The sequence below is a fragment of the Rhodococcus spelaei genome, assembly GCF_006704125.1.
Taxonomy (GTDB): Bacteria; Actinomycetota; Actinomycetes; order Mycobacteriales; family Mycobacteriaceae; genus Rhodococcus_G; species Rhodococcus_G spelaei.
Genome location: NZ_VIGH01000010.1, coordinates 56476 through 113644, shown reverse-complemented (window position 1 = coordinate 113644; position 57169 = coordinate 56476). Strand labels below are relative to the sequence as shown.

The following is a 57169-nucleotide window of genomic DNA, read 5'->3' as shown; positions in this document are numbered from 1 at the left end:
GCCGATCTCGTCGGCGGTATCGTCCATCCGAATCTTGCCGCCGACAGTGCCGTTCGGGCCGGCGGCCTCGGGATAGCCTGGATAGGTGTAGTCGCGGCCGATGCCCATTTCGATCTGGTCGCTCTCGGCGGCCGCTCGAATGGACCGCACCGCCGGTGATTCGAGGTCGACGGTCGGGTCGGTGTCGTCCCAGCGGAAGGACACCGACCACGGTGCTGTCGGTCCGAGTTCGGGTTGGTCGTCGGAGCCGCACGACACCGCAGACAGCGCAACTGAGGCCGCCAGCGCCAAGGGCCAAGTTCTGCGACGTGAAAGTCTCATCTCTCGCCCCTCAGAATTCGGCTCCGGTAATGGTCGGCATCCGTGGTGTAACCCGACAGGTCGCCGCGCGAGGTGTCGAGCGCGTCGTTGAATCGCTCGAATCTCAATCCGGCGCGGTCGAGCAGCTCCTCTGCGGCGGACTGCAGCTTGCTTCCCTGGCTCGCTCGATTGTCGAGAGTCATGATCTCGTCAAACGCGCGGAGCCGGCCATCCTGCAGCCAACTGTGTGACTCGCCTCCGAAGGCCGACTCGAGTAGCCCCGGCTCCTTCGCCGTGACCGCGGCCAACATCCGGTACGCCCGCTGGGCGGCCAATCCATCGGCGTCGACGGCGAAGGCCTCCTTGTGAAGAGGCGCATACTCGGGCTCGATGCCCTGCTGGACGAACGAGGATGCGACGTCGAGCGGTGTGGCCAGCGGACCACCCACTCCGACACCGATTTTCGTGGCCACCTCGACCGCCAGTTTGGTGCTGCCGGCCGCCTTGGCCTCTGCCGCGGCGTCGTCGAGTCCGCCGTCGTACGCCTCCGCTCGCAGGCCTTGCTCCATGTATCCGAGGAGCCTGCCGCTCGCCTGCCCGAGAGCGTTACGGTCCCAGGACGTCTCGCCGTGCAGTTCCCCGAACCGCCCCGCGTAGTCGTTGGTCCGGTCGACGATCGCGCCGTTGAACGCGGCGGAGGCGGTCGGGTCGGTGTTCATCAGTGTCGCGAGCCGGATCGCACCGATGTCCGCGTTGGGGCCGAGCGCCTCCGCGCGGGAGAACCCGTGGGTGGTGACCTCGGAGTCGGGGGCGATCGCGATCGCGTCGAGGTACGGGGTGACCGCACCCGCGACTTGTTGGGTGAGTGCGGGATTGAGCGAGCCGAGTGACCGGTCGTCGCTGTCGGGCAGGTTCATCAGCGATTCGAATGTGCCGATCTGACCGTCGACGCCGCCTTCGGTGATCAGCCGGATCAGTCCCGTCGCGGCGCTGCCCGCCTGCTCGGACTGGGCGACGCTGACCTCGGGTCCGGGCGTCGCGTGCTCGCCGATCCAGTCGAACAACGCCGGCGCGCCCTGATCCTCGGACCAGTCGTAGCGCAGCAACGGTGCGATGGTCTTGACCGGCGAGTAGCCGCCGTCGAGGGGCTGGTCCGGCGACCCGTGGCCGGTGAGCAACTGCGTCGTCGCCTCGTGGTTGCGGCCCGAGACCTCCAGGTAGTCCCGCATGGACTGCTCCACGGACTCGGTGCCGACAGTGAATCCGGGGTGGCCGGTGAACGCCGACACCCCGCCTGGAATACCGAGACTCGCGGCCTGCCGCGTCATCTCGCGGGACAGCTCGACACCAGGCAGGTAGCCGGGTTCGGCCTCCTTCGCGAGCGCGCCGAACCGCCGCGTGTCCTCGAAGAACCGGGTCTGGTCGGCCAGTTGGCCGGTGCCGGGGTAGGTGGTCGCGTTCTTGTCCGGCCCGTTGGTGCGCGTGGAGACGAGCTCACGCAGGTTTGCGGGAAGGTTGGCGTACGAGCCGGGGGAGCGTAGCGAACCGTCCGGGTTGCGGCCGCTGCTGACCTTCTCGTTGGACACCAGCATCAACCCGTTCGCCACCGAGTTCAGCGCTCGGCCCGCGCCCGGATTGCCGGCGACCTCCTGGGCCTTGAGGTGATCGCCCAGCGCGAGGACGCCGTCCTTGCCCGCCGCGCGGTACAACTCGGTGTAGTAGTCCCGCACCGACTGCGGGACGGTGGACACCTCGTCGCCCGCGGCGAGCGAGGTCAGCTCCGACGGCGTCAACACCTGCGCGGGCAGCTGCTCCGCGATACGCGACAGGGCGGCGTCGTCGCCGTGCGCGGCTGCCGCGGCGAGAGCTTCGCCGTCTTCGCGCCCGAGCCGCGCCGCGCCCTCCTCCGCCGGACGGGACAGGTCGGCGCCGTCCCCGACCTGGTCGCCGCGCGCGCGGACCTGCTGGGCGGCGTCCTCCACCAGGCGGGTGACCTCGCCGTCCTCCCGGACGAGGTCGTCGACGGCGCGCCCGATCGCCCACCGGTGGGCATCGACGGCGTCGCGCTCCGTTGACCCCGACCCCGCCGACACCGACCAGTCGTCGCCGACCCGGCATCCGTCGGACTCCGCGGCGGCAACCTTCGCCAGCGCCACCTCCCGGACGCTGTGCAACCGCCGGGAGCCGTCGGTGAGAGCGCGGGCCAGTTCTGTCACCTCGGTCGATACCCTTGCGGCTGCGGCACATTCGGTCGCGACGCGGTAGCGGGCCGCGTCGAATGCGGCGCCGGTCCAGTCGTGGTGCAGGTCGACCAGCTTGGCCGACACCCGACCCGTCTCGGTCGTGAACGCGGTGTCGGCGGCAGTCAGACGGTCGGCCGCGTCGGAGAGGGAGGCAGGGTTCCAGCTCCGGACCTCGGGCAGGGTCGGCATCAGACCTGCGCGCCCATGGAACCGAGCCGGTCGGTGAACTCGCTCTCGGTGACGTCGAATTCGTTCGCGTTGCCGCGGGCGATGGTGCCCATCCGCCTCATTCGATCGGCAACCCGCAGGTACGCGCCCTCCACGAACGTCGTTGCCTGCGCGCACGCCGGGCCGGTGGTCGAGCCGGGAAGTGCCGTCCCGGTGTCGATCGCCTGGATGGCGTCGATGGCGGTCCCGGCGTCGTCGACGGCCGACGCGAACGCGCGCAGCGCCGCGGTATCCACTTTCATCACTGTCCCCCCGTTCGATCTCGCGCACCCGACAGCGTGGTGAGCGATCCCCCCGATCGACGAACAACCTACCGGATGGATTCGCGGGCGATTGTTCCCGCTTTGTACTGTGCGCGCGGTTTACCCCAGTTGGGGTGAACCGCGCGCACAGGGCGCGAAGCGCCGTCAGCCCAGCAACTCCTTGATGTCCTCGGCCGACAGCCCGGCGTTGAACGCCCCGCCCTCGTCCACCACGGAGGTGAACAGCTCCGACTTGCGGGCCTGCAGCGCCAGCACCTTCTCCTCGATGGTGTCCTTCGCGATCAGCCGGTACACCATGACGTTCCGGGTCTGCCCGATCCGGTGGGTGCGGTCCACGGCCTGCGCCTCGGACGCCGGGTTCCACCACGGGTCGAGCAGGAAGCAGTAGTCGGCCTCGGTGAGGTTGAGGCCGAAGCCGCCGGCCTTGAGGCTGATCAGGAACACCGGCGCGTCCCCGGTCTTGAACTCGCCCAACACCTTCGCGCGGTCGCGGGTGCGGCCGTCGAGGTAGGTGTAGCCGACACCCTCGGCGTCGAGGCGCTGACGCACCCGGTCCAGGAAGCCGGTGAACTGGCTGAACACCAGCGCCCGGTGCCCGCCGTCGATCACGTCCTCGAGCTGCTCGAGCAGCGCGTCGACCTTCGCCGACCCGACCGACGCGTGCTTCTCGTCGACCAGCGCCGCGTCCAGGCACAGCCGGCGCAGCAGCGTCAGCGACTGCAGGATGGTGAACCGGTTGGCGTCCACGTCCTCGACCAACCCGAGGATCTTCTGCCGTTCGCGCTGCAACTGCGTGTCGTAGAGCTTGCGGTGCCGGGGCGTGAGCTCCACCTCGAGCACCTGCTCCTGCTTGGCGGGCAGGTCGGTGGCCACCTGTTCCTTGGTGCGCCGCAGGATCAGCGGCCGGATCCGCCGCTTCAGCTGCGCGAGCAGCTCGCTGTCGCCGCCGGACTCGATCGGCTTGCGGTAGAACTCGCCGAACCTCGTCGGGCTCGGGAACAGACCGGGCGCGCTGATCGACAGCAGCGACCACAGCTCCATCAGGTTGTTCTCCATCGGGGTGCCGGTGATCGCGATCTTCGTCGGCGCGTCGATCCGCCGCATGCACTGGTACGCCTTGGAGCGGTGGTTCTTGACGAACTGCGCCTCGTCGAGCAGCAGCATCGACCACCGGTGCGCCGCGTACTCCTCGTCGTCGAGCCGGGCGAGAGTGTACGAGGTGACCACCACGTCCGCGCCCTCGATCGACTCCGCCAGCGCCGCACCGCGTTTGGTACCGGTCTCGGACACCGCGACCACCCGCAGGTGCGGGGCGAACCGCGCCGCCTCCGCCGCCCAGTTCGCCACCACCGACGTCGGCGCGACGATCAGCACCGGCGGGTCGGCCGGATTGACTTGGCGCGCATGGCAGATCAGCGCCAGCGACTGCACGGTCTTGCCGAGGCCCATGTCGTCGGCGAGGATGCCGCCGAGCCGGTTGGTCCACAGGAACGCCAGCCAGCGGAACCCGTCGAGCTGGTACGGCCGCAGCGTCGCCCGCAGCGACGCCGGCGCCTCCAGCCGCGACGCCGTCGTCACGTCCAGCAGCCCCTGCACCTGCTCGCGCCACCGGGCGGCCTGCTTCTCCACCACCCCGAGCGCGGCCAGCTCCTCCCACATGCCCGCCTGGAACCGGCTCAGCCGCAACCGGTCCGGGTCCTGCTCGTGCAGGTCGCGGGCCTCGGTGATCAGCTCCCGCAGCCGCTGCAGCTCCGGCCGGTCCAGCGACACGTACGCGCCGTCCGGCAGCAGCAGGTGGGATTCGCCGGCGGTCAGCGCCGCGAACAGGTCCCGGAACGGCACCGGCCGGTCCTCGACGCGGACGGCGATCGACAGGTCGAACCAGTCGCCGTCGTCGGTGGACTCGGTGCCGACCCCGATCTGCACGCTCTCGCCGGCGTCCCGGTAGTCGGCGGCGGTGCCCTCGACGCGGACCTCGACGTCGTCGCGTCCGCGCAGCAGCGGCAGCAGTTCGGTGCTCACCCGCGCGGTGTCGAGGCCGTCGAGGCTCACCCGCGCCAGCACCGCCCCGCCGGCGCGCAGCCCGTACGCCTCGAGCGGCGCGTCCAGCCCGGCCAGCACCGCGTGCTCGCGCTCGACGTCGCGGAACGACTCGCCGCCGTCGGGTCGCAGTTCCACCGTGTGCTCGGTGGCGCCGACGGTGTAGCGGAACTGCCAGTGCAGTTGGGCCCGGTGTCCCGTCCGGTACGCGACGGTGAGCAGCAGGTGCGGGCCGTCGATCGTCGGCGCGGTGAACGAGTCGGCCACCGACCGGACGGTCGCCGCGCGCCGCAGCCGCGGGTAGTAGGCGGTGGCGAACCGGTCGGCGTCGGCGGCGGGGACGGTGATCGACGCGTTCGCGGCGACCAGTTCCTGCATCGCGGGCGGGGCGGCGCCGGACAGTCGGGCGAGCCGGAACGGCCACACGCTCGGGGTGGACGCGGTCGTGTCGCCGGGGCGCAGGTAGAGCACGCCGTGCGCGTCCGAGCCGAAGAAGCCGAGCACGACCACCGGCAGCTCGGAGTCGTCGACGCGCACGGTCGGGGTGACCTCGAGCCCGCCCGCGGACTCGTCGATGTCCACGCACAGCTCGGCGGTGCCGGGCCGGGGGACCGTCCCGAGCGCGGGACGGGGGTACAGCAGCTCGATGCCGGCGTCGACCGCCTCGTCGAGCAGTGTCCACAGTCGCGGGTTGGCGACGGTGGTGAGGTCGAGGTCCTTCTCGACGGACCCGTAGACCCGCCGGCCACGCGGCGCACCCTGGTGCATCGAGTGCAGTTCGATGAGCAGGTCGCGGTGCCGGGGATCGACGTCGTGCATCGACGGCAGACCCGACCAGGTCATGTTCGCGTTCACCCAGCCGGCGCGGCCGGGCCGGGCCAGTCGGGCGCTCAGCCGCCAGAACTGCGACCGCGGTCCGGGGGTGAGCGTCAGCTGCAGCGCCAGCGGGACCGCTCCGGCGGGGCGGTCCGCCGTCCCGAGCGCCGCGTCGAGCAGGTCCTCCCAGGACGGGGGCGCCGCGTCGGCCACCGACTCCGAGTGCTCGAGCAGTGCGACCGTCACCGCGACCGCGTGCTTGCAGTTCAGCCGGACCGGGCAGCTGCACTCGCCGCGAGTGAACTCGAGCCGATCGGTGTGCGGCCGGAACAGCACGCTCGTCCGGTACAGGTCGGTGCCGTCCACCAGCCCGACCGCCCGGTGCTCGTCGGCGATCCAGTCCAGTTCGAGCACCGAACCGGCGCGGGCGTAGCGCACGCCGCGGTCGTAGGTGGTCCGGCCGACGGCCCGCACCAGGGTGGTCAGGGTGTGGTCGCGGTCGGCGGGCGAAAGCATGGGTCGACGGTAGTCGGTGGCGGTGACGGTGTTCGACCGCCGCGGTGTCGGCGGCCGCTGCTAGCGTCGCCGGGGGATCGACGAGGGGGACTGGGGTGTCGGTGACGGGGGAACCGGGCGCGGGCGAGCGGACGTGGTGGCCGCAGGACTTGCGGTGGGGCTGCGTTCTGGTCGCCGGGTTCATGGCGGCGATGGCGCTGCTCGGTGTGTGGATGGCGGTCGAGGCCGGCCGGTCCGGCGATCTGGCCGTCTACGCGGTGAGCCTCGCGATGGTGGTGCTGTCCGGCGGTTGCGCCGCTACCTACGTGCGCGTCGCGGGACTGCGCTATCTGCGGTTGTCGAGTCGGATCACGCCGCGCCGCGACGAGAGTCGCGGGCCGGGCCTCGAGATCCCGACCAGCCGCTACCGGTGGCCGATCGTCGTGTTTTTCGGCGCAGTGGCGGTGCTCGGGCTGGTGTTGTGCGCGGCCGCGTTCGCACGGCGCGGCACGTCACCTGATCCGCTGGTCCCGGACAACGGGTTCGACGCACTGTGGCTCGGGGCCGCCGGTGCGATGGGACTGCTGGTGGCGTTGGCGGTGGTCGGGTTCGGCGACGAGACCGTACTGACGGTGCATCGTGGCGGTGTCCGCCGGCGCACCCGAGTCCGAAAGCTGTTCTGGGGCAGGACTGTCGACGCATTCGTGCCGTGGGAGGAGATCGTGGAGTTCGTGCCGGACGAACTGGTGGTCGGGTCGACCCTGGAGGTGCGCAACCCGGTGATTCGGATCCGCACGCGGACCCCGCGCCCGTTGTCGGAGCGGCTGCCCTACGACAGCGACGACGAGACGACGGTGATGGCGTACTTCCTCGTCACCGAACCGAACGCGCTGATGGACCTGCTGCGCACGCTCCGGGACAACCCGGAACGACGCGAGCTCCTCGACAGCCCACAGGTGTGCGAGCTGCTGCGGCCGCCGCCGCTGGGTGAGCGGTTCCGGGTCGCGCGGCGGATGCGACGCGGGGCCAAGGCCGCGCGGCGCAACGCTCCGATCAGGCGGGACGTGGTGGCGCCAGCGCGGCGAACTGATTCTCACTCGTAGATCGGGGCCGGAGTTCGATCCTTACACCGGGACGCAGGCGCACGATTGGTGGATGCGGATCACGAGCAAGGGGCAGGTGACCATCCCGAAGCACCTGCGCGACAAGTACGGCCTGGTGCCCGAGACCGAGGTCGACTTCGAGGAGTGTGACGGCGTCGTCACCTTTGTCCGGGCGGACAGCCCGCGCCTCGATCGACGCGACCGCGCGGTGGCAGCGCTCCGTGGTTCCGGCAACAGGAGGTTGTCGACCGACGAACTGCTCCGGTTGACCAGAGAAGACTGACGCGCACCTCGCCAGTAGGGATTCCTGATCGACAGGGCGCTGCGGCTGCACCTCGGCCTGTGAGGGAGTTCGCCCGACTCAGCCGATCGCGACCGGGTGGTAGTACAGCGCGGTGTCGGTCTCCTCGACCCGGACGTCGACGGTGTCGCCGACCTCGAGGTAGTCGTTGACGTTGATCCGGGCGCTCGACCCGACGACCCGGCGGACCGACCGCGCCGGGATCAGCCCCTGCCTGCCGTCCGCGCCGACGGCGAGGGCGTACCTCGGGCCGGTGCGAGTGATCCGGGCGTAGACCGTCGGCTCGTCCGACCCGTTCGACGGCGTCCCGTCCGGGCCGGCGTCGAGTTCCGCGGTCTGCCGGTCGAGTTCGGCGGCGAGTAGGTCGGCCATGGTGTCGACGCTGTCCAGGAGTTCGGCCATCTTGCGGGCCACGTCCCGGTGGAACTCGTTCGGCTTCAAGGCTTTACCGGGCTTGTACATGTCCTCGTGGGTGAGCTCGCCCCACGCATCCTGCAGCAGGGTCTTCACCTGCACCTCGACCTTGACACTCAGGTCGCCCGCGTGGGTGGCGACCTTGACCAGCAGGATCGCGTGGTATGCCCGGTACCCGCTGTCCTTGGGGTGGGTCACGTAGTCGTTCGGCGGCACCGCGAGTCGCACCGAGCAGGTCGGCGAGGTGCACGCCTCGTTCAGCTTCTCGGTGAACGCGGCGAGGTCGCGCGGCGTCTTGCAGAGGACCTTGATGCCGATCAGGTCGTGCAGCGACTCCGCGATGGCGTCGGGGGTGGTGGGGCGCTTGATCTTTCCCTCGGCGACCTGGCGGCGGATCTTGTCCGCGGTGCGGTCGCGGTCCTTGATGCGCGCGGTCTGGGCGTTGAGACGGTCGCGGTCGAGGTCCTCGAGCACGTCGTCGGCGAGCGTCTCGAGGAACGTCTGGGCGGTGACGAGCGCGGCTGCCCAGGCGCGTTCGCGTTGGTCGTAGAGCTCGTTGACCAGGGTGGCGACGTTGTCCGCCTTCTTCTTGGTCGCCATGATCGCGATCGGGGCTCCTCGTCGGGTCTTCAGGTGTGTGGGTGGGCGCCGGTCAGTTCGGCTCGTCGAACAGCGTCTGCTCCCCGGGATCGCTGAACAGTTCCATCTGCCGCAGCGGCTGCGGCGCGGGCGGCGGGAGGGTCAGTTCGCCGTGGTCGACCTCCATCGGCGCCGGGTCCGGCTCGGAGAGGCCCTCGAGGTGCCCGCCGAACCGGTCCGCGAACGCGTCGTCGACGGTCCGGACGAATGCGAACAGTTGCTCGAGCATGTCGATCAGGTGTTGCGGGACATACGGATTCGCGAGCACCGCCGCCCACACCTCGACCCGGTCCGTCGTCAGGGTGAACTTCAGGTGCGGCCACCGCCGGTTCAGGTCGGCGATCAGTTCGCTCGCCCGGGTGCGGTCGCTGACGTCGCGCACCAGCGGCACCCGGACCTGCACCTCGCCGCCGTCGAGGTGCGGTCCGACGAACCCGACCACGCGGCCGAGCGCGAGCAGGAAGTCGCTGTGCTCGTCGTCGCCGGGCGGCTCGTCGAACAGTCGGGCGAGGGTGAGCGCGACCAGCTGGTAGAGGTGCTCGTCGTCGCGCGGCACCACTGCCGCGCCGGGGTCCAGGGCGAAGGACTCCTCGTCGTCGAGCTCGACCGGGTCGATCGAGAGCGCTTCGATGGTCCCGACCGCCTCGGTCCGCAGGAAGCTCGGGTGCGGCACGCTCCACGTTTCGCGGAAGACCGTGACCGCCATCGCGGCGAGCTGGTCGGCCCAGTTCGCCGGCTTGTCGACGAAGAACGCGGGCGACCCGGCGTCCGGCTCGTCGTCAGGCTGGCGGGTGGGACGGTGCCAGCCCAGCTCGACCAGGCGCTGCTCGTCCGCGGCGGACAGTCGGTGCCGCGGGTCGAGGTACGCGTTCGACGGCACCTCGCAGCGCACCTCACCGGCTCCCCAGGCCAGGAACTGCACACACGGCACGAAGCCCTCGACGGTCGACTCCTCGCCCAGCTCCAGCGCGAGCAGGTCGTCCTCGCGCATCGCGGCGATGATGTCGGCCAACCGCACCTGGAAGTCGGTCCAGGCACGCTCGACGCTGGTGTCGAACCCCTCGAACCCGGCCATGATTCCCCCTCATGTCTCGCGTTGCGTACTGCCGACCTTCCTCGGCATGCCGACAACACCACGCTAGCGCGGACCTCGGACAGATTGCCGGAGGCGGCGCGGACCGTGGAAGACCGGATTTGTGAGACTGCCCGGCGGGGGCTGTTGCTGGTGGTGCCGGTGGGGTTGGAGGGAGCGCGGCTTCGGCGAACGCGCAGGTGACGGGGTGATTCGGGGCGCGACGGGTTGATGGATCGGGTCTCGACGGAACGGGACGCTGTGTGGCTGCGTCTGTTTAGGTGGACCGGTCTGGAATCTGCGAGGGGGTGTCGGGTGCGGAAAGCGGTCGGGGTTGTCGGCGTGGTCGGCGCAGCGTTGTTGGTGGCGGGGTGCGGATCGGGGTCGGTGGACGGCAAGGCAGACGCGGTCGGGGCGGCGGCGGGGGAGCCGGTGTTCAGTCCGTGTGACGACATTCCGGGTGATGCGTTGGCCGCGATTGGCCTGGATCCCACGACGGCGACACGTGACATTGCCGGGGTCAAGCAGCCGGGGTGGAACATCTGCAAGTGGCGAGGAGCGAGCCCGGCGTTGAGCGTCTTGGCAACTTCCCACACCCTTGACGACGTGCGCGACAACAGGAAGAACACAGAGTTCTCTCCGGTCGATATCTCTGGTCGGACCGCGTTCTCATATCGGGAAAATACGGACCAAGCCCGACGAAACTGCGATGTTGCGATCGGCGCAAGTGGTGGTGCGGTACTGATTGCGGTTTCTTACCTCGGTACTGACCCAGTGGTCAAGGACCCATGTGTTGTAGCTGTTGAGCGGACACGCGCGCTTGCCGCGTACATCCCGGAATAGGGACCGGTCATGTTCAGATGTCGGAGGGGTTGCTCATGAGCGAAGCGGATTCAAATTGGGATCGTCTCGGCGAATCAGTTCAGGCAGGACAGCTCTACCTCGACCCCAACGTTGCCCAGCAATGCGCTCAGCGCTGCTCCGAGTTCGTCGCCCGCTTGATGGACCTGCAACTAGATGCGCAAGGGCTCACAAAAGTTGACGGTTTCGGCACCCGTCTCCGTTCCGGCGTTGCCCTTGCTGCGAAGTCCGAGAAGAAGGCGGCCGGAGGCGACTATTCGCTCGACCGCGCGATCGCGGACCACATCGAGGTCGTTGAGAAGATGCAGCGCTTGTTCGAGCAGATCGGTGCAAAGTTCATCTCGGTGGAGGAGTCGGGAACCACGCGGATCACAAGTGCCGGCGCGCCTTTGCCGGGGTGACTCCGATGGTGGTTGGAACCAGGTGCGGCACTGCTGCGTCTGTCTGAGTGGATCGGTCTGGATTCTGTGAGGGGGTGGCGGGTGCGCGTGCAGGTGATGGTCGGCGTGGTCGGTGCCGCCTTGCTGCTGGCGGGGTGCGGGTCGGGAGCGGTCGACGGCAAGGCTGACGCGGTCGGGGCGGCGGCGGGGGAGCCGGTGTTCAGTCCGTGTGACGACATTCCTGATGATGCGTTGCAGGCGGTGGGTGTCGATCCGGCCACTGCGTCGCGCGACATCCAAGGCGTCAAGCAGCCGGGTTGGAATATCTGCGGGTGGAGGGGACAGGGCTACACCTTGTCGGTATTCGCGACGACCAGGACCTTCGAGGAAGTCCGCTTGAACCCACGGAACACGAACTTCGAGGCAGTGCAGGTCGGAAGTCGCGAGGCGGTGTCGTACCAGGAAGTAGGCGACCACAGGGCGGAGCTTTGCGACATCGCGCTTCGCACTGAAACCGGCGCAGTGCTTGTCAGGGCAATCCTCAACACAGCGGATTCGACATCCGAAGATCGCTGCGCGATAGCGCTGCGATCGGCGCGTGGGTTGGAGCCATATGTTCCCCGGTGACCCAACTTTCAATGGATCCGCCATCACGGATGGGGGTTCGAATGACTGACAACGCGCCATCGCAATGGAACTCGCTCGCGGCGAGCGCTGCATCAGGTCAACTTCACTTGAATCGAGGCGTTGCTCGCCAGTGCGCGCAGCGTTGTTCCGCCTTTTTGATCGAGTTGGTGGAGATCAAGAGGAACGCAATGGGATTGGCCAGCATCGATGGCTTCGGAACCCAACTCAAATCCGGAGTCGCCCTCGCCGCCAAGTTCGAGAAGAAGGCTGCCAACGGCGACTACTCGCTCGACCAGGCAATCGCGGACCACATCAAGGTGGTCGAGCAGATGCAGCACGTGTTCGAAGAGATCGAAGCCAGGTACGCGGCCTCGGACGCCGCTGCGGCGCGCGGGATCGACAGCGCCGGCGCCACGATGAGGGGGAACTGACATGGGATTTCCGAGCCTCGACGACCTGAAGGACAACCTCGTCCGGCTCGGCGCCGACGTCACCGAACTGGCCCGCCACCCCGGCAACAAGATGATCGACATCGTGTCGGGCTACGACCTGAGCGAGCGCAGCCGCCTCCGGAACGAGCAGGAAGCGGGCAACTCCGAACGCTCCGACATCTACGGCACCCAGTCGGACCTCGGCGGTCGATTCGGCGGCCGGTACGACCCGCCGGCGATCACCACCGCGGACAGCTTCGACTCGATGTCGCACGCCGAGATCACGGCGGCGGTCGACGAGATGGCTGTGGGGCCGATTCAGGCGAGCGCGCAGGGCTGGACCCAGATCGGCAACTCGCTCGAGCAGGCACTCACCAAGTTCCAGACCGACATCACGACGCAGATCGGCGCCGGCTGGGAGGGCGACGGCGCCGAGGCGGCCAGGGAGGCGACCGCCAAGTACGCCACCGCGTCGAACGAACTGGCGGTCGCGGGTCAGCTGATCGGTAGCAAGGTCGCCGAGGCCGCGACCGGCATCGCCCAGGTCAAGGCGACCGTGCCGCCCGTCGCGCAGGGCTCGATCCTCGAGGCCGCCTTCAATGCGGTCCTCCCGCAGGCCGGCATGATCAAGTCGCTGCTGCACGAACGGGACGAGGCGCATCAGCAGGCGATTCAGGTGATGAAGACCGTGTACACCCCCGTGATGAGGCAGGCCGACACGAACGTGCCCGCACTGCCGACCCCGCTCGACGTCACGAACGGAACCGGCCAGTCGACACCGTTCCCGGAGCCGGGCGCCGACATCGGCGGTGGCACCGGAGACGGTTCCGCGTGGAACCCGTCCGGCCCCACCGGCTTCGGGGCGCACAGCCCCGACTCGACCGGCAGCGCGCCGACGACCACCCACGGCGCGCCCGGCGACCCGACCACCACCGACGCCGCCACCAACCGGGCCGGCGAGAACGGCGCGAACGCGACTTCCGCGTCGAACCCGAACGCGAATTCGACTCTCGCGCAGACCGATCCGACCTCCGCCTGGACCAGACCCGCAGCCGCGTCCGCCGACGGCGCGGGACCCGGCGCGGGATTCGCGGGCGGCTACGCCCCGAGTGCCGGACCGGCCGCGGGCGGCTACACGGGATCACACGGCGGCACAGGAACGGGCACCGGCTCCGGATACGGCGGCGGCGGCGGCGGCGCAGGCTCGTCCGGATTCGGTGGGGGATCGGCCGGCCTCGGCGGCGGGGTCCCCGGCGGAATGGTGGGCGGCGGGATCTCGGGCGCGCCCGCGTCGGCCGGAACCGGCGCGTCGATCGGGGCCGCGGCCGCGGGCAAGCCCGGCGCACCCGGTGCGGGCATGATGCCCGGCGCGGGCGCCCGTGGCCGGGGCGACGAGGACACCGAGCACAAGACACCCGGTTACCTGATCAACGTGGACAACGGCAACGAGATCGTCGGCAGCCTGCCGAAGGTCGCGCCGCCGGTGCTCGGGGCCTGACCTATTTGAGGATCGCGCCCGGGTTCAGGATTCCGTCGGGGTCGAGCGCGGTCTTGATCCGCCGGGTCAACTCCATCACGTCCTCGCCCAACTGATTCGGCAGCCAGTCGCGCTTGAGCCGGCCGACGCCGTGCTCACCGGTGATCGTCCCGCCCAGCGCGACCGCCAGGTCCATCACCCGGCCGAACGCCAGGTGCGCCCGATCGACCTCGCCGGGATCGGTGGGGTCGAACACGATCAGCGGGTGGGTGTTGCCGTCGCCGGCGTGCGCGACCACACAGATCAGCACGTCGCAGTCGCCGGCGATCTCCTCGACGCCGGTGATGAGTCGCGGCAGCGCGTCCATCGGCACCCCGACGTCCTCGAGCAGCAGGGTGCCCAGCGCCTGCACCGCCGGGAACACCGCCCTTCGTGCCGCCGTGAACGCCTCGCCCTCCTCGGGATCGTCGGTGGCGAACACCTCTGTCGCACCGTGACTTTCGCAGGCCGCGACCATCGTCGCGATCTCCGCCGCGGCGGCCGCCCCGGGCGCGTCGGACTGCGCGAGCAGCAGCGCGCGGGCGTTGCGGTTCAGGCCCATCCGCACCGAGTCCTCGACCGCGTTGATGCTGGCCTGGTCCATGAACTCGAGCATCGCCGGCCGCATCGTGCGGGTGATCGCGAGCACCGCGTCGGCGGCGTCCTGCACCGATTCGAAGGACGCGACCAGCGTCGACGCCGGCGACTGCGCGGGGATCAGCCGCAGCGTGATCTCCGTGATGACGCCGAGGGTGCCCTCGCTGCCGACGAACAGCTTGGTCAGGGACAGTCCCGCGACGTCCTTGAGGCGTGGTCCACCCAGCCGCACCGCGGTGCCGTCGGCCAGCACCACCTGCAGGCCGAGCACGTAGTCGGTGGTGACGCCGTACTTCACACAGCACAGCCCGCCCGCGTTGGTCGCCGCGTTGCCACCGATCGAGCAGATCTCGAACGACGACGGGTCCGGCGGATACCAGAGGCCGTGCTCGGCGACCGCCCGCTTGACCGCGGCGTTGAGCAGTCCGGGCTGGACCACCGCGACGCGGGTGACCGGGTCGACGGTGATGGCGCGCATCTTCTCGGTGGTGAGCACGATGCCGCCGTCCACCGCGGACGACCCGCCCGACAGTCCCGATCCGGCGCCGCGCGGGACCACCGGTACGCGATGCGCGGTGGCCCACCGCATCACCGCCTGCACGTCCTCGGTGCAGGTCGCCCGGACCACCGCGAGCGGGGTGCCCGCGTTCGGGTCGGCGGCCCAGTCCTGGCGGTAGCCGGCGGTGACGTCCGGGTCGGTGAGCAGCGCGCCGTCGGGGAGGGTGGCAGCGAGCGCGGTGAGGTCGGCGGTCATGGCACCATCCTTCGCCGGTCCACCGTCGATAGTCACGCGGCGCGCGGGGTAGAAGCGTCCCGCACTCCCGCTCGGGGCGCATCCGAGCGTCCGGCAAACGTGCCGCTGCGCCGAGGCCGCAGTCCGGGACGCGCACGGTGTCGACTTGGTCACAATGTGGTTCTTGAGCTGCAGGTAGTCGGAACTTTACTAAGTCGTGACCTGAGTATTTCCCTGGGCATGGTTTACAGTTACCGCGCCGCTACCCATTGGTGGCGCACATCGCTGCTCCGATGCACGAATTCCGGGGTGGGCCCTACGGGGTGAATTTGTCAAACGAACTCAGGATGGTTTGAGTGAGAAGTCAGTCGAAACGACCCTGGTTGTCGCGCGTCCGCGCGGGGATCGCAGTAGTGGGCGCGATGGCCCTGGTGAGCGCGGGTGGGGCGGGCGTCGCCTTCGCCCAGCCGGCCCAGCCTGCCCAGCCGACCACCACTACGGCACCGGCCACGACCACGGCACCGGCCGCGACCACGAAGCCTGCTGTGAAGGCCGCGGCAGGCAGCTTCACCGCACCGGTGTGTGAGGCGACCGCGTGGACGCCCCTCGCGGGACAGCTGACCCTCATCGGGACGCGGTTGGAGAGCTACAACGCAGGCAACGTTGTGCCGCTGTACGGCAACCTGCCCGAGGACGACATCACCATCCAGTACCCGCCGATCTGCGGTGTCCGCATGGTGGACGGCAAGCCGGTCGCCGAGTGGATGTACTGCACCGACGCGGAGAAGGGCACCTGTGCCGGGGTCGCGACAGAGGGCTGGACGAACCCAATGACCGGTGAGCCCGTCGAGCCGGGCACGCAGCTCAACGACTATGGCGAGCCGGTCGGCCCGACGTTGCCGAAGAAGGGCAACGAGAAGCTTTCGGCCGACCAGGAGAAGATCATCAGCTTCCTCCTGCTGAACGGCGTCGAGTGGCCGCACACCTACCCGGACAACGGCGGCACTTCGACCTGGACCAACAACTCGTCGCAGGCCAACCGCAACGCGCTGCAGGACGCGGTCTGGTGCATCTCGGACTACGGCGTCGGCGACGCCGCGTTGTGCGACAAGCTGATCGGCAAGGAGAAGCAGAAGGAGATCCTCGCCTCGATGCCCGACGAGAAGGTGGTGCTCGAGCTCCAGCGCACCGACCCGACTCCCGGCGACGAACTCCCGGTCGGTGACACGGCGAAGTTCACCCTGACGACCAACCTGTACGACCAGGAACTCGACCTGACCCTGCCGCCGAACGCGACTGTCACACTGTGCGGGGGCGACGCCGTCATCACTGGCGACAAGATCGTCGTGAAGGGCTCGGGTGCGGCGGGTACCAAGGTCACGCTGTGCGTCACCTCGGACACGGACGGCCGGGTGGACCTTTCCGTCGCGGGCACCGGCTCGCCGGTGCAGAACATCCACTGGAACCAGGCCAACTCTGATGTCGAGCACCCGGGCGAGCCCCGTCGTGAGTGCCAGGTCTTCGCGACCTTCGACACCACCTCGTCCAAGCTGAAGGCCACCGCGCACGCCGTCTTCGTCGACGACGAGGGCACCGGCTCGCTCGGCAGCACTGGAAGCCTCGGCGGACTCGGGAGCCTCGGTGGCCTCGGCAGCCTCGGCACCGGCAGCGCACTCGGCAGCCTCGGTGCGGGTCTGGGCAGCGCCGGTCTGGGTAGCGCCGCGCTCGGCAGCAGCGACCTCGGCAGCAACGGCGAGGGCAGCAACGGATCCGGCAGCAACGGCGGCTCGACCGGTTCGACCGGCCCGAGCACCCCGACGAAGCCGACGACTCCGCCGAGCACGACGACTCCGACCACGCCGGCGCAGCCGAGCACGACGACTCCGAGCACTCCGGCGCAGCCGAGTACCACCCCGCAGACCACGGCCCCCGGCAACGGCGGCCAGCAGGGTGAGCGCCCGCATGCCATCGACGGCGGCGAGGCCGGTCTCGGTTTCAACACCCAGACCGGCATCGGCCTGGCGCTGGTGTTGCTGGTGGTCGGCGGTGCCGGGGCGGTCCTGGCCGTGCGCCGGCTGCGCGGATAGGCCGAGCCACGGCTGGGCGGCTAGCCTGACCTGAGATCGACGAAACGCCCGGTCCGGGAGTCCCCCGGGCCGGGCGTTTCACGTGGATGACGACGAGCGCGGAGAACGGACGGGTATGACGGGCACGGGACGGCATCGGCGGCGACCACGCCGCGTCTGGGCGCTCGCGGGTCTGATGCTGGCGCTGGTCGTGCTGGTGGCGGGCGGCGTGATGCTGTCGGGCGCCCCGCAGGCGCCGAAGTCTGTGGATCCGAATCCGCCGAGCGTGTCCGCCTCCGATCCGGCGGCGTCGCCCGCCCCGGACCAACCCGATGTCGCGGCGATGGCACCGCGCATCCTGTCCATGCCGAGGATCGGCATTTCGGCGCCGATCGGTGTGTCGACGGTGCCGGGCGGAGTGCTCACTCCGCCGAACGACGTGAAGACGGTCGGCATCTGGCGCGACGGTGCGGCACTCGCCGCTGACCAGGGCACCACCCTGCTGGCAGGGCACGTGAACATGATCGGCCAGGGCAACGGTGCCCTGTTCAACCTGGCGCTGATGCGGCCCGGCGACATCATTCACACCTCGGACGACGCCGGCCGGACCACCGTGTGGCGGGTGACCCGGGTCGTCGAGCGACCCAAGGCCGACGGCGTCGAGGAGAGCGTGCTCGACGGTCCGACCGGGCCGCGCAGGCTCGCGGTGGTCACCTGCGGCGGCGAACTCACCTACGACAACGGCGTCGGCGACTACGCGGACAACATCTACCTGTACGCCGACGCCGTGGCGTGAGGGCTAACTTGTCGCCCGCTGCTCCACCAGCAACTCCACCATCCGCTCGATCAACTCGTACGGCACCGGCTTGCCGAGCGGGAACTTCGCCGTCCCCGGGCCCGACCGGTACGGAGCCAACTCCCGCTCGAACTCCGGATCGCCTGCGGGCAGCGGGTACACGCTCACGTGGTGCTTCCAGCCCGCGAAGTACACGAGGTGCTTCCCGTCCAGCGTCGCGGTGGGAATGTCGTAACTGATCTTCTCGGTCGCCTCGGGAACCGTCCTGTGGATCGCCGCCCGGATCTGCTCGAGGATCGCGCGCACGTCGTCGGGGAAGGACGCTATGTACTCGTCCACGGTCACGAATTTCTCTGCCACGAGCCACCTCTCGTCGATGCGGGTGGTCAGCCCGCGACCACCGCCGTCACTTCGAGTTGATGCACTCCGGGCTGGGTGCAGCCGGTGCCGCTGTGCGGCAGGAACAGTGCGTCGAACGCGTTCGGCGGGAACACCCGCAGCCCGCCGACGGCGCCGGGGACGCAGTCGCTGGACGGATAGTTCAGCACCTGCACGGCCCGCACGTTCGCGGTCGCCTTCGTGCCCGGTGCCAACCGCACCGGACCGGCGCTCGAACCGGCGCGGGTCGCCGCTGCGCCGACCTCGGTGCCGCCCTCGCCGGTCACGTACGAGACACCCGGGAACCCGTCCAGCACGCAGGTACGCGCGCCCTTGTTGGTGAACACCAGCGGGATGATCACCGAACCTGCCGCGCCCTCGGACTGGCCCGCGGTCAGCGTCAGTTCCGTTGCGGTGCAGGCATTCGGGTCCGCGGCGGGACGGTCGGTCGCGGTGGATGCCGCGTTACCCGTGGACTCGCCCGCGCCGGTGGGTCCGCCGCCGGTGGCCTCGGGGGCGGTCTCGGACACCGCGGGCGGCGCCGCGGTGACGCCGGCCGTGTCGTTCGAGGTGCCCGAGCTGCACCCCGCCGCCGCCAGCGCGAGGGCAGCGGCGAACACCGCCGCGGCTGCGCGAGTACCGATCACGGCCCTGCCTCCTTCTGCTGCCCGACCCGGTCGGGTCCGAACCTACCCCGGTTCAGCGGTGCCCGGCGTGCAGGCAGGCCTCGAACATCGCGTGCACCTCGCGCACGTGCTTGTCCAGCTTCCCCGTCGTCCACCCCACCGTCGACACCGGCGGCAGCACCTCGACGTGCACCGTCCCCGGATGTGCGACAAGGGAATTGCGCCACATCAACTCGCCGGCGTCGTGGATGACGATCGGCACGATCGGCACCCCGGCCTGCATGGCGAGGTGGAAGCCGCCCTTCTTGAACCGGCCCAGGCGCGGGGTGGGGGAGCGCGTGCCCTCCGGTGCGATCGCGATCGAGATGCCGGCGCGCAGCTTGTCCACCGCGGGCTCGAGCGCCGCCTTCGCCTTGGTGGTGTCCGACCGGTCGATGTACGCCACGTCCAGCAGCGCCCCGACCGGGATGAACCGCGGATCACGCGCGGCCTCCTTCTTGGCCACCCCGGTCACGTCCCGGCGGATCACGCTGCCGATCACCAGCATGTCCAGCGACGACTGATGATTGAACATGAACACCGCGGGCCGCTCGCTCCACGCGTTCTCACGACCGGCGATCTGCACGGTGATCCCGCAGATGGTCAGCGCCACGTCCGGCCCGACCGTGCCGACCAGGTTGGCGCCCGTCTGGCGACTGCGGGTGAGCAGGCCCGCGGACGCGCCGACCGCGGCGGTCGTCATCAGCGCGCCGATCGCCGCGACGGTGCGGGCCGTGGACAGCGGCGTCGCCCCGCGTTGCGGCTTGCGCAGCGTCACCGACGCCCAGTTCCGCTGCCGGGCGACCCTGGTCAGCCCGCGGTCGGGGTTCAGTGCCACCGGCCGTCCGACCGACTCGAGCATCGGCACGTCCTCGGCGCCGTTGGAGTAGGCGAACGCGTCACCCAGGTCGGCGCCGCGACCGTCCGCGTACGCGGCCAGTGCCTTCGCCTTCTCCGATCCCCACAGCGGTGGCGCCGCGAGTTTGCCGGTGAGCATCCCGTCCTCGACCTCCGGCCGGCTGCACAGCACGTCCGCGATGTCGAGGTCCTCGGCCACGAACTGTGCCTGGTAGGGGGTGGCGGAGGTCGCCATCACCACGGTGTGCCCGGCCCTCCGGTGCGCGGCGAGCAGCCCGCGCGCCTCCGGGTAGATCATCCCCGCGATCTCCTGCCGGAACAGTCGCAGTCCCCACTCGCGCAGTTCGTCGTCCTGACGACCGGCAAGCGCCTGCACCCCGATCTGCATCAGCCGGCCGACGTCGGCGCCGCGGAACTGGGTGTCGATGGCGGCGCCGGTGGTGCGCAGCAGCTCCTCCAGGCTGATGTCGAAGCGGCGCAACCGGTCCCGGTAGACGACGCTGGCCGAGTAGCCGGCGATCAGGGTGCCGTCGAGGTCGAACGCGGCCAGCGTGCCCGGCCCGGGCGGGGCCGCCGCGATCGCCCGGTGCAGGTCCTCGACGCTGCTCACGGTCCGGTCTCCTCGGTCCGGGCCGGACCCTCCTGTCGGTCGGGCGGTTCCGCGAGGGTGTCGAGGCGGGCGTGCGCGAGCGCGCGGATGCGCCGCAGCCGCTCGACCGTCTTCCGGATCTCGCGCGCGAACACCTCCCGGCGCGCCGGGAGGTCGGCGTCGTCGGACTCGACCAGGCCGCGGTTTCGCGCCAGCTTGAGCGCGGTCGCGAACAGTTCACCGGAGACCGACTCGCTGCTGGCGATCTGCTGGCGCAGCCGGCGCTGCTGGGCGATGTCGAGGCAGTGCGCGACGAACTTCTCCTCGTCGAACGTCGTGGACACCGGCGCGAGCACCAACTGGTCGGCGACCACCTCGTAGGCCTCGAGGAACGGCTGCAGTACCCGGTGCGCGAGGTACGGCCGGACGCCGGCGAGGATGTTCTCCGCGTACCGCGGGTTGGACAGGTCGTCCTCCCAGGTGGGATCGATCAGGTCGAGTTCGGTGCGCAGTTCCCGTTCGAAGGTGTCCCGGTCGCTGAAGAAGAACTCGAACTTGAGCAGGTCCCGCATGCGCTTGGCCTCGGCCCAGCCGTCCGCGATCGGATCGGTGAACCGCTCCTCGACGGCGGCGCGCAACACGAGTTCGGCGATGGCGCGCACCACCAGGAAGTGAATGCTGGTGTTGCGGTAGAAGGCGGCAACGAGATGCTGGTCCTTGCCCAGGTAGTACACCCGATCGTCGCCCTTGTCGTACCGGCGCAGCACCCCCGAATCCACGTGCGTGAACAGCGCGGTGCGGATCACCTGCGGGTTCATCAGGTCGACGTCGCCCGCGGTGGGCAGCTTTCGCGCGACGATGTAGTCGACCAGCGGCCCCAGGATGTAGCCGAGTTCAGCGACGGTCAACGCGCGGTCCTCGATGCCGAGGAACGCGAGCATCACCAGCGACGACGCCGTCACCGGGGTGACCTCGTTGATCCGGTGACACACCTCGAAGGCCGTCTTCTGGATCGCCAGCCGCGGATCCTCCTCCTGGCTCAGCGATTCCGCGAGTGAGAGCGGTCGCCCGATCGTCACGTGCGCGACGCCGGTGCGCTGCCCCTGTGCCCGGACGTAGCCGACGAGCCAGCGCAGGCCCTCCTTCCGCTTCGGGGCCCCGTGCGCCTCCGCCGCCATTGCGCCCACCTCGTAGAGCTGGTCGTAGGTCAGCGACACCGGCACCAGGTACACGTCGGAGACCACCGACGCCTTGAAGGCCTTGGTCAGGTAGGTGAGCATGCCGAACCGCGGCGGGCGGAGCTTGCCGGTGCGGCTGCGGCCGCCCTCGATGTACCACTCCAGGTTGAACCGTTTGGTCAGCAGGTAGCGGATGTACTCGCGCAGCGTCCACTTGTACACCTCGTCGTCGCCGAACTTGCGGCGGATGAACACCGTGCCGCTGCGTTTGCTGATCGGCCCGATCGGCCAGAAGCTGACGTTGAGGCCGCCCATCACGTGGTTGAGCGGGAGGTCATTGGCTACCAGGGCGGGCCGCAGGACCAGCGGGTCGAGGTAGGAGCGGTGACTGGGCAGGAACACCAGCGAGTGCTGGCGGTTCAGCTCGCGCAGTTCCTCGAACCGCGAGGTGTCCACGTCCAGGCGATATGCGCGGGAGAAGTAGCGCCCCAACCGATCCCACAGTGCGACGGCCCGCCGGCTCTGGGTCGCGACCAGCTCGCCCAGCGCCCCGCGGGACCGCGCGTCCACCTCGCTGACGCTGAGGTTGAGCCGGTCGGCCAGGTCCCGCACGCCGGAGTGGAAGCGCGTCGAGTCGGTGATCTCGTCGACGACGAACCTCGACACCTTGTACTGCGTGCCGAGCAGTCCGCGCTCGGCACGCTCCAACGTCAGCGCCGCCTGCCTGCGGATGAACTCCGGCAGGGACCCGCCACCGGAATCGGCGAGCCGCCGCTCGAGGTCGCTCAGGGGCGCGGGCTCGCCGGCGATGACCCGGCAGCGCTCCGGGTCGCTGCGCAGCACCCGACGCTGCGCGCCGCGGCCGGGATGCAGCGGGTCCCGCGGGGACAGCGCCTCGCGCAGCTTGTGCGGGGTCGTCTCGTCCGGCGACGGCGGCAGCCACACGACGCGCACGGGGGTGAGCAGCGGGTCGTCCTCGCGTCGGGTCAGCGCGGTGAGGCTCTGATCGGTGATGGTGACGGTCGCCGGGGTCCCGCCCGACGCGTCCCTCTGCAGCCGGAGCCAGGTGTGCAGCACGCCCGACTCGGTCTCGGTCATCGACTCGGTGAGATACACCCGTGGCCGTTCCACGTGCGCCGTCATCGCCCTGTTCCCCTCATGACCTACGCCCCTTCCCGTCGTCCGAGTTCGACGATCTCGTCGAGACTTTCCTGCAGGCAGTTCATGAACAGCGCCGGCTTGGTGACCGCGGCCGTGTCCAGGTTGACTCCGATGCAGCAGGTGCCCACGTGCGAGACCAGGGTCGCCATGACCGCGCAGCCCGGCGCCGGACCGAACGGGAACATCCGCTCGATCCGCGCACCCGCCAGGTAGACCGGCACCGGGACCCCGGCGACGTTGCTGGCTTGCAGGTCGAGGCCGGTGGACTGGGAGAGGTACCAGGTCGCGAGCAGTGAGGTGGGCAGCCGCGACAGCAACGGGGCGGCCAGGTCGAGCGCGTCGAGCGCGGGCTCCTCGCGCAGGCCGAGCACGATCGAGCGCACCTTCGCGATCCGCTCGACCGGATCGGTCTCGGTGGCCGGTCCAGCGAAGCGCACGGCCGCGAACCGGTTGCCGCCCGACGGATCCGAGGCCCGGCGCATGTTCACCGGCATGCCCATCGGGATGTCGCCGACCTTCACGCCGAGTTCACGGTGGTAGCGGGCGAACCCGCCGAGCAGCGCCGCGACGTACGCGTCGTTGACCGAACCCCGGGCCGCGTGGGCCGCGGCCTTGAGTTCCGGCAGTCCGACCTCGAGCACCCCGAACCAGCGGCCGAGCCCGCGGCTGCGCAGCATCGGAGAGCCGGTCGCGGGCGGCGGGGTGACGATGCGGCGCAGCGAATTCGCATATCCCACAACCTCGGTCGCGGCACCGACCGGATTGATGGCGGTCGCGACGGCCGCCCGCACCGCGCCGCCGACGAGGTCGCCGATCCGCCCGGGCGCCTTGCGTATCTCCGCGATCATGTCCTGGCGCATGGCGGTCAGCGTCGACAGGTGCTCGGGCGGTGCGGGCAGCCGGTCGGGTTTGTCGGGGGTGGGTTCGGCGCGGCGACTGTGCAGCAGGGTCATCAACCCGATGCCGCCCATGCCGTCGGTCATGCTGTGGTGCGTCTTGACGACGTACACCGCGCGGCCGTCGGGCAGGCCCTCGATGAGCATCGCCGCCCACGGCGGGCGGGCCCTGTCGAACGGCTCGGTGGCCAGGTGCCGGCAGATCCGCAGCGCGTGGTCGAAGTCCGCCGGCTCGGGCAGCCGCATCCGGCGCAGGTGGTAGTCGAGGTCGAACTCCGGATCCACCGACCACACCGGATTGCCGAGACCGAACGCCGGCTCCACCGCCCGCATCCGGATTCGCGGCACGATGTGCGAGGCCCACTCGTGCGCCTGGACCAGCCGGTTCCAGTTCGGCGGGCGGTCCAGGACGTCGACCGCGACGATCGGGGTGCGCAGCTGCGGCTGCGCCTCCTCCATCCGCCACATGCCGGTCTCGAAGTCGGACATGGTGCGGTTCCAGCCCGCCGCGACGGCGGAGAGGTCGACGTCGACCGCGCTCGGTGGAATCAGCGGATCGCCATCGGCCATGGTCGCACTCCCTCGGTGGTCAAGTCCTGCCCGCGGTCGTCGAATTCAGTGTGTACCCGACGGGCCGGGCGCGTCACCGGTTTGGCGGCGCCGGGGTGCCGCGGGCTACTCGGTGACGCCGATGTCCTCGTTCCACAGTTCCGGCTGCTCGGCGACGAAGCTCGCCATCATCTCGATGCACCGCGGGTCGTCGAGCACCGTCACCGCGACCCCGTGGTGGGCGAGCCAGGCGTGCCCGCCGCCGAACGTGACGGCGTCGCCGACGACGAGTGCGCCGATGTTGAACTGGCGGACCAGGCCGCTGCAGTACAGGCACGGCGAGAGGGTGGTGACCATGATCGTCGAGCGGTAGTCGCGCTGGCGGCCGGCGGCGCGGAAGGCCGCGGTCTCCGCGTGCATCGACGGGTCGTCGTCCTGCACGCGCCGGTTGCGTCCGCGCCCGAGCAGGGTGCCGTCGGCGGCGAAGAGTGCGGCGCCGACGGGGATGCCACCCTCGGCGAGTCCGGCCCTGGCCTCGGCGAGTGCGGTCTCGAGCAGGAGGTCGGGGGAGGGAGTGTCCATGACCCACCTTCGGCCCGCCGGCTCGGTGATGTCAACGCCGCCCCGAGTGCGACTGTGCGAGGCGAGGATTCGCGTCGAAATGCGTGGACGGGGCTTCTCGGTTACCGTCGGAGGGACTTCGATCCTTGCCCTGGCGAAAGGATGTCGTCATTCCCCTCTACCAGTTCCGGTGTGCCGCCTGCGGCCCCTTCGACCGGACCTTCCCGATGGCCACCGTTCCCGATGCGGCCGGCTGCCCGACCTGCGCGAGCGCCGCGCGACGCCAGATCACCGGACCCCGGCTCGCTCACGGGGCCACCGCCGCGATGTGCCTGCTCGACGCGACGAAACGCTCCGCGAGCGAACCGGCCGTGGTCACCGGCCCCCGGCCGGGCGTGGTCCGCAACCCGACCCCGACCACCGCGAACCCGCTGCACCGCACGCTGCCGCGACCCTGATCCAGTCCTCGCGTCGATCCGAAAGTCCACGTCCGAGAAGGAGACTCGTCCATGCCCGAGCTGCTGTTCCCGTTGGATTCGTCGAAGAAGTTCACCGATCAGGAGAAGGTCGGGCACAACCGCTGGCACCCCGACATCCCGGCCGCGGTCACCGTCAAGCCCGGCGACGAGTTCCGGGTGCACTGTCGTGAGTGGTTCGACGGCGCGATCCACAACGACGACTCGGCCGACGACATTCTCAACGCCCCGCTGACCACCGTGCACACCCTGTCGGGGCCGTTCGCGGTCGAGGGTGCGAAGCCCGGCGACCTGCTGATCGTCGACATCCTCGACATCGGGCCCATCCCGCAAGAGGATTCGGGCCCGCTCGCCGGCCAGGGGTGGGGCTACACCGGGATCTTCTCCAAGTCCACCGCCGGCGGGTTCCTCACCGACCAGTTCCCCGACGCGTACAAGGCGATCTGGGACTTCTCCGGCCAGACCGCGACCTCCCGGCACGTGCCGCACGTGAGCTTCACTGGCATCGTGCACCCGGGCCTGATGGGGACCGCGCCGTCCGCGGAGTTGTTGTCGCGGTGGAACGCTCGCGAGGGCGCGTTGATCGCCACCGACCCGGACCGGGTGCCCGCGCTGGCGCTGCCGCCGGAACCGCGGGACGCCATCCTCGGCACGCTCGCGGGGGCCGAGTTCGACCGGGTCGCCGCCGAGGCCGCCCGTACCGCCCCGCCGCGGGAGAACGGTGGCAACCAGGACATCAAGAACCTGACGAAGGGCAGTCGCGTCTTCTATCCGGTGTTCGTCGACGGCGGGCACCTGTCGGTGGGGGATCTGCACTTCTCGCAGGGCGACGGCGAGATCACCTTCTGCGGGGCGATCGAGATGGGCGGGTTCATCGACCTGCGGGTGGACCTGATCAAGGGCGGCATGGAGACCTACGGCGTCTCGGAGAACGCGATCTTCATGCCCGGCAACACCGACCCGCAGTACTCGCAGTGGCTGGCGTTCTCGGGGACCTCGGTGACCCTGGAGGGGGAGCAGCGCTACCTCGATTCGCACCTGGCGTACCAGCGGGCCTGCCTACACGCGATCGACTACCTGACGAAGTTCGGCTACAGCCCCGAGCAGGCCTACCTGTTGCTGGGCGCGGCGCCGATCGAGGGTCGGCTGTCGGGGGTGGTGGACATCCCGAACTCGTGCGCGACGGTGTACCTGCCGACGGCGATCTTCGACTTCGACGTCACCCCGTCCGCGGCCGGTCCGGTGCGGATCGATCCCGGCATGGGAGCGCCACACACGGTGGGCTAGCGGGTGACGCACCTTACAACGTAAGTCCCGGTGTGTGAGACATCACGCCCGTCCGTTAACGAGGTGTTTATTTTCTAGCTATACAAACTTTCCCGTTCAACGGATAGATTGCCCCTTATCGCTCGGCAGCGTGCAAGCGTTACAGGTCGAGTGCAATGTCCTCCGGTTGGAGGGCAGGAGCAGTTGCAGAAGGAGTGACGAGATGAACGATCTGTCCAACGGGGTCGATGACATGGTTCGAGCGATCCTCGCGTACGAGCTCGAGGATCTCGACACTGTCGATGCCATGGCCGTCGACGACATCCGCGCCGGACTGCTCGACGACTGGGTCCGTGCGATCGCGTCGTCCGGGATGCTGTCCGAACGGATCGTCACCGAGGTCGAGCGGGCGTGGCGATTCGATCCGGAACTGCTCGTCGACGCCCTGCTCGACGGCGCGGACGAGGTCACCCTGCGCCGGTTCAAGGGGTCCCGGGGCCGGCACGCGGACTCGCTGTCCGCCGCGGCCTCGGCGTTCGCCTGATCGCTGATCTTCATGGTGTGGGTCGACGCGATCTCGCGCGCCGCGGTCGCGCCGACCCCGCTGCCGGTCGGGGTCCCGGCGTTCATCGCCGTCCAGTACCGCCGAAGGAAGACGCATTGACACTGCACGCACGCGAGGTGGTCTGGGAGCGCGGCGGCAAGCTCATCGTGAACGGCGTCACCCTGGAACCGCGGCAGGGGCAGATGGTCGGGCTGCTGGGCCCCAACGGGTCCGGCAAGTCGTCGCTGCTGCGGCTGATGAGCGGGGTGCGCAGGCCCACCCGCGGCACCGTGCTGCTCGACGGCACCGAGCTGTCGCGGGCGCGGCGCCGCGAGGTCGCCAAGGCCGTGGCCGTGGTGAGCCAGCACGCCGACACCGACGTGGACATCACCGTGCGGGACGTGGTGCGCCTGGGCCGGATTCCGCACCGCGGCGCGTTCGGTGGTGATCCGGGCGCGGACGAGGCGGCGGTGACCGCTGCGGTCGCGCACACCGGACTCACCGGCAAGCTGGACCAGCTGTGGCACACGCTCTCCGGCGGCGAGCGGCAACGCGTCCAGATCGCGCGGGCGCTGGCGCAGGAGCCGCGGGAACTGCTGCTCGACGAGCCGACCAACCACCTCGACATCCAGCACCAGCTCGAGCTGCTCACCTTGGTCGCGCGCCTGCCGATCACCAGCGTCGTCGCGCTGCACGACCTGAACCTCGCCGCCATGTTCTGCGACCAGCTGGTGGTCCTGCAGTCCGGACGGGTGGTGGCCGCGGGTACACCGTCGGAGGTGCTGACCGAGGAGCTGATCGCCCGGGTCTACAACGTGCACGCTCGGGTGTCCGGCGACGGGCCCGACGGTCGGCCGTCGATCCGGTTCAGTCCCGCGCCGGTGGTGGAGTCCGTCCTTGCCGGGTGACCGACACGCTTGACCTCATTGGTCACATTCGTCACAGTAGACACTCTGTTATCGGATCGTGGCGCGGCACCCTCGCCATGAGAGCAAATCAGGGTTAGCGTGTCCCCAATCGCTCGAGAGCGTCGCAGTGTTACAGCACAACGCGAAGTCGCATCCGACGGAGGGACCGCCCTGATGAGAGTTCTAGGATCCCCGACATACGACCTGGTCAACGCTGTTCTGTCGTACGAGTACGACGGCGGCGAGATCGACGTCCACGCCATCGACCGGGTGCGCGGCGGGGACACGGACGAGTGGATGATCGCACTGTCCGACAGCGGCCTGTTTTCCGACGACGCCCTGGTCTCCGTCCTCGGTGCGTGGCACCGGGACCCCGAACTGCTCGTCGACGCGCTGCTCGGCGGCGCGGACGAGGTCTCGCGCCGCCGGCTCAAGGCGACGCGACGCAGTTCCCTGTTGCCGGTGGTGCGACCGCGGCAGCAGATCGTCGGGATCGGCTAGACCCGACACCCTCCCAGCCCCCATCTAGACCGGACCCTGACCGACGACGATCACCTCGTCGTCGGTCAGCGTGCGCAACGGGGTCCCCGACCGCCGGTAGTTGTCCGCGACCTGCTCGACGAGCGCGGCCTCCGCCGGCTCGTAGCCCGGCGACCGGTAGTGCGGGACGATCGCGTGGTCGACGAGCCCGAGCCCGTCCCACACCACCGGGACGCCGCACGTCGGCTCGACCTCGGCGGGGTCGTCGAGCAGCTCGAGACCCCGAAGGCTCGGCGACATCACGCAGGCCCCCGCGCTGTATCCCGCGTAGACCAGGGCGTCGCCGCGCAGCAGGTCGGGCAGCACGACGTCCGCGCCGCTGCGCGCGAACTGCGCCCGCAGCACGAAGGTGTTGCCGCCGCGCACCCACACCATCTGCACCCGCGAGAGTGCGGCGCGCAACGCGTCCGGCCGGCCGACGAACTCGCGCAGGTCCAGCTCCGCCGGCTCGAAACCCAGCCGGCGCAACGGCACCAGGTCCGAGAGCACCGCCGACGCGCGCGCCCCGCCCCACGCGTCGGCCGCGTTCGCGATCACCGCGACCCGTCCCGGCTCGCCGACCAGGTTCAGCAGCCGGTCGGGATCGGCGCCGAACCGGTACGAGGACAGGAACAGTCGCATCAGATGGTGAACGGGAGGTTGGTCGCCACCCGCCGACCGAGTTCCTCGTCGCCGCCGAAGGTGATCTCGCCGAGGTGATCGGTCGGATTCACCCGGCCGCCGCACAGTCGGGTGAACAGTCGCGAGTCCATGCCCAGTGTCGCGGTCGCGGGTCCGTCGAGCGCGGGCACGACCGCCGCGCGGCCGTCGACCGCCACGTGGATCCGGCGGGCGAGCGGTCCCGAGAGGTCGAACGTCACCGACGAACCCTGCGGCGCGTGGCCCTTCTTCCCGACCGCGAACCCGAGCCCGGCGAGGATCTCCGCCAGCGCGTACTCCGCACGCGGCCCGCCCTCGTCGCCGGGCAGGTCGACGGCGTCGCGGATGTCGTGCTCGTGAAACCAGCAGTCGAACAGTCGGGTTCGCATGAAGCGGCCGTAGCTGTCGGGTCCGACCGGTGTCATAGCCGGTGCGTCGAAGTCGTCCTGCGTCATGGCCTCGAGCGCCTCGGCGCGGGCAATCGTGATGTCCCGGAACGCGGCAAGCATCTGTGCCGGCGTGCGCTCCCGCAGCCCGATCACCCAGCGCTCGTTGTACGCGCCGATCGGGTTGTGCACGTGATCGGCGGCGGGTACGGCCTCCTCCGGGACCGGCGGCTCGACGCCGCTGAGAAGTGACTCGGTGCCGATCAGGTGCGAGACGACGTCGTGCACCGACCATCCCGGCAGCGGCGACGGCGCCGACCACTGCTCCGGCGACAGGCCGTCGAGCACGAATCCGATCTTGTCCCACTCCTCGATCAGCGCGGCGGTCAACGGCTGCTTCTCGACCAGTGTCGGCTTTCTCGCGTCGCTCATCGGGTCACTCTAGGACCGGCCGGACCGATCGTCCGGGGTATCGGTGCGGGCGTGTTCGGGCGGCGTTGCCTGGGGGAGTCGGGCGCATCGGGGACAGCCGGATTCGGGGCCGTCCGGGAGGAACGCGCCGCAGTCCGGGCAGACGCGGTCCAACCAGCACGCCGGGTCGCCGCCGAGGTCGCTGTTGCTCACCCGACCTCCTGGAGGAACTCGGCGAGCACGTCGGCGTTGCTGTGTTCGACGTCACGGGTCGCGGTCAGCAGCACGATCGGCCGTCCGTGGGCGAGGGCCAGCACCCGCGCGATCGCCTCGCGACCCGCATCGGATTCGAGCTCGGCGCGGTAGCGCGCCCGGAACTCGCGGAAATGGGAGACGTCGTGGCTGTACCAGTGGCGCAGTTCGGACGACGGGGCGAGGTCCTTCGCCCAGTCGTCGTAGTGGAAATCGTCCTTGCGAACCCCGCGCGGCCAGAGTCGGTCGACGAAGATGCGGGCCGTGCCGGGTTCGGCCTCCGGATGGTCGTAGACGCGCTCGACCGTGATCGTCGGCGTGGCCTGACTGCTCATCGGCACCTCCACTCCCTGACTGCCCTCAGGCTACGTGATGTGACGCAGGTCATTCCATTTGTGTCGGTTTCGCCCGGTACGTCCCTGTTCTGAGTCGATTCAGTGCGCGTTGAGCGGGAAGCGAGTTCCCTTCGGGACCGTAGGTCTGGCTAGCATGAGCTACTTCGTGCGTGCTGGGTCATCTTCCGCTTGTCGCACGAGGGCTGCCACACGGTGCGGCCCGATCACCGTCTACCTCAGGAAGTAAACAAGTTGGACACAACGCAGAGTTCGCCACAGGCGCGCCCGACTGTCGGCGTCGTTCGGGAAACGAACGACGGCGAGAGGCGGGTCGCGCTCGTTCCCAAGTCCGTCGCCGCACTCATCGGCAAGGGCATGGACGTCGTCGTCGAGTCCGGCGCCGGTCTGGGAGCGCTCATCCCCGACGATCTGTACAAGGAGGCGGGCGCGACCATCGGCGACGCGTGGTCCGCGGACGTCGTCCTCAAGGTCGCGGCCCCGAACGCCGAGGAGACCGCCCGGCTGCGCGCCGGCCAGAAGCTGATCGGCTTCCTCGCCCCGCGCACCAACGAGTCCGGCATCGCCGCGCTCGCGGACGCGGGTGTCGAGGCGTACGCCGTCGAGGCGATCCCGCGCATCTCCCGCGCCCAGGTGATGGATGCGCTGTCCTCGCAGGCCAACGTCGCCGGCTACAAGGCGGTCATCGTGGCGGCGTCGGAGTCCACCCGGTACTTCCCGATGCTCACCACCGCGGCCGGCACCGTCAAGCCGGCCACGGTGCTCGTGCTCGGTGTCGGCGTCGCCGGCCTGCAGGCGCTGGCCACGGCGAAGCGTCTCGGCGGCCGCGTCACCGGCTACGACGTGCGTCCCGAGGTGGCGGACCAGGTTCGTTCCGTCGGTGCGCAGTGGCTGGACCTGGGCATCGACGCCGCCGGTGAGGGCGGCTACGCCCGCCAGCTGACCGAGGCCGAGCAGGCCCAGCAGCAGCAGGCGCTCGAGGATGCGATCAAGGGCTTCGACGTGGTCATCACGACCGCCCTCGTCCCGGGTCGTCCCGCACCGCGACTGGTCACCGCCGCCGCCGTCGAGGGCATGAAGCCCGGCTCGGTGATCGTGGACCTCGCGGGCGAGACCGGTGGCAACTGCGAGATCACCGAGCCCGGTCAGACCGTCGTCAAGCACGGCGTCACGATCTGCTCCCCGCTGAACCTCCCGGCCACCATGCCGGAGCACTCGAGCGAGCTGTACGCCAAGAACCTGTACGCCCTCGTCGAACTGATGCTCGACGAGAACGGCGCAGTCGCGCCGGACTTCGACGACGAGGTGCTCGCTGCCGCGTGCGTCACTCGCAAGGAGGCAACCGCCTGATGTACACCGAACTTCTTGCGAACATCGCGATCCTGGTCCTGGCCGGGTTCGTGGGCTTCGCAGTCATCTCCAAGGTGCCCAACACCCTGCACACGCCGCTGATGTCGGGCACCAACGCCATCCACGGCATCGTCGTGCTCGGTGCGCTGGTGGTGCTCGGCCACCTGCCCGGCGACGCGCCGTGGAGCATCAAGATCATCCTGTTCGTCGCGCTGGTGTTCGGCACCCTGAACGTGGTCGGTGGCTTCGTCGTCACCGACCGCATGCTCGCGATGTTCAAGCCCAAGAAGGACGCCGTCAAGGTTGCTCCCGAGAAGAAGGGGGCTGACGCCTGATGGGCTACCTCGTCTCGATCCTGTACATCGTCGCGTTCGCGATGTTCATCTACGGTCTGTCGGGCCTGACCGGTCCGAAGACCGCGGTGCGCGGCAACTACATCGCCGCCGTGGGCATGCTGATCGCGGTCGTCGCCGTCCTGATCGACGTGCGCGACACCGACAACTGGGGACTGATCGTCGGCGGCCTGCTGGTCGGTGTGGTCCTGGGCGTCCCGCCGGCCCTGCGCACCAAGATGACGGCCATGCCGCAGCTGGTCGCGCTGTTCAACGGCGTCGGCGGTGGCACCGTCGCGCTCATCGCGTGGGCCGAGTTCCTCGACTCCGACGGCTTCACCACCCTCGCCGACGTGCCGACCGCGCCGGTCGTCGTCGGTTCGCTGTTCGCCGCGATCGTCGGTTCGGTCTCGTTCTGGGGCTCGCTCGTCGCGTTCTCGAAGCTGCAGGAACTGCTCAACAAGAACCTCGAGAAGAAGTTCGTGGCGGGCGCCAAGGCGTTCCAGCTCGCGAACATCGTCCTCGCGATCGTCTCGATCGCCATCGCGGTGTACATCGGCGTCAACGCCGACCCGGCCAACAACCCGACCTCGGCGCTGTGGATCGCGGTGCTGCTCGTGGTCGCGGGGCTCATGGGCCTGTTCGTCGTGCTGCCGATCGGCGGCGCGGACATGCCGGTCGTCATCTCGCTGCTCAACGCGCTGACCGGTCTGTCCGCCGCGGCCGCCGGTCTCGCGCTGAACAACCAGGCGATGATCGTCGCCGGCATGATCGTCGGCGCGTCCGGCACGATCCTGACCAACCTCATGGCCAAGGCGATGAACCGGTCCATCCCGGCGATCGTGTTCGGCTCCTTCGGCGGCGACGATGCCGGAGCCGGCGCGGCGAGTGCCACCGGCGGCACGGTCAAGGCCACGTCCGCGTCGGACGCGGCGATCCAGATGGCGTACGCCAACCAGGTCATCGTCGTGCCGGGCTACGGTCTCGCCGTCGCGCAGGCCCAGCACGCGGTCAAGGAGATGGCCAGCATGCTCGAAGAGCGTGGCGTCGAGGTCAAGTACGCGATCCACCCGGTCGCCGGCCGCATGCCCGGTCACATGAACGTGCTGCTCGCCGAAGCCGACGTGGAGTACGACGCGATGAAGGAGATGGACGACATCAACGGTGAGTTCTCGCGCACCGACGTCGCCATCGTCATCGGCGCCAACGACGTGACCAACCCGGCTGCGCGCAACGATCCGAGCTCGCCGATCCACGGCATGCCGATCCTGAACGTCGACCAGGCTCGTTCGGTCATCGTTCTCAAGCGGTCGATGTCCTCGGGTTACGCCGGCATCGACAACCCGCTGTTCTTCGCCGACACCACCTCGATGCTGTTCGGTGACGCGAAGAAGATGGTCTCCGAGGTCACCGAGGAGCTCAAGGCGCTCTAGCGTCAGCCGACGAAGGCGCCCTTCCCGCGATTCGAACGGGGAAGGGCGCCTTCGTCGTCTCGTGCCTAGGTGATGACGCTGCCGGTCGGGATGAGCGCGGTGGTGACCAGTGCGATCAGCCTGGCGACGGGATCGATTTCGTTGATGCTGCCCATGTGGCTCCTCGATGTGATGAATGCTCGTGCGCGGCACGAAGCTACCCGGGCGCCGAGCCCGGGAGGTCGAATTGCCCGAAATTGCCGGTACTCAGTCGAGTTCGCCGGGTGCGGCGGGGCGCACGACATCGGCACAACGCGACGCCATCAACACGAACGCCAGTGGCACCACGAGCGTCGCGGTCAGCGGCATCAGACTGGTCAGCCAGCCGAGCAGTGCGGGTCCGGCGAGCAGTCCGACGTAGCCCATCCCGACCACCCGCGACATGTTGACCCCGGGCGCGCCGGCGCCGAGGTTCCCGGCGGCGGTGAAGATCTGCGGAATGCAGCCCGACAGGCCGAGCCCGAACAGCGCCCACCCGAACAGGGTCAGCCCCACCCAGCCGGACGCGATCACCGTCGCCAGTCCGGCCGCCGCGATCAGGGTGCCGTAGCGCACCACCGCGACCGGCCCGAGCGCCGCACTGACCCGGTCCGCGGCGAACCGCCCGACCGTCATCATCACCGCGAACGCGCCGAACGCGAGGGCGGCGGTCGCGTCCGAGGTGCCGAGGTGCTCCTTGACCTGCAGCGTGCTCCAGTCGTTCGCTGCGCCCTCGGCGAGGAACAGGGCGAACGCGATCGCGCCGAGGGTCAGCACCCTGCGGATTGCCCCGCGCCCGCCGGATCCCGATGATCCGGGCGGCGCGGTGTGCTCGTGCACCTGGTGTGGCAGCAGCAGCGGGCCGCACACCGCGACCGTCGCTAAACCGATCGCCGACGCCCCCGCCAACGCGGTCAGCGGGGACCATCCCGACGCGAGGGTCGCGGCACCGAGCAGCGACCCGACCACCCCGCCGACGGAGAACAGGGCGTGGAACGCCGACATGATCGGCCGTCCGTACATTCGTTCGGCGTGCACCGCCTGCGAGTTCATCGACACGTCGAGGGCGCCGTTGCCGAGACCGAACACGGCCAGCGCCGCAGCGAGACCGACGGCGTCGGTCGCGAGGGCGGGACCGATCACCCCGGCGGAGATGAGCGCGCCGGCAGCCAGGACCATCCGGCGGCTGCCCCAGCGGTCGGCGAGCGGTCCGGCGATCTGCATGCCGACCAGGGCACCGGCGGCCAGGACGAGCAGCAGCCAACCGAGGGTGGCGTGGCTGATACCGGTGCGGTCGGAGATCGACGGGATGTGCACGACCCACGCTGCCAGCAGGAACCCGTTGACCGCGAAGATGCCGAAGATCGCGGCGCGCGCTCGGCGGAGGCGGACGGGTTCGGCGGTGGAAACGGACACCCGTCCTTTCTACCGGCTGGGCAACCGGCGGACTGTGCGCGCGAAATACCCCGGTCGGGGTGAACGGCGCGCACGGGCGGCGCAGCCGCACGTCAGGCGCGGGCGAGGAGGGTGAGCGGATCGGTGAGCGTGGAGGCGACGTCGGCGAGGAACCTCGACGCCTGGTCGCCGTCGACCAGTCGGTGGTCGAACGACAGTCCGAGGGTGCTCACCCAGCGGACCGCGATCTCCTCGTCGACCACCCACGGCCGGCGTGCGACCGCGCCGAGGCACACGATCGCCGCCTCCCCGGGCGTGAGGATGGGGGTCCCGGCGTCGACCCCGAACATCCCGACGTTCGTGATGGTGACGGTGCCGCCGGACAGGTCCGCGGGGGTGGCCCGGCCCGACCGCGCGGCCTCGGTGACCTCGTCGATGGCCCGGGTCAGCTCGACCAGGCTCATCAGGTGGGCGTCCTTGACCGTCGGGACGAGCAGTCCGCGGTCGGTGGCGGTGGCGATGCCGAGGTTCACGTAGTGCTTGGTGACGATCTCCTGCCGGTCCTCGTCCCAGCTCGAGTTCAGGCTCGGGTGCGCTCGCAGCGCCACCAGCACCACCTTCGCGACCAGCGGCAGCGGTGACCGCCCGAGTTCGGCGAACTCCGGCACGGCGTGCAGTCGGGCGAGCAGGTCCATCGAGGCGGTGACGTCGACGGTGACGAACTCGGTGACGTGCGGCGCGGTGAACGCGCTGCGGGTGACCGCGGCGGCGGTCTGCTTGCGGACCCCGCGGATGGGTGTGCGGGTCTCGCGGGCCGACGGTGCGGTGCCCGCGCGGACGTCGCCGACGGTCACCGCACCACCCGCCCCGGTGCCCGGCACGGCGTCCAGGTCGACGCCGAGCTCGCGGGCCAGCCTGCGGGCGGACGGTTTCGCGTCCGGTCGGCGGGAGGCGCGCCTGCTCTCCGGCGCAGCGGACGGCCCGTACCCGACGAGCACCGAACCATGTTCGGGCTCAGCCTGTTCCGGCTCTGTCGGCCCTGGCGTCCCCGCGCCGCCGATCCGGATCAGCGGTGCCCCGACTGCGACGACCTCGCCCGGCTCGGCGAGCAGGGCCAGGACGGTGCCGGCATACGGCGACGGCAGTTCGACGAGCGCCTTCGCCGTCTCGACCTCCGCGATCACCTGGTTCAGTGCGACGCCCTCACCCACCGCCACCGACCATGAGACGAGTTCCGCCTCGGTCAAGCCCTCGCCGAGGTCGGGCAGGCGGAACTCGTGCACCTGAGCGTCGGTCACATCCGGCCCCCTTCAGGCGGCGAGCGTCTTGTCGACCGCGTCGAGGATGCGGTCCGGGTCGGGCAGGTAGTACTTCTCGAGTTTGGCGGCGGGATACGGCGTCGCGAATCCGCCGACCCGCAGCACGGGTGACTCCAGTTGGTAGAAGCAACGCTCGGAGATGCGGGCGGCGATCTCGGCGCCCAGTCCGAGGAACACCGGTGCCTCGTGCACGACCACCAGCCGCCCGGTCTTGCGGACCGACGCCTCGACGGTGTCGAAGTCGACGGGTGCGAGCGAGCGCAGGTCGATCACCTCCAGCGAGTGACCTTCCTGCTCGGCCACTCTCGCGGCGGCCAGCGCGGTGGAGACCATCGGGCCGTATGCGACGACGGTCGCGTCGGTGCCCGCCACGACCACCCGGGCCCGGTGCAGGTCGAGGTCGGGCGGCGAGTCGAGGTCCACCTCGCCGCGGTCCCAGTACCGGCGTTTCGGCTCGAAGAACAGCACCGGGTCGTCCGCGGCGATGGCCTGCTGGATCATGTGGAACGCGTCGGCCGGGGTGGACGGGCTGACCGCCCGCAGTCCCGCGGTGTGCGCGAAGTAGGCCTCCGGGGACTCCGAATGATGTTCGACCGCACCGATTCCGCCGCCGAACGGCACCCGGATGGTCAGCGGCGCGCGGACCCTGCCCTCGGTGCGGTAGTGGATCTTCGCGACCTGACAGACGATCTGGGCGAACGCCGGGTAGACGAACCCGTCGAACTGGATCTCGCACACCGGCCGGTACCCGCGCAGGGCGAGACCGAACGCCGTCCCGACGATGCCGGACTCGGCGAGCGGGGTGTCGATGACGCGGTCGCCGCCGAAGTCCTTCTGCAGGGTGTCGGTGACGCGGAAGACGCCGCCGAGCTGGCCGATGTCCTCGCCCATCAGCAGCACCTTGCGGTCGTGTTCGAGTGCCCGGCGGAGTCCGGCGTTCAGGGCGCCGCCGAGCGTCATGGTGGTCATGGCCGCGCCTCCTCGAGGGTCCGTAGGTACTCGGCGAACTGCTCGCGCTCCTCGTCGAGCAGCGGGTGATCCTGGGTGTACACGTGCTCGAACAGGCTCAGCGGCTCCGGGTCGGGGATCGCGAGGGTGCCCGCCCGGAACGCGGACGCGGCGTCCTCGGCCTTGTCGTTCACCTGGGTTTCGAACGCCGCGTCGAAGCAGTCCTCACGGTCGAGCAGTCGCCGCAGTCGGTCGATGGGGTCGCGGGCCCGCCACAGTTCGAGTTCGGCGCCGGTCCGGTAGCGGGTCGGGTCGTCGGAGGTGGTGTGCGGGCCCATCCGGTAGGTGATCGCCTCGATGAAGCTGGGTCCGCTGCCCTCGCGGGCGCGGCGGGCGGCGGCGCGGGTCACGGCGAGGACGGCGAGCGCGTCGTTGCCGTCGACCTGGACGCCCGGGATGCCGTAGCCGGTGGCGCGGTCGGCCAGCGGGAACGGGCTCTGCAGCTGCACAGGTTCGCTGATCGCCCAGTGGTTGTTCTGGCAGAAGAACACCACACCTGCGTTGAAGCTGGCCGCGAAGCCGAGCGCCTCCGCCAGGTCGCCCTGGCTGGTGGCGCCGTCCCCGAAGTAGGCGAAGGTGGCGATCTCGGCGCCGTCCATGTGCGCGCCGATCGCGTAGCCGGTGGCGTGCAGGCCCTGGGATCCGACGATGACCGCCGGGTTGGTCAGCCCGAACTCGTTCGGGTCCCAGCTCGACAGGGCCACGCCCCGCCACATCCGTGGCCACTGCGCGAGGTCGACGCCGCGGCAGTAGGCCAGGCCGTGCTCGCGGTAGCTGGTGAACACGAAGTCGTCGGGGCGCATCGCCCAGGCGGAGCCGACCTGCGCGGCCTCCTGCCCGAGGCTGGGCACCCAGATCCCGATCTGGCCCTGCCGTTGCAGGGCGGTGGCCTCGGCGTCGATCCGCCGGACCACGACCATGTCCTCGTACATCCCACGCAGCTGCTGCGGTCCGATGTCGGCGACCGTGTCGGCGTGCGCGGACCCGTGCACGCGTCGGCCGTCCGGCTGGACGAGCTGGACCGGGTAGGCAATTTTGTCGGCCACCGCGACCTCCTCGCGACCGCGCCGGGCGTCGGCCTTCGTGGGGCCGCGGGCGGCGCTGGGGGTGTCCTCAGTTCACAGGATCCACCTCCAAGCGTACTGCGCAAGCGGACCGTGCGGACCGGGCCGGAAGGTCGGCGGGTAGGTCGCAGGCGCCGCGCCGACCGACACGGTCCTGCCGATCCCGGTCGCCGGGCTTGCCACCGGTCCGACCGGATTCCTGGGCCCGTTGGTCGGTCAGCACGTCACTGCCAGGACCGACCCGGACACGCCGGGCGTCACCCAATTCCTGGGAACCGAGCGGCCCTGCGTCTGCGTCGTCCACTGGCGCAACCTGTCGACCGGTGCGATCGGCGATTCGGACTACTGGTTCGGCGGGCTCACCCGGGGCGTCGCCCGCACCGGATCAGGAACGGTGGTTGCGACTGTCACCGTCGACGGTAGGCGCGACGGCGGTCTCTTTCCCCCGACCACTGTCCTGGCAGGCGCAGGTGCCTGGACGGTGCCCTAAGTCGCGAGCAGGGTGGCGACCACGACCGCGGCGAGGGCCGCGAGGCCGGCCGGGTACAGGGCGGGCCCGCGCATGTCGGGGTTGCCGTAGTCGCCGTGCTTGACGTGAAAGCCGATGGCGCCCAGCAGCAGTGCCAGCAGCGCGACGGCGGCGGCGAGCCCGAGCGGCCCCCAGAACAGTCCGACCAGCAACCCGAGCGCGCCCGCGAGTTCCGCGCCGCCGATGGCGCGGACCTGGTTCTCGCTCAGCCCGCGATCCCGCAGGGCGGTCCAGGCGGTGCCGTGCAGTCGAAGCTTGGGCGTGGCGGCGCCGAGTAGACCGATCGCGAGGACGACCGCGGCGACGATGGCGACGACGGCCACTGGATACCCCTCAATCTGGACGGTCAACGGGTGATGCCTACCTGTTCAACGAGTCTTTCGTGCTGCGTAAGAAGCCCTGCCGGGCCGACGCTACCCCTATCGGCCCGTGGAATCACCGACGCCGCAGTCCGAGTCGCAGGTTCGCGGGCTTGAGGGTGAACTCCTCGGCCACCTCGAGCCGGTAGTCGGGATCGGGTTCGAGGTCGTAGCGATGCAGGATTAGGGCGAGGGCGAGCACCGTCTCGTGCAACGCGAGCTGGCGGCCGATGCACGCGCGCAGGCCGGTGCCGAACGGCTTGTAGATCCCGGGTGGGCGGGTGCGGGCCCGTTCGGGCAGGAAGCGGTCGGGGTCGAAGGCCTCCGGGTCGGGTCCCCAGACAGGGTCCCGGTGCACCGCGAGGGTGAGGGCGAGCATCGCCTGACCGCGCCGGACCGGGTGCCCGCCGATGGTCGTGTCCTGCAACGGTTCGCGGAAGAACGCCGGCCCGATCGGCCACAGTCGCAGGGTTTCGTCGACGACGCGTCGCAGGTACTTGAGCTTGTGGACGTCCGCGAACGCCGGTTCCGGATCGTCGCCCGCCGGCCACAGGCCGTACACCTCGTCGCGGACCCGGTCCGCGATGTCCGGGTGGGTGGCCAGCAGGTGCAGCGCGAACGACATGGTGCCCGAGGTGGTCTCGTGGCCGGCGTTGAGGAAGGTGATCACCTGGTTGCGGATGTTCTCGTCGCTGAGCCGTCGCCCGGTCTCCGGGTCCGCGGTGGTGAGCATCAGGGCGAGCAGGTCGTCGGGCTGATCGTCGGGGTTCGCCCGGCGCGCACGGATGACGTCGTCGACGACACTTCGGATGTAGGCCACATCGGCGTCGTTCTGGACGATGGCGCGGTGCCGGACCAGGCGGTCGATCCAGTGGACCGGCACCCGGTACGTGCTGCGCCCGGCGTAGGCGAACGTCCGCATCACCGCGGCGGCGTACGGGTCGGGCTCGGGGGAGGAGAACGACCGGAAGTCGTAGCCGAAGCCGATCCGGCCGATCGTCTCGAGTGTCAGTTTGCTCGTGTCGGTGTGCACGTCCACCGGCCCCGACGCGGCCCGGGCGTCCCAGTAGCCGATGAGTTCGCGTGCGGTGTCGACCATGACGTCGTGGTAGTCCTTCATCGACGCCAGGGTGAAGGCGGGCATCAGGATGTTGTGCGCGCTGGACCAGTTGGGCTCGGTGGTGTGGGCGGTGAACAGCGCGTCCTCGAGGATCTCTCGGCCCGCAACCAGGGCGAAACCGATGTGTTTGCCGAATCGTTTGTCGTCGCAGAGTTCGGCGTACAGGTCGGTTCCGGAGACGACCGTGAGTTCCTGGTTGAAAATTCGCGTTTCGAAGATCGGGCCGAGGCTGCGCGCCTGCGCCATCAGGTTCAGCGCGGGCTTCGCGGGGTCGGCGGTGAGCAGGTCACCGAGCACCGGAAGGCGGTGCGGCGGGTGCGGAAGCGTTGTGGTCATCGGAATGCACTTCGATTCGGCTCCTGACGCGTGCGTGCGTCGTGGCTATTGTCGCGCAGACCTCGCGGTTTGTCTGCTGCCGCTTCGTCAGCTCACTATCGTCACAAGTGGTCTCGCCGCGACGATACGGGTGCCCGCGCACGCCGCGGCCAACTAGCATCGACGGATGAAATCCGGCGGAGCACCGCCGAATCCGCCTCGCCCGTTCACGGTCGCGGCCGCCGCGAAGGGATGGACCGAATGAGCAACGCAGTCGGACTGGACGAACAGGCAGTGTCCGCCTGGATCGCGGACCTGGGTGTCGGGGCGGTGGCCCCGTTGACGTTCAAGCGGATCGGCAATGGACAGTCGAATCTCACGTTCCTGGTGGCAGACGCGGGCGGCGGGCAGTGGGTGCTGCGCCGGCCGCCGCTCGGACACCTGCTGGCCTCGGCGCACGACGTGGCGCGCGAGTACCGCATCCTGTCCGCACTGCAGGGCACCGGTGTGCCGGTTCCCAAAGCGCTTGCCCTGACCGAGGATCCGGCCGTCACCGACGCACCGTTGATGCTGATGAGCTACGTGGACGGGTTGGTGATCGACAGCATCGGCGTCGCCAAGGAGTTGACCACCGACCGTCGTCGCGCCACCGGGCTGTCGATGCCGGCCGCGTTGGCGAGCATCCATCGTGTCGATCTCGAACTGGCGGCGCTCGAGGACCTGGCCAGTCATTCGCCGTTCGCCGAACGGCAGCTCAAGCGGTGGTCGGGGCAGTGGGAGAAGTCGAAGACCCGCGAGGTGCCCGTCGTGGAGGAGTTGGCCGCGCTGCTGGCTCGTTCGGTGCCTGCCCAGCGCGAACTGACCTTGGTGCACGGCGACTTCCACCTGAGCAACGTCATCACCTCCCGGGAGGACGGGCGGGTGGTCGCGGTGGTCGACTGGGAACTGTGCACACTGGGCGATCCGCTCGCCGACGTCGGAGCGTTGCTCGCGTACTGGTCGCAGGCGGACGACGAGGTGCAGGGGCCGTTCGTCGCGTCGACGCTCGACGGCTTTCCGACCCGAGACGAGTTGGCGCGGGCCTACTTCGACGAGACCGGCCGCGATCCGGCCGCGCTCGGCTTCTGGCACGCGCTGGCGCTGTGGAAGCTCGCGATCATCGCCGAGGGAGTGCTCCGCCGCACGATGGAGGACCCGCGGAACACTGCCGCAGTGGGCGGGCCGTCGACCAAGATCATCGACGACATCGTGGCCAGGGCGATGCTCGTCGCCGGTGAGGCCGGTCTGCGGTAGCGCAATCCCCGGCAGACGAACGCCCCGCGAACGAGTGCGGGGCGTTCGTCGTTTCACCGGGAGCCGGTGCGCACCAGTCCCGCGACGGCGGCCCGAACCTCGGCGGGGATCGGTACGGGCCGGCGGGACGCCGCGTCGACGTACACGTGCACGAACCGCCCGGTCGCCGCGGGTTCGAGGCCACCGTCGGGGGCGTCGCGGAAGATCGCCAGCGAGTACACGACGCTGCGAGTGCCCAGCCGCTCCACCGCCAGCCCGACGTGCAGTTGGTCGGGAAAGCTGAGCTCACGCAGGTAACGACACGACGTCTCGGCCACCACGCCGATTGCGGGGAGGTCGCGGATGTCGACCCCGGACTCCGCGATGAGGTAGGCGTTGACGGCGGTGTCGAAGTACGAGTAGTAGGTGACGTTGTTGACGTGGCCGTAGTGGTCGTTGTCCGCCCAACGGGTCGGCACCGGCCACAACACTGGGTAGTCGGCGGCGGCAGGCGTCGGTGCGTCGGTCATGTCGCAGACCCTAGCGACCCTCGCCGCAGCAGCAGTCGGACGGCGAGTCCCACCACACTCGGACACGATGCCGCAGCCGGCGTGCCCGGGCAGGGTCAGGTACGGACCTTCTTGACCACGAACAGCAGGATCACCGCACCGAGAAGGCAGGTCAGGAAGCTGAAGATCCAGCCGCCCTCACTGACGTTCACGCCGAACAGTCGGAGCAGGAAGCCGCCGATCAGTCCACCGACGACGCCGACGACGATGTTCATCAGGATGCCCTGCTGTTCGGACGTGCCCATGATCTTGCTGCCGATCCAGCCGGCCAGCCCGCCGATGATGATCCATCCGATGATGCTCAGTCCCAGCATGTCGACTCCTTGTCAGATGACGCGTCAACAACGATCACTGGTGAAACCGTAGCGAAGTTGGACCCAGCCTGCGATGTTCGGAGGACGAAGAGGGCGCGCGGAAAGCCGTTCGTGCGGCATTCGCGAGGAGTAGGTTCCGAGGCAAACCCCACGTCGACGATGGGACAGGCGATGTCCGCTCAGACCGTGACGAAGACCCACCGGCGACGAGGGATGTGCGCGGCTGCGGCCGTCGCCGTGCTGATAGCCGCGGCAGGATGCTCGAGCGATTCGACGACGACATCGTCGGCGACGAGCACGGCACCCACCAGCGCCGAGAACAGTGCGACACTCGATCCCGCTGTCGTGCAGCGACTCGACGCGGCGATCGACGCCACGATGGCCCAGACCGCGGTGCCGGGCGCGATCGTCGGTATCTGGGGACCGGACGGCTCGTACGTGAAGTCGTTCGGTGTCGCCGACAAGTCGACCGGCGCTCCGATGCAGACCGACTTCTACAGCCGGATCGGCAGCCTCACCAAGACGTTCACGGCTACCGGGGTGCTGCAGTTGGTCGACGAGGGCAAGGTCGGTCTGGACGACCCGATCTCGAAGTACGTCGAGGGTGTCCCCGCGGGCGACCAGATCACCATCCGGGAACTGGCGCGCATGCAGAGCGGGCTGGCCAACTACTCGGAGAGTCCGGCCTTCCAGAAGGCGTTCTTCGCCGATCCGCGAGCGCCGTTCACGCCCCAGCAGCTGCTGGGCTACGCGTTCGCGGAGCCCGCGACCTTCCCTCCGGGCCAGGGATTCCAGTACTGCAACACCAACTACACACTGCTCGGACTCGTGGTGGAGAAGGTCAGCGGACTCCCGCTCCCGGACTACGTGCAGCAGAAGATCCTCGCGCCGCTGCACATGGACAAGACCGTCTTCCCGACCACCAACGCGTTCCCCGATCCGCACGCGCAGGGCTACACCGTGCAGACCGCCGACGGCAAGGAAGCCGCGGCCACCGACTGGGATCCGTCGTGGGGGTGGGCGGCGGGAGCGATGATCTCGACGCTCGACGACCTGCACACCTGGGGTCCCGCACTGGCGACCGGCACCCTGCTCACCCCGGAGACGCAGGCACAGCGACTCGAGACGGTGAACGCCCCGGGGTACGCGCCGAATGTCGGGTACGGACTGGGGATCTTCAACGCTGACGGCTGGATCGGCCACAACGGCAGCCTGCCCGGCTACCAGACGGTGACGGTGTACCTGCCGGAGAAGAAGACCACCCTGGTCATCATGACCAACACCGACGTCGCGTACCAGGGCGGCGAACCCAGCACCATGCTCGGGACCGCCATCACGCAGGTCATCACGCCGGATCACGTCTACCGGCTGGCCGCGAACGCGCCGGTGCCCGCGGTGCCCTCGTCCACCACTCCGACGCGCTGATCCCGGACACCCCGCCGAGAGTGCAGTTGTCGTCGGCCCCACTCGGTGTTTGCCCCGGAAACTGCACGGTCGGCCCGGGTACGGTGGGGCGATGGTGACGATCGAGGTGCTGCGCGGGGACATCACCACCATCGAGGCCGACGCGATCGTGAATGCGGCGAACTCCGCGTTGCTCGGCGGCGGGGGAGTCGACGGTGCGATCCACCGCGCCGGCGGACCGCGCATTCTCGACGAGTGCCGCCGTCTACGCGTGACGACCCTGCCCGACGGTTTGCCCGCCGGTGACGCCGTCGCGACCACCGCGGGAAACCTGCCTGCCCGCTGGGTGATTCACACGGTCGGTCCGGTGTATTCCGCGACCGAGGACCGCTCCGCCGTGCTGCGCTCGGCGTACACGAGCAGTCTCGCCGTCGCGGACGAGCTCGGCGCGCGAACCGTCGCGTTCCCGCTGATCTCCGCGGGCGTGTACGGCTGGCCGCATCGGGATGCGGTGCACCAGGCGGTGACCGCGGTCCGCGGCGCCCGGACGACGGTCGAGCGGGTCGTCTTCGTCGCGTTCGACGAGGCGATGGCGGCGCTGCTGCGGGAGGAACTGACCGTGCTGACGACAGCCGAGGACCTCGCCGAGCGGTTGGGCTCCGCGCGAGCGCCGGTGCTCCTCGACGTGCGCTGGGCCCTGGGCGATCCGGACGGACGCGCGCACTACGAGCGCGGCCACATCCCCGGCGCGGTCTACGTGGACATGGAGACGGAGCTGGCCGCGCCGGCCGCCCCGGAGTTCGGTCGGCATCCGCTGCCGACGGCCGCCGCACTGCAGGACAGCGCCCGGCGCTGGGGAATTCGCGGCGGCGACGCCGTGGTGGTCTACGACGCGACCGGGAACACCGCCGCCGCGCGGGCCTGGTGGCTGCTGCGGTGGGCCGGCGTCGCCGACGTCCGACTGCTCGACGGTGGACTCGCGGCGTGGACGGCGGCGGGCCGAGGTCTGGAGTCCGGCCCCGGCCGGGTGCGCGCTCCGGGGGACGTGGTGCTCGGCGCGGGCCACCTGCCCGTGATCGACGCCGATGCGGCGGCGAACTGGTCGAGCCGGGGCGTGCTGCTCGACGCGCGGGCCGGCGAGCGCTACCGCGGCGAGGTCGAACCCGTCGACCCGCGGTCCGGGCACATCCCCGGTGCGATCAGCGCCCCGACGTCCGACAACCTCGACGGCGCGGAACGGTTCGCGGACGTCGAGACGCTGCGACGACGATTCGCCGCGCTGGGAGTGGACGGAACCGCCCCGGTCGCGGTGTACTGCGGGTCCGGGGTGTCGGCCGCACACGAGGTCGCCGCCCTCGCGGTCGCCGGGATCGAGGCGGCGCTGTATCCCGGATCCTGGTCGCAGTGGTCCAACGACCCGAGTCGGCCCGCCGCGACCGGACCGACACCATAGGACGAGCCCACTGGAGAGCACGATGCGAGAGCCCGGAAATCAGCGCGTCAGTACGGTTTTCGACGCCATGGCCAAGCACTACGACCGGCAGATGGGATGGTTCGAGCGGTTCGTGATCGGTCCGGCGCGGACCTGGGCGGTCGAGCAGGCCCGCGGTCGGGTGCTCGAGCTGGCGGTCGGCACCGGTCTGAACCTGCCGCTGTACGGTCCGGGGATCGAGCACGTCCTCGGGGTCGACCTGTCGGAGGGCATGCTCGAGGTCGCCCGCACCCGGATCGCCGACGACGGGATCGAGCGGGTCGAGGTGCGCCACGGTGACGTCCAGCGGTTGGAGGTGCCGGACGGATCGGTGGACACGGTGCTCTCGACGTTCACGTACTGCACCATCCCCGATCCGGGGCTCGCGAGCACCGAGGCGTTCCGGGTGCTGGTGCCGGGCGGTCGGATCGTGCTGGCCGAGCACGGCCCGGCGACGAACCGTGTCCTGCGTCTCGCGATGCGGACGGTCGAGCCGCTGTCGATCCGGTTCGGAGCCGACCACCTCACCCGCGACCCGGTGCCGTACCTCGAGGACGCCGGCTTCGTCGTCGACGAGGTCAGTCGAAGCGGCAAGGGCGGCATCGTCTTTCGGGTGCTCGCGCACCGGCCGTTGTGAGTCAGGCCCTCGAGTACTCCGACGCTCGCCGCACCTGATCGGCGGTCGGGGTGACGCCGGTGTACAGCGCGAACTGGGCAGCGGCCTGCAGTGCGATCACCTCGGCCCCGGTGATCGTCGACTTGCCGGCCGCGCCGGCGGCCCGGATCAGCGGGGTGTCGGGCGGCATCGCGACCACGTCGAACACAACCTCGGACCGGCCGATCGCCGCGGCGTCGAACGGCGACCGCCCCTCCTCGGGACCACCCGCCATGCCGGTCGGGGTGGCGTTCACCAGCAGTCCCGGCCGCAGGTCGCCGCGTTCCGGGCGCCACGCGAATCCGTACTGCTCGGCCAGGGCGGGTCCGGTCGCTCGGTTGCGAGCCACCACCGTCACGGACCGGAAGCCGTTGTCCCGCAATGCCGCGACGACGGCCTTGGCCATGCCGCCGCTCCCGGCGACCGCCACGTCGAGATCCGACGGCACCTGGTGCTCGGTCAGCAGGCGGGCGACCGCCTCGTAGTCGGTGTTGTAGGCGTGCAGGGTGCCCGACTCGTTGACGATGGTGTTCACCGAGGAGATCGCCGCCGCCGACTCGTGCATCACGTCGACGAACTCGATGCACGCCTCCTTGAACGGCATCGAGACGCCGCAGCCACGCACCCCCAGGGCCCGGATGCCCGCGATCGCGCCGGGCAGGTCCGTCGTGGTGAACGCCTTGTACAGGTAGTCGAGGCCGAGTTCCTCGTAGAGGAAGTTGTGGAACCGGGTGCCGATGTTCGACGGGCGGCCGGACAGGGAGATGCACAGTGTGGTGTCCCTGTTGATGCTGTCCCTACTGATGGTCCGGTGCACGGGTCGACGCTATCCCCGGTGAGGCCCGCGGTCCAGGAACGGGCGCCCGGTTCAGCCACATGTCTGCGCGATCCGTCCGAGGGCGGCCCGGTCCGCGACGGTGATCGGGAGGTCGTACCGGGTGGCGGCGGTGAGGTATTTGCCGGCATAGAAGCAGTGGTAGGCGGGGTTCGGCGGCAGCCAGTCCGACGGCGTCGAGTCGCCCTTTGCCTGGTTGTCGGAACCGTCGACGGCGAGCAGGTTGAAGGTGACGTCGTTCGCGAACACCCTTCGTCGTTCGGGCGGCCAGCGCGCGGCACCGAGGTCCCATGCGGCGGCGAGGGGGATCACGTGGTCGATCTGCACCGCCTTGGCATCGCTCTTGGTGAATTCGATCGTTTGCCCGGAGTACGGATCCGCCAGCGTCCCGGACATGACGATGCAGTCCCTCGTGCCCGGCTTGAACCGGACCTCGGTGAGGTCGCGCGCGAGCACGTCGTTGCGGGTGTCGCAGCCGTCGTGTCCGCCGGGGCCGTCCTGATCGTCGGACCAGGCCGGGCCGAACACGCAGCCCTGGCCGGATCCGCACCCGCGGTCGTAGCCGCCGGCCTTGGTTCGGGCGTCGACTACCCGCACGGCGCCCAGCAGCGAAACGACCTGTGCGCGTGTCGGACTGCCCGGCGCCGGCCCGGGCGCGGAACGGTCGGGCAGGATCGCGCGGCCGGCCAGCAGGGCGCCGACCAGTGCGAGCAGCGCCATCGCACGGAGTGGTCGAAATGGGGGCATAGGCGTCCTCCGGTGTCGGTGGTCGGGTGAGTGTGGCACCGGACACCGACACAGCCGGGGCGACTACCCGGGCGGGCGTACCGGGGTGCTTCCAAGGGTTTCGCCCGATACGCGCCAAGCGGGCGGGCGCACGGTGGTCGCGGTGCGAGTACGTCGCACCTCTCCCACGACGCCGAGGACAGCCCATGCCAGTCGAGACAATGCCGAAGAGCGCGGCCACGAGGCGCGCGACCCTGACCGTGGTGTGTGTGACCACCGCGATGTTGATGCTCGACATCGCGGTGGTCAACACCGCCCTGCCGTCGATCGCGACCGACCTGGACACCGGCGTCAGCGGACTGCAGTGGGTGGTCGACGCCTACACGCTGGCGTTGGCGACGGTGGTCCTCAGCGCGGGATCCTGGGCGGATCGTCGGGGACGTCGCCACGTGTTCCTGGTCGGAATCGTGTTGTTCACTCTCACGTCGCTGCTCTGCACGCTGGCGCCGAACATCTGGGTACTCGACCTCGCACGTACCGCACAGGGGGTCGGCGCAGCAGTGCTGTTCGCCTGCTCGCTCGCGCTGCTCGCCGACGTGTTCGAGAAGGGACCTGCGCGCGCGACGGCCCTGGCCGCGTACGGCGCCACGATCGGCGGGGCGTTCGCGGTCGGTCCGCTGGTCGGCGGGCTGCTGACCGAGTTGGTCCACTGGCGCGCCATCTTCTTGATCAACGTTCCGATCGGACTGCTCACCCTGGCCGTCACGGTCCGGTGGGTGCCCGAATCGCGTGACCCGAATCCGCGTGGCGCCGACGTGATCGGACAGATTCTGGTGTGCGTCGGGTTGGGGGCGCTCGTCTTCGGCCTGTTGCGCGGCAACGAGGCCGGATGGACGGCGCCGGTGCCGGTGACGGCCCTCGTCGTCGGCGTCGCCGCGCTCGTCGGATTCGTCGGATACGAAATGCGCGCCGACGAACCGATGCTGCCGCCGCAGCTGCTGGCGAACCGAGCGTTCGCGGGGGCACAGGTCGCGGCGTTCGCAATTTCGGCGTCGCTGTTCGCGGTATTCGTCTACACCACGATCTACCTGCAGAACATCCTGCACCTGTCGCCCGTCGCGGCAGGAATGGTGTACCTACCCGCGACGGTCGCGATGTTCGTCGTCGCCGGGGCCACCGCGAAACTCGACGGACGAATCCCCGCGTCGGTCACGCTGACCTGCTCGCTGATGCTGGTGGCTGCTGGACTGGCGATGATGACTGTCGTGGACGTGTCCAGTTCGAAGTACGCGATCCTCCCCGGATTCGTCGTCGCCCTGGTGGGCGCCGGGGTGTTCAACCCGGTCATGAGCGGGCTGGTGCTCGGCGAGAGCACGGCCGACCATGTCGGATTGGCCGCGGGCATCAACGACGCGTTCCGCCAGACCGGCATCGCGGTGGGGGTCGCCGGACTCGGCGCGTTCCTGCCCGCGCAGTCGATGCTGGCGGGGGGATCACCGGAGGAGTTCGTCTCCGGGCTGCACCAGGCGCTGATGGTGGCCGCGCTCATCGCGGCCGCGGGCGCGCTGGTCTGCGCGGCGACGCTGCCGGCGCGGCGCCGCGTGCGTGCCGACTCCGACGGTGGACGCGAGGTCGCCGCGGCGCTCCGATGACCGAATTGTCGCGCGTCGACGCCACCCGGTCCCTACACTCGATCCGTCCGGAGTCGGCAGATCCGAGGAGCACCCGCATGATCTATCGGCTGCTCGGACCGCTGGAGGTGGCTCGAACCGACTCCGGCGACCAGGTTCTCGACCTGGGTCCACGCAAGCAACGCGCGGTGCTGGCGGTCCTGCTTCTGAGCCGGGGGCGGGTGGTGTCCACCGCCCGCCTGATCGACGCTGTCTGGGGCGACGACGCGCCCGCGAGCGCCATGGCGAGCATTCAGGCCTACATCTCCAACCTGCGGCGGGTCCTTCGCGTCGAGACCGCGGCGGCGTCGCCGATCGTGCGGCAGCCCCCGGGCTACGTCCTCGACGTCTCGGCAGACGAGGTCGATCTGGCGACGTTCCAGAGCGATGCCGAGGACGCCCGACGCCTGGTGGAGGACGGTGGCTGGGAACCGGCGCTGAAGACGGCCGACCGAGCGCTGGCATCGGTCCGGGGTCAGCTGCTCGAGGACCTGAGCGACGAGCACTGGGTTCAGGTGGAGGCCACCGGATTCGACGAGGTGCGGACCGAGTGCCGGGAGACCCGGATCACGGCTCTGCTCGCGCTGGGCCGGGTCCCGCCGGCGCTCGTCGAGACCGCGCAGCTGTGCAGCGAATTCCCGTTCCGGGACCGGACATGCTGGCTGCGGATGCTCGCGTTGCACCGGGCAGGCAGGTCGTCGGAGGCGCTCGAGCAGTTCCGGTCGCACGTCGCTGCGCTCGACACCGAGTTGGGGCTCGCGCCGGGGGCTGAACTGCACGCACTCCAGGGCGCGATTCTCCGTCACGACCCGAAGCTGGCAGCGTGGCCTCGTACGCCGGGATGGACTGGGGCGGAGAATGTTCCACTGCCCGTGTCCCCGACCTCGAATGTGGACGCACCCGGATCGGGTGACGAGGCCGTCGCGGTGGAGCCGGGCCGGGTGTTCGTCGGGCGCGGCAGCGAGACGGTTGTGATCGAGCGCCTGCTGGACGCCGTCCTCGGTGGGTCGACACGGTGGTTGGCGCTGTCCGGGCCGGCCGGGATCGGGAAGACGCGGGTGGCGGAGGAGTGCGCGGCGCGGGCCGCGGCTGTGGGTGGGACGGCGGTCTGGGCCCGCTGCCCGGAGGACGACGGTGCACCGGCCTGGTGGCCGATCCGCCGAATGGTGCGCGAGCTCGGTGCCGATGCGGATGCGGTGTTGGTCCCGCCGCCCGACGTCGATCCGGACGAGGCACGGTTCGCCGTGTACGAGCGGGTGCTGGAAACGATCGAGGCGGCGGCCTCGGACACCCCCGTCCTGACGATCGTCGTCGACGACGTCCAGTGGGCCGATCCGACGTCGCTGCGCTGCCTGACGTACCTCGTCGGAGCGCTCCGCGACCACCGCGTGTGGTTCGTACTGACGCTGCGCGACACAGAGGTCGGCACACTCGTCGACGCCGTGCTGCGAGGGGAGGGCAACCGGCACGTCGCGGTGCCGGCGCTGGCGCCGGACGAGGTCGAGGAGCTGGCCTGCCACGTCGCCGGCGAGCAGTTGAGTCCGGTCGAGGTGCGCGTGCTCACCGACAGGACCGGGGGCAACCCGCTGTTCGTCTCGGAGTACGCGCGACTGCCGCACGACGAAAGACTCGGAGACGGCATCCCGACCGCCGTCCGGTCGGTGCTGGGGCGACGGCTCGCGGCCGTGGAACCGGCTGTGTTGCAGGTTCTTCGAGTCGCGGCCGTGCTCGGCGACGCCATCGAGATCGACCTCCTGGCCGCGGCCTCCCGACTCGACCTGGACACGCTCGCCGACTATCTCGACGACGCGGCCGACGAACGAATCATCGTGGCGGACCCCGGCTCCGCGGGCTACGTCTTCGCACACGGACTGCTGCGGCACGAGGTGCTCCGCGCCATACCCCCGTTGCGGCGCCAGCGTATTCACGCGCGCGTTGCCGAGATTCTGGTGGACTCCTCCGATGCCGACCGCGCGAGTCGGCGCGCCCAACACCTGTGCGCCGCGCTGCCGTTGGTGGATCCGCGGGAGGTGCTCGACGCATGCACCGTCGCGGCGCGGGAGGCGACGGAAAGGTGGAGTTCGGAGACCGCCGCGCACTGGTGGGAGATCGGCGTGCAGACCTTCGACCTATTGCCGGCGTCGGAGCGGTCGCCCGACGACAGGGACGACCTGCTGGTGGCCCGGGTGGAGGCCCTGGCCCGTGCCGGCCGGGGACAGACCGTGCTCGACGTTGTCGACGCGGGTCTGCTCGACGCGGTGCGCGAGGGCCGCACCTCGGGTGCGGGGCGTTTGGCCGCAGCACTTCTCCGCGCCGCCGGGGCGTGGCCGTGGGTGTCGTACGGCCGGGATCCCGGGCCGCTGCTCGAACGGCTCGCGGCCTTGGAACCGTTCGTCGCGTCCGATCGAGTCGCGCACGCCCGGGTTCTCGCCGCACTCGCCGTCGGCAGTTGCTATCACCCGGATTCATCGGTGCCCGACGAGATGAGCCGTCGGTCGCTCGAACTGGCTCGCACGGAGGGCGATCCGGACGTGGTTGCCGACGCGCTGCTGGGTCGGATACTCCTCTTCTCCGGGGTGGCACGACACGGCCGTGAATCCGCCGAATTGTTGGCCGAACTTCTCGATCTGCCGCATCAGCAGTCGCGGGTCGACGACGTCATCGTGCACGCCGTCGCGAGCATGACGCAGATGAATCTCGCGGATACCGAGGCTGCCGTCGCGCATGTGCGTCAGGGCATCATCGGGTGCGATCTGTTGCGACTACCCGTGGTCCGAGTCCAACTGCGGTGGATGGAGGGCACGCTCGCGGAATGGTGCGGCGACTTCGAGCGGACCGAGCGGCAGTACGACACCGCGCGGCAGATTCACCTGCAGACCGAGCTGTACACCGCGGGCAGCGCCGACCTCGCCCTGAACACTCTGAAATGGGAGCAGGGTGAGCTCGCCGACACGGCGCCCGGGTTCGTCGAGCCGGCGGCCTGGAGTATCGCGATCGCGGCGGCGAGGGGGGACCGGCGCGCCGCGGCCGACGGTATCGCGCGCTGGACGTCGGACCCGGGGCCGGACGTGTGGACCACGCTGGGCCACCAGACGTTGATCGCCCACGTCGTCGCCGATCTGTCCCTGACCGAGTACGCCGACCTGTTCCTCGGGCTGCTCGCCCCGTTCACGGACCGGATCGCGACCGTCGGGCATGTGGGCGTCGTCGGCTCGGTGGCCGAGGCGTCCGCGCGTCTGCACGCGATGCTCGGGCAGACCGACCAGGCGTCGACGCTGCTGGAGCGGGCCGAGCAGATCGCGCATCGGACGTCGGGCGCCCCGACGCTGCTGCGGTGCAGGCTTCTTCGAGCGCACCTCGCGCCCGATTCGCCGGAGCGCCGCGGCGAGCTGTCCGCCATCGCCGAGGAATCCGAGCGCCGCGGCATGCGCGGGCTGACGGCACAGGCGCGGTCGCTGCTCGCCTGAACGCGCGGGCGCCCGCTTGGCGGAAACTTGGAACCGGCGTCGTGCTCGCTGCAAGAACCGCCCAAGCGGACTCGGACATCCTTTCTTCCACGCCCCCAAGGCGGACGACGAAAGGAAGTTTCGATGGAACTCCAGACCCCGACAGCCGATGCGACGATCGCGTCGTTGCGTGCAGGTATCGCCGGTTCGGTCGCCCTGCCCGGCGAACCCGGATACGAGCTGGCGACGCCGTGGAACCTGGCGGTCCCGGTCACCCCGCGCGCGGTGGTCGCGGCGGCGAACGCGGACGACGTCGCGGCGACGGTGAGGTTCGCGGCTCAGCACGGGCTCCGGGTTGCCGTGCAGCGCACCGGGCACGGCGCGGTCGCGCTGGGCGGTGATGTGCTGCTGGTGCACACCGGGCGACTCGACGGGTGCGCCGTCGATCCCCTCGCTCGCACCGCGCGGGTGGGGGCCGGAGCGATCTGGCAGGACGTTCTCGACGCGGCGGCGCCACACGGACTGGCGCCGCTGACGGGCTCCTCCGCCGCTGTCGGGGTCGCCGGCTTCCTCACCGGCGCGGGAATCGGGCCGCTGGTGCGGACCTTCGGACTGTCCTCCGACCACGTGCGGGCGTTCGACGTCGTCACCGGAGACGGTGCGGCGCTGCACGTCACACCCGACGAGCATGCCGAACTGTTCTGGGGCCTGCGCGGAGGCAAGGCAACTCTGGGGATTGTCACGGCGGTGGAGATCGACCTGCTTCCGATCACCCAGATCCACGCCGGCGCTCTCTATTTCGACGGTTCGGACGCTGCGGCGGTCGCGCATGCCTGGCTCGACTGGTGCCGCGACCTGCCCGAGCACAGCTCGACGTCGATCGCGTTCCTGCAACTGCCGCCGCTGCCGCAGATCCCGCCGCCCCTCGCGGGCCGCCTGACGTTGGCCGTCCGATTCGCCAGTGTCGCAGAAGAACACGAGGTGCAGGCACTGATCGCGCGCCTGCGCGCGGTGGCAACTCCGCTGATCGACGCCGTCGGTCCGATGCCCTACGCGGCGCTGTCCGCGATACACGCCGATCCAGTCGACCCGATGCCGGCCCACGAGTTCAGTGGCCTCACCGGAGAGCTGTCGCACGAGGCCGTCGACGCGCTGCTCGCGGTGGCCGGACCGGGTTCCGGGTCGCCGCAGACGGTGATCGAACTCCGGCTGCTCGGTGGCGCGCTGGCCCGCGAGCCACGGCACCGCAGCGCGTTCTGTCATCGTGACGCGTCGTTCGCCCTGATGGTCGCGGGTGTCCTGGTACCGCCGCTGGCAGAAGCGGTCGTCGAACACGCGGGCGTCGTCGAGCAGTCGATGGCTCCGTGGACCACCGGGCGGACCCTGCCCAACTTCGCGCCCAGCGCCGACCCGGAACGGATCGCCCGGTCCTACGACGAGGACACCCGTCACTGGCTCAGTGCTCTCGCGACCGAGCACGACCCGCACGGAGTCCTGCGCGTCGGTCAGGTCGTGCGCACGCCGGTGTGAACCGGCGTCCGCCGTCGCGACACGACCCAACCAACGAACCGAGAGGCTTCACAGTGAACACAATTCGGACCGCGGCCTGCGCGACAGTCGCGGCGTGCGCCGCCCTCACTCTTGCCGGATGCGGCGCACCGGCACACACCCACGCCCACGCCGGGTCGAGCGGCTCCGCCGCTACCGTCGCGGGAACCCAGCTGGGCGAGGAAAGCCCACTGGGGCACGGAACATCGAGGACCTACGTCGTCAGTGACGATGCCGGACACCCCAGCGAGGTCGGCATTCGGATCTCCGAGGCCGCGCTCGACGGGTTGCCGGACGGCCCCGACGCGACGACGCAGATGTCGATGCTCGCGTTGCCGCCGGACGCGCCCGACACCGGATTCGATCACGTCATGCTGGACTGGAACCCGCACGGTCACGAGCCCGAAACGCTCTTCGGCAAACCGCATTTCGACATGCACTTCTACACGGACGCCGTGCAGCACGACATCGACCCCGCCGCACCGGATTTCGCCGAGCGTGCCGGGACGATGCCGGAGGCGAAGTACATTCCGCAGGGCTACGCGCCGCCTCCGGGACCCGCGGCGGCAAATGCGGTGCCGTTCATGGGCCTGCACTGGACCGACACCGCGGACAAGGCAATTCCGGGCTCTTTCGACTTCACCGAGGTGCTCCTCAACGGATCGTGGGACGGAAAGTTCACTTTCATCGAGCCGATGATGACCCGGGAATGGTTGAAGACCCGGCCGACCCTGCGTGAGGACGTCAAGCAGCCGGCCGCCTACCAGCGCACCGGCTACTACCCGACGGTGTACTCGGTCCAATTCGACGATGACTCGAACGAGTACGTCATCACGCTCGGCGGCCTGACGTTGCGTCAGGCATCGTGAGCTTCTGGGGCGGCCGGGCCGGGCGACAACGGCAACTTGACAGTCGGTTGATTTCTGTCCAGTTTGCTCTTGCCAACCCGACTACCGGTCGGTAACCTTCCGGCTCGGCGTGACGCCTGTCACGTCGCATCCGGGGAGGTCGTACAGGTGAGCGCGAAAGTGAACAGGACGCGGGCGACGGGGCGGGCCGCACGGGCAGTAGCGGCGTTGTCGATCACGGTGGCGGTCTCGGCAGCACTCGCCCCGTCCGCGCAGGCGGACACCGATTCCTTCTACACCTACAGCGGTGGCGCTCCGCTGTCGTCGATCGAGCCGGGCACCGTCCTCAAGACCCGCACCATGCCGTATCACGTTGCCGGAGTGGCGATCCCCGTCACCGCAGTGCAGCTGGTGTACCGCACCACGGACGCGCAGGGGCGGCCGACCACCAACGTCACCTCGGTGCTCAAACCGCCGACCGGTGTCGACCCGCGCAGGGCCGTCGCCTACCAGTCGTTCTACGACTCGATGAATCCGGCCGACAGCCCGTCGCGCGCGATCGCCGGCGATGTCAGCTTCGGCGGCGCGGTCAACGCCTCCGAGGCGCAGTTCCTCGCAGTGCTTCTGGCCCAGGGCTATTCGGTCATCGTCGCCGACACCGAAGGCCAGAAGGCCAACTTCGCCGCCGGACCCGAATACGGCAAGAGCACCCTGGACTCCATCCGGGCAGCCACCCGCTCCCACGAGACGGACCTGAACAGTGGCACCCGCGTCGGACTGTTCGGGTACTCCGGAGGCGCCATCGCCACCAACTGGGCGGCCGCACTCGCCCCCGGCTACGCCCCCGACGTGAACCGGAACCTCGTCGGGGCAGCCGAAGGCGGCGTACTGGTCAACCCCGCCCGCAACCTCACCTATGTCAGCGGCAGCACCAGTTGGTCCGGCGTTGCCGTGATGGCCATCGCCGGCGTCGCGCGCGCCTACGACATCGACTTCACCGACTACCTCAGCGACCGTGGCCGACAACTCGTCGACGGGGTCCAGGGTGCCGGCATCGGCAGCGTGCTGGGGCGCTACCCCGGGCTGACGTGGCAGCAGATGGTCAAACCCGAGTACGCCGACCCTGCCAGCGTCACACCGTTCATGACCGCCGCGGCCAAGGTGAACCTCGGCGAGGCCCCCACCCCGACCATCCCGATGTTCATCGGCCAGGGCGCCAACGGAGTTCTCGAGGGCACCGCGGGCGACAAGCCGAACGTCGGCCCGGGCGACGGCGTCATGGTCGCCGGCGACGTCCGCGCACTCGCGCGCCAGTACTGCGCCAGCGGCAACTCCCAGATCCAGTACACCCAGTACGACGGGCTCAGCCACGTCATGACGATGGCCCCCTGGGCGCCCGAGGCGTTCCGGTGGCTGGGCGACCGCTTCGCAGGCGCACCCGCCCCCTCCAACTGCGGTTCGATCCCGCCGGGGAACAGCCTCGTCACACAGCCCTGACTCGGCCTCGACAGGCAGAAGCGCCGGCTCTCGCTAGGCGTCCCCGTACGGGGACGCCTGAATGGAGTTGAAGTCGCTGCCGTCGTGCCCGATCAACCACGATCCGCCCTCACGCTCGCAGGTCGCGATCTTGTCGAACGC

54 protein-coding genes and 1 pseudogene (2 of these 55 running past the window's edge) are annotated in these 57169 nt (G+C 70.0%); 27 read left to right on the top strand and 28 right to left on the bottom strand.

Annotated elements, in window-relative coordinates:
- From FK531_RS20345 to FK531_RS20330, 4 genes are all read right to left on the bottom strand, one after another.
- Positions 1 to 258, bottom strand: the start of a protein-coding gene (locus FK531_RS20345; RefSeq protein ID WP_181763052.1) for a hypothetical protein. 450 nt of this gene lie to the left of the window's left edge; the window shows 258 of its 708 coding nt (coding positions 1–258); its start codon is at positions 256 to 258; the stop codon falls past the left edge of the window.
- A gap of 59 nt (positions 259 to 317) precedes the next feature.
- Positions 318 to 2732 (bottom strand): TPR repeat domain-containing protein, encoded by a 2415-nt coding sequence (locus tag FK531_RS20340; RefSeq protein ID WP_142102712.1) that lies wholly within the window; start codon positions 2730 to 2732, stop codon positions 318 to 320.
- Positions 2732 to 3013 (bottom strand): type VII secretion target, encoded by a 282-nt coding sequence (locus FK531_RS20335; RefSeq protein WP_142102710.1) that lies wholly within the window; start codon positions 3011 to 3013, stop codon positions 2732 to 2734. Before FK531_RS20335 ends, FK531_RS20340 begins: the two co-directional genes overlap by 1 nt.
- Positions 3014 to 3178: 165 nt before the next feature.
- Entirely contained in the window at positions 3179 to 6406 is a 3228-nt protein-coding gene (locus FK531_RS20330; RefSeq protein ID WP_142102708.1) for a DEAD/DEAH box helicase, read from the bottom strand.
- A gap of 101 nt (positions 6407 to 6507) precedes the next feature.
- Here FK531_RS20330 and FK531_RS20325 point away from each other — a divergent pair, with 101 nt between their 5' ends.
- Both FK531_RS20325 and FK531_RS20320 read left to right on the top strand, forming a co-directional pair.
- Positions 6508 to 7488 carry a hypothetical protein gene (locus FK531_RS20325; protein WP_142102706.1) on the top strand — a complete coding sequence of 327 codons (981 nt, stop codon included), beginning with the start codon at positions 6508 to 6510 and terminating at the stop codon, positions 7486 to 7488.
- A 52-nt stretch (positions 7489 to 7540) separates the two neighbouring features.
- Positions 7541 to 7771: an AbrB/MazE/SpoVT family DNA-binding domain-containing protein gene (locus FK531_RS20320; protein ID WP_142102704.1), complete on the top strand. Its 231-nt coding sequence runs from the start codon at positions 7541 to 7543 to the stop codon at positions 7769 to 7771.
- Positions 7772 to 7849: 78 nt separating this feature from the next.
- Here FK531_RS20320 and FK531_RS20315 read toward each other — a convergent pair whose 3' ends face one another.
- Entirely contained in the window at positions 7850 to 8803 is a 954-nt protein-coding gene (locus FK531_RS20315) for a GTP pyrophosphokinase (RefSeq protein ID WP_142102702.1), read from the bottom strand.
- A gap of 52 nt (positions 8804 to 8855) precedes the next feature.
- The gene (locus tag FK531_RS20310) at positions 8856 to 9917 is read right to left on the bottom strand and encodes a TY-Chap domain-containing protein (RefSeq protein WP_142102699.1); all 1062 of its coding nucleotides are present in this window, start codon (positions 9915 to 9917) and stop codon (positions 8856 to 8858) included.
- Positions 9918 to 10229: 312 nt separating this feature from the next.
- On the opposite strand from FK531_RS20310, the gene FK531_RS20305 reads away from it, so the two are divergent.
- The 5 genes from FK531_RS20305 (at position 10230) to FK531_RS20285 (ending at position 13711) form a co-directional block, all read left to right on the top strand.
- Positions 10230 to 10757, top strand: a complete 528-nt coding sequence (locus FK531_RS20305; RefSeq protein ID WP_290367640.1) for a DUF3558 domain-containing protein — start codon at positions 10230 to 10232, stop codon at positions 10755 to 10757.
- Positions 10758 to 10792: 35 nt separating this feature from the next.
- Positions 10793 to 11176, top strand: coding sequence for a hypothetical protein (locus FK531_RS20300; RefSeq protein ID WP_142102697.1), 384 nt, complete (start codon positions 10793 to 10795; stop codon positions 11174 to 11176).
- Positions 11177 to 11257: 81 nt separating this feature from the next.
- The gene (locus FK531_RS20295; RefSeq protein WP_142102695.1) at positions 11258 to 11782 is read left to right on the top strand and encodes a DUF3558 domain-containing protein; all 525 of its coding nucleotides are present in this window, start codon (positions 11258 to 11260) and stop codon (positions 11780 to 11782) included.
- Between the two features lie 41 nt (positions 11783 to 11823).
- Positions 11824 to 12213, top strand: coding sequence for a hypothetical protein (locus FK531_RS20290; protein ID WP_142102693.1), 390 nt, complete (start codon positions 11824 to 11826; stop codon positions 12211 to 12213).
- Position 12214: 1 nt separating this feature from the next.
- The gene (locus tag FK531_RS20285; RefSeq protein WP_142102691.1) at positions 12215 to 13711 is read left to right on the top strand and encodes a WXG100 family type VII secretion target; all 1497 of its coding nucleotides are present in this window, start codon (positions 12215 to 12217) and stop codon (positions 13709 to 13711) included.
- A gap of 1 nt (position 13712) precedes the next feature.
- Here FK531_RS20285 and FK531_RS20280 read toward each other — a convergent pair whose 3' ends face one another.
- Both FK531_RS20280 and FK531_RS22505 read right to left on the bottom strand, forming a co-directional pair.
- Complete coding sequence (locus FK531_RS20280) at positions 13713 to 15080, bottom strand: FAD-binding oxidoreductase (protein WP_142102689.1); 1368 nt, start codon at positions 15078 to 15080, stop codon at positions 13713 to 13715.
- Between the two features lie 343 nt (positions 15081 to 15423).
- Entirely contained in the window at positions 15424 to 15630 is a 207-nt protein-coding gene (locus tag FK531_RS22505) for a hypothetical protein (protein WP_181763051.1), read from the bottom strand.
- Here FK531_RS22505 and FK531_RS20275 point away from each other — a divergent pair.
- Entirely contained in the window at positions 15605 to 17146 is a 1542-nt protein-coding gene (locus FK531_RS20275) for a hypothetical protein (RefSeq protein ID WP_181763050.1), read from the top strand. The two genes, FK531_RS22505 and FK531_RS20275, sit on opposite strands and share 26 nt — an antisense overlap.
- A 115-nt stretch (positions 17147 to 17261) precedes the next feature.
- Positions 17262 to 17921 carry a class F sortase gene (locus tag FK531_RS20270; RefSeq protein ID WP_246098289.1) on the top strand — a complete coding sequence of 220 codons (660 nt, stop codon included), beginning with the start codon at positions 17262 to 17264 and terminating at the stop codon, positions 17919 to 17921.
- Between the two features lie 3 nt (positions 17922 to 17924).
- On the opposite strand, the gene FK531_RS20265 is transcribed toward FK531_RS20270, so the two are convergent.
- The 6 genes from FK531_RS20265 to FK531_RS20240 form a co-directional block, all read right to left on the bottom strand.
- The gene (locus FK531_RS20265; RefSeq protein ID WP_142102686.1) at positions 17925 to 18281 is read right to left on the bottom strand and encodes an iron chaperone; all 357 of its coding nucleotides are present in this window, start codon (positions 18279 to 18281) and stop codon (positions 17925 to 17927) included.
- Positions 18282 to 18307: 26 nt separating this feature from the next.
- The gene (locus tag FK531_RS20260; RefSeq protein ID WP_246098288.1) at positions 18308 to 18946 is read right to left on the bottom strand and encodes a DUF4232 domain-containing protein; all 639 of its coding nucleotides are present in this window, start codon (positions 18944 to 18946) and stop codon (positions 18308 to 18310) included.
- A 52-nt stretch (positions 18947 to 18998) separates the two neighbouring features.
- A complete protein-coding gene (locus FK531_RS20255) occupies positions 18999 to 20432 on the bottom strand; it encodes an HAD-IB family hydrolase (RefSeq protein ID WP_142102684.1) in 1434 nt (477 codons plus the stop codon).
- Positions 20429 to 22732, bottom strand: a complete 2304-nt coding sequence (locus tag FK531_RS20250) for a glycerol-3-phosphate 1-O-acyltransferase (protein ID WP_142102682.1) — start codon at positions 22730 to 22732, stop codon at positions 20429 to 20431. Before FK531_RS20250 ends, FK531_RS20255 begins: the two co-directional genes overlap by 4 nt.
- 20 nt (positions 22733 to 22752) lie before the next feature.
- On the bottom strand, positions 22753 to 24216 hold the full coding sequence (locus FK531_RS20245) for a wax ester/triacylglycerol synthase domain-containing protein (RefSeq protein WP_142102680.1): 1464 nt from the start codon (positions 24214 to 24216) through the stop codon (positions 22753 to 22755).
- A 105-nt stretch (positions 24217 to 24321) separates the two neighbouring features.
- A complete protein-coding gene (locus tag FK531_RS20240; protein WP_181763049.1) occupies positions 24322 to 24777 on the bottom strand; it encodes a nucleoside deaminase in 456 nt (151 codons plus the stop codon).
- 125 nt (positions 24778 to 24902) lie between these two features.
- Here FK531_RS20240 and FK531_RS20235 point away from each other — a divergent pair, with 125 nt between their 5' ends.
- The 5 genes from FK531_RS20235 to FK531_RS20210 all read left to right on the top strand — a co-directional run bounded on the left by FK531_RS20235 (position 24903) and on the right by FK531_RS20210 (position 28451).
- Positions 24903 to 25214 (top strand): FmdB family zinc ribbon protein, encoded by a 312-nt coding sequence (locus FK531_RS20235; protein ID WP_290367639.1) that lies wholly within the window; start codon positions 24903 to 24905, stop codon positions 25212 to 25214.
- 51 nt (positions 25215 to 25265) lie between these two features.
- Positions 25266 to 26519: a formamidase gene (gene fmdA / locus FK531_RS20230; protein WP_142102678.1), complete on the top strand. Its 1254-nt coding sequence runs from the start codon at positions 25266 to 25268 to the stop codon at positions 26517 to 26519.
- Between the two features lie 202 nt (positions 26520 to 26721).
- Positions 26722 to 27042, top strand: coding sequence for a hypothetical protein (locus FK531_RS20225; RefSeq protein ID WP_142102676.1), 321 nt, complete (start codon positions 26722 to 26724; stop codon positions 27040 to 27042).
- 116 nt (positions 27043 to 27158) lie between these two features.
- Positions 27159 to 27950 carry an ABC transporter ATP-binding protein gene (locus tag FK531_RS20215; protein WP_142102674.1) on the top strand — a complete coding sequence of 264 codons (792 nt, stop codon included), beginning with the start codon at positions 27159 to 27161 and terminating at the stop codon, positions 27948 to 27950.
- A 174-nt stretch (positions 27951 to 28124) separates the two neighbouring features.
- The gene (locus FK531_RS20210; protein WP_142102672.1) at positions 28125 to 28451 is read left to right on the top strand and encodes a hypothetical protein; all 327 of its coding nucleotides are present in this window, start codon (positions 28125 to 28127) and stop codon (positions 28449 to 28451) included.
- 24 nt (positions 28452 to 28475) lie between these two features.
- Here the strand turns inward: FK531_RS20210 and FK531_RS20205 are convergent, their stop codons facing one another.
- From FK531_RS20205 to FK531_RS20190, 3 genes are all read right to left on the bottom strand, one after another.
- Positions 28476 to 29111 (bottom strand): Type 1 glutamine amidotransferase-like domain-containing protein, encoded by a 636-nt coding sequence (locus tag FK531_RS20205; protein WP_142102670.1) that lies wholly within the window; start codon positions 29109 to 29111, stop codon positions 28476 to 28478.
- A complete protein-coding gene (locus tag FK531_RS20200; protein ID WP_142102669.1) occupies positions 29111 to 29947 on the bottom strand; it encodes a maleylpyruvate isomerase family mycothiol-dependent enzyme in 837 nt (278 codons plus the stop codon). Before FK531_RS20200 ends, FK531_RS20205 begins: the two co-directional genes overlap by 1 nt.
- A gap of 188 nt (positions 29948 to 30135) precedes the next feature.
- Complete coding sequence (locus FK531_RS20190) at positions 30136 to 30513, bottom strand: DUF488 domain-containing protein (protein ID WP_142102665.1); 378 nt, start codon at positions 30511 to 30513, stop codon at positions 30136 to 30138.
- A 252-nt stretch (positions 30514 to 30765) separates the two neighbouring features.
- On the opposite strand from FK531_RS20190, the gene FK531_RS20185 reads away from it, so the two are divergent.
- Genes FK531_RS20185 through FK531_RS20175 form a run of 3 tightly spaced genes read left to right on the top strand, consistent with a single transcriptional unit; the run spans position 30766 to position 33646 of the window.
- Positions 30766 to 31881: a Re/Si-specific NAD(P)(+) transhydrogenase subunit alpha gene (locus tag FK531_RS20185; protein WP_142102663.1), complete on the top strand. Its 1116-nt coding sequence runs from the start codon at positions 30766 to 30768 to the stop codon at positions 31879 to 31881.
- Positions 31881 to 32216, top strand: a complete 336-nt coding sequence (locus tag FK531_RS20180) for an NAD(P) transhydrogenase subunit alpha part 2 (RefSeq protein WP_142102661.1) — start codon at positions 31881 to 31883, stop codon at positions 32214 to 32216. The genes FK531_RS20185 and FK531_RS20180 overlap by 1 nt, the downstream gene beginning before the upstream one ends.
- Positions 32216 to 33646: an NAD(P)(+) transhydrogenase (Re/Si-specific) subunit beta gene (locus tag FK531_RS20175; RefSeq protein WP_142102659.1), complete on the top strand. Its 1431-nt coding sequence runs from the start codon at positions 32216 to 32218 to the stop codon at positions 33644 to 33646. Before FK531_RS20180 ends, FK531_RS20175 begins: the two co-directional genes overlap by 1 nt.
- 246 nt (positions 33647 to 33892) lie before the next feature.
- Here FK531_RS20175 and FK531_RS20170 read toward each other — a convergent pair whose 3' ends face one another.
- From FK531_RS20170 to FK531_RS20140, 6 genes are all read right to left on the bottom strand, one after another.
- Positions 33893 to 35080: an MFS transporter gene (locus FK531_RS20170; protein WP_142102658.1), complete on the bottom strand. Its 1188-nt coding sequence runs from the start codon at positions 35078 to 35080 to the stop codon at positions 33893 to 33895.
- A 92-nt stretch (positions 35081 to 35172) separates the two neighbouring features.
- Complete coding sequence (locus FK531_RS20165) at positions 35173 to 36357, bottom strand: dihydrolipoamide acetyltransferase family protein (RefSeq protein WP_142102656.1); 1185 nt, start codon at positions 36355 to 36357, stop codon at positions 35173 to 35175.
- A 12-nt stretch (positions 36358 to 36369) separates the two neighbouring features.
- A complete protein-coding gene (locus FK531_RS20160; RefSeq protein WP_142102654.1) occupies positions 36370 to 37347 on the bottom strand; it encodes an alpha-ketoacid dehydrogenase subunit beta in 978 nt (325 codons plus the stop codon).
- Positions 37344 to 38432 (bottom strand): pyruvate dehydrogenase (acetyl-transferring) E1 component subunit alpha, encoded by a 1089-nt coding sequence (gene pdhA, locus FK531_RS20155; RefSeq protein WP_142102652.1) that lies wholly within the window; start codon positions 38430 to 38432, stop codon positions 37344 to 37346. The genes FK531_RS20160 and pdhA overlap by 4 nt, the downstream gene beginning before the upstream one ends.
- Before the next feature lie 504 nt (positions 38433 to 38936).
- Complete coding sequence (locus tag FK531_RS20145; protein ID WP_246098287.1) at positions 38937 to 39329, bottom strand: DoxX family protein; 393 nt, start codon at positions 39327 to 39329, stop codon at positions 38937 to 38939.
- A gap of 85 nt (positions 39330 to 39414) precedes the next feature.
- Positions 39415 to 40794: a cytochrome P450 gene (locus FK531_RS20140; RefSeq protein WP_142102650.1), complete on the bottom strand. Its 1380-nt coding sequence runs from the start codon at positions 40792 to 40794 to the stop codon at positions 39415 to 39417.
- Between the two features lie 240 nt (positions 40795 to 41034).
- Between FK531_RS20140 and FK531_RS20135 the strand changes: the two genes are divergently transcribed.
- Complete coding sequence (locus FK531_RS20135; protein ID WP_142102648.1) at positions 41035 to 42066, top strand: phosphotransferase family protein; 1032 nt, start codon at positions 41035 to 41037, stop codon at positions 42064 to 42066.
- Between the two features lie 53 nt (positions 42067 to 42119).
- On the opposite strand, the gene FK531_RS20130 is transcribed toward FK531_RS20135, so the two are convergent.
- Both FK531_RS20130 and FK531_RS20125 read right to left on the bottom strand, forming a co-directional pair.
- Positions 42120 to 42575 (bottom strand): acyl-CoA thioesterase, encoded by a 456-nt coding sequence (locus FK531_RS20130; RefSeq protein WP_142102646.1) that lies wholly within the window; start codon positions 42573 to 42575, stop codon positions 42120 to 42122.
- A gap of 95 nt (positions 42576 to 42670) precedes the next feature.
- Entirely contained in the window at positions 42671 to 42928 is a 258-nt protein-coding gene (locus FK531_RS20125; protein WP_142102644.1) for a GlsB/YeaQ/YmgE family stress response membrane protein, read from the bottom strand.
- Between the two features lie 171 nt (positions 42929 to 43099).
- Here FK531_RS20125 and FK531_RS20120 point away from each other — a divergent pair, with 171 nt between their 5' ends.
- From FK531_RS20120 to FK531_RS20110, 4 genes and pseudogenes are all read left to right on the top strand, one after another.
- A complete protein-coding gene (locus FK531_RS20120) occupies positions 43100 to 44353 on the top strand; it encodes a serine hydrolase domain-containing protein (protein ID WP_142102642.1) in 1254 nt (417 codons plus the stop codon).
- 91 nt (positions 44354 to 44444) lie between these two features.
- Positions 44445 to 44936: pseudogene (locus tag FK531_RS22795) on the top strand (O-acetyl-ADP-ribose deacetylase); the annotation flags it as partial.
- Positions 44922 to 45785, top strand: coding sequence for a sulfurtransferase (locus FK531_RS22790; RefSeq protein ID WP_246098299.1), 864 nt, complete (start codon positions 44922 to 44924; stop codon positions 45783 to 45785). The pseudogene FK531_RS22795 and the gene FK531_RS22790, both read left to right, overlap by 15 nt.
- Positions 45786 to 45807: 22 nt before the next feature.
- The gene (locus FK531_RS20110) at positions 45808 to 46440 is read left to right on the top strand and encodes a class I SAM-dependent methyltransferase (protein WP_142102639.1); all 633 of its coding nucleotides are present in this window, start codon (positions 45808 to 45810) and stop codon (positions 46438 to 46440) included.
- A 1-nt stretch (position 46441) separates the two neighbouring features.
- On the opposite strand, the gene FK531_RS20105 is transcribed toward FK531_RS20110, so the two are convergent.
- The gene (locus FK531_RS20105) at positions 46442 to 47275 is read right to left on the bottom strand and encodes a shikimate 5-dehydrogenase (protein ID WP_142102637.1); all 834 of its coding nucleotides are present in this window, start codon (positions 47273 to 47275) and stop codon (positions 46442 to 46444) included.
- 51 nt (positions 47276 to 47326) lie between these two features.
- Positions 47327 to 48013: an HNH endonuclease family protein gene (locus FK531_RS20100; RefSeq protein WP_142102635.1), complete on the bottom strand. Its 687-nt coding sequence runs from the start codon at positions 48011 to 48013 to the stop codon at positions 47327 to 47329.
- 212 nt (positions 48014 to 48225) lie between these two features.
- On the opposite strand from FK531_RS20100, the gene FK531_RS20095 reads away from it, so the two are divergent.
- From FK531_RS20095 to FK531_RS20075, 5 genes are all read left to right on the top strand, one after another.
- Positions 48226 to 49671, top strand: coding sequence for an MFS transporter (locus tag FK531_RS20095; protein WP_142102633.1), 1446 nt, complete (start codon positions 48226 to 48228; stop codon positions 49669 to 49671).
- 77 nt (positions 49672 to 49748) lie between these two features.
- Entirely contained in the window at positions 49749 to 53156 is a 3408-nt protein-coding gene (locus FK531_RS20090; protein ID WP_142102632.1) for an ATP-binding protein, read from the top strand.
- 123 nt (positions 53157 to 53279) lie between these two features.
- Positions 53280 to 54665, top strand: a complete 1386-nt coding sequence (locus FK531_RS20085; RefSeq protein ID WP_142102630.1) for an FAD-binding oxidoreductase — start codon at positions 53280 to 53282, stop codon at positions 54663 to 54665.
- A gap of 53 nt (positions 54666 to 54718) precedes the next feature.
- Positions 54719 to 55552 carry a DUF5602 domain-containing protein gene (locus FK531_RS20080; RefSeq protein ID WP_142102628.1) on the top strand — a complete coding sequence of 278 codons (834 nt, stop codon included), beginning with the start codon at positions 54719 to 54721 and terminating at the stop codon, positions 55550 to 55552.
- Positions 55553 to 55699: 147 nt separating this feature from the next.
- Positions 55700 to 57028, top strand: coding sequence for a lipase family protein (locus tag FK531_RS20075; protein ID WP_246098286.1), 1329 nt, complete (start codon positions 55700 to 55702; stop codon positions 57026 to 57028).
- Between the two features lie 33 nt (positions 57029 to 57061).
- Here FK531_RS20075 and FK531_RS20070 read toward each other — a convergent pair whose 3' ends face one another.
- Positions 57062 to 57169 carry the 3' end of a hypothetical protein gene (locus FK531_RS20070; protein WP_142102626.1) on the bottom strand. 210 nt of this gene lie beyond the right edge of the window, so 108 of the gene's 318 nt are visible here — the last part of the coding sequence; the start codon falls outside the window, past its right edge; the stop codon is at positions 57062 to 57064.

Excerpts from the sequence above, each read along its gene's own strand:
- FK531_RS20340 (WP_142102712.1), bottom strand. The coding sequence starts at position 2,732 with ATGCCGACCCTGCCCGAGGTCCGGAGCTGGAACCCTGCCTCCCTCTCC.
- FK531_RS20335 (WP_142102710.1), bottom strand. The coding sequence starts at position 3,013 with ATGAAAGTGGATACCGCGGCGCTGCGCGCGTTCGCGTCGGCCGTCGAC.
- FK531_RS20330 (WP_142102708.1), bottom strand. The coding sequence starts at position 6,406 with ATGCTTTCGCCCGCCGACCGCGACCACACCCTGACCACCCTGGTGCGG.
- FK531_RS20320 (WP_142102704.1), top strand. The coding sequence starts at position 7,541 with ATGCGGATCACGAGCAAGGGGCAGGTGACCATCCCGAAGCACCTGCGC.
- FK531_RS20315 (WP_142102702.1), bottom strand. The coding sequence starts at position 8,803 with ATGGCGACCAAGAAGAAGGCGGACAACGTCGCCACCCTGGTCAACGAG.
- FK531_RS20310 (WP_142102699.1), bottom strand. The coding sequence starts at position 9,917 with ATGGCCGGGTTCGAGGGGTTCGACACCAGCGTCGAGCGTGCCTGGACC.
- FK531_RS20300 (WP_142102697.1), top strand. The coding sequence starts at position 10,793 with ATGAGCGAAGCGGATTCAAATTGGGATCGTCTCGGCGAATCAGTTCAG.
- FK531_RS20290 (WP_142102693.1), top strand. The coding sequence starts at position 11,824 with ATGACTGACAACGCGCCATCGCAATGGAACTCGCTCGCGGCGAGCGCT.
- FK531_RS20285 (WP_142102691.1), top strand. The coding sequence starts at position 12,215 with ATGGGATTTCCGAGCCTCGACGACCTGAAGGACAACCTCGTCCGGCTC.
- FK531_RS20280 (WP_142102689.1), bottom strand. The coding sequence starts at position 15,080 with ATGACCGCCGACCTCACCGCGCTCGCTGCCACCCTCCCCGACGGCGCG.
- FK531_RS20270 (WP_246098289.1), top strand. The coding sequence starts at position 17,262 with ATGACGGGCACGGGACGGCATCGGCGGCGACCACGCCGCGTCTGGGCG.
- FK531_RS20250 (WP_142102682.1), bottom strand. The coding sequence starts at position 22,732 with ATGACGGCGCACGTGGAACGGCCACGGGTGTATCTCACCGAGTCGATG.
- FK531_RS20245 (WP_142102680.1), bottom strand. The coding sequence starts at position 24,216 with ATGGCCGATGGCGATCCGCTGATTCCACCGAGCGCGGTCGACGTCGAC.
- FK531_RS20240 (WP_181763049.1), bottom strand. The coding sequence starts at position 24,777 with ATGGACACTCCCTCCCCCGACCTCCTGCTCGAGACCGCACTCGCCGAG.
- fmdA (WP_142102678.1), top strand. The coding sequence starts at position 25,266 with ATGCCCGAGCTGCTGTTCCCGTTGGATTCGTCGAAGAAGTTCACCGAT.
- FK531_RS20225 (WP_142102676.1), top strand. The coding sequence starts at position 26,722 with ATGAACGATCTGTCCAACGGGGTCGATGACATGGTTCGAGCGATCCTC.
- FK531_RS20210 (WP_142102672.1), top strand. The coding sequence starts at position 28,125 with ATGAGAGTTCTAGGATCCCCGACATACGACCTGGTCAACGCTGTTCTG.
- FK531_RS20205 (WP_142102670.1), bottom strand. The coding sequence starts at position 29,111 with ATGCGACTGTTCCTGTCCTCGTACCGGTTCGGCGCCGATCCCGACCGG.
- FK531_RS20200 (WP_142102669.1), bottom strand. The coding sequence starts at position 29,947 with ATGAGCGACGCGAGAAAGCCGACACTGGTCGAGAAGCAGCCGTTGACC.
- FK531_RS20190 (WP_142102665.1), bottom strand. The coding sequence starts at position 30,513 with ATGAGCAGTCAGGCCACGCCGACGATCACGGTCGAGCGCGTCTACGAC.
- FK531_RS20180 (WP_142102661.1), top strand. The coding sequence starts at position 31,881 with ATGTACACCGAACTTCTTGCGAACATCGCGATCCTGGTCCTGGCCGGG.
- FK531_RS20175 (WP_142102659.1), top strand. The coding sequence starts at position 32,216 with ATGGGCTACCTCGTCTCGATCCTGTACATCGTCGCGTTCGCGATGTTC.
- FK531_RS20160 (WP_142102654.1), bottom strand. The coding sequence starts at position 37,347 with ATGACCACCATGACGCTCGGCGGCGCCCTGAACGCCGGACTCCGCCGG.
- FK531_RS20140 (WP_142102650.1), bottom strand. The coding sequence starts at position 40,794 with ATGACCACAACGCTTCCGCACCCGCCGCACCGCCTTCCGGTGCTCGGT.
- FK531_RS20135 (WP_142102648.1), top strand. The coding sequence starts at position 41,035 with ATGAGCAACGCAGTCGGACTGGACGAACAGGCAGTGTCCGCCTGGATC.
- FK531_RS20130 (WP_142102646.1), bottom strand. The coding sequence starts at position 42,575 with ATGACCGACGCACCGACGCCTGCCGCCGCCGACTACCCAGTGTTGTGG.
- FK531_RS20125 (WP_142102644.1), bottom strand. The coding sequence starts at position 42,928 with ATGCTGGGACTGAGCATCATCGGATGGATCATCATCGGCGGGCTGGCC.
- FK531_RS20120 (WP_142102642.1), top strand. The coding sequence starts at position 43,100 with ATGTCCGCTCAGACCGTGACGAAGACCCACCGGCGACGAGGGATGTGC.
- FK531_RS22790 (WP_246098299.1), top strand. The coding sequence starts at position 44,922 with ATGGCGGCGCTGCTGCGGGAGGAACTGACCGTGCTGACGACAGCCGAG.
- FK531_RS20110 (WP_142102639.1), top strand. The coding sequence starts at position 45,808 with ATGCGAGAGCCCGGAAATCAGCGCGTCAGTACGGTTTTCGACGCCATG.
- FK531_RS20100 (WP_142102635.1), bottom strand. The coding sequence starts at position 48,013 with ATGGCGCTGCTCGCACTGGTCGGCGCCCTGCTGGCCGGCCGCGCGATC.
- FK531_RS20095 (WP_142102633.1), top strand. The coding sequence starts at position 48,226 with ATGCCAGTCGAGACAATGCCGAAGAGCGCGGCCACGAGGCGCGCGACC.
- FK531_RS20090 (WP_142102632.1), top strand. The coding sequence starts at position 49,749 with ATGATCTATCGGCTGCTCGGACCGCTGGAGGTGGCTCGAACCGACTCC.
- FK531_RS20085 (WP_142102630.1), top strand. The coding sequence starts at position 53,280 with ATGGAACTCCAGACCCCGACAGCCGATGCGACGATCGCGTCGTTGCGT.